Origin of the sequence: Paractinoplanes rishiriensis, from assembly GCF_016862375.1 — a bacterium.
GTDB classification, from domain to species: Bacteria; Actinomycetota; Actinomycetes; order Mycobacteriales; family Micromonosporaceae; genus Actinoplanes; species Actinoplanes rishiriensis.
Window position 1 is genome coordinate 1 of the sequence record NZ_BOMV01000077.1, and the last position, 56,746, is coordinate 56,746.

The following is a 56,746-nucleotide window of genomic DNA, read 5'->3' on the forward strand; positions in this document are numbered from 1 at the left end:
CAGATTGTTCGTCATGCCGGCCAGCAGGGAGTTGGCAACCAGCCGGTGGAAGGTTCGCATCGCTCTCGCCCTTTACTATGATGAACGTAGCTACTTGCTCTCAGAGGATGACCATGAAGCGCGCGAATGGCAAGTCGCACTGCCCGATCAACTTCGGCCTGGAGACCTTCGGAGACCCCTGGTCGCTCTTGATCGTGCGCGACATCGTGTACTTCGGCAAACACACGTTCAAGGAGTTCCTGGCCGCCGAGGAGAAGATCGCGCCCAGCGTGCTGTCCGCCCGGCTGACCCAGCTGGAGGCCGCCGGGGTGCTGGTCAGCAGCCCGGATGAGACCGACCGGCGGCGGGTGAGCTACCGGCTGACCGAGATCGGGCTCCGGCTGATCCCGATCCTGGTGGAGATCGCCGGCTGGAGCGCCCGCGTCGACCCGGAGACCGGGGCGCCGATGGACTGGATCGACCTGGTCGACTCCCGCAAGCCGGAGATGATCGCCCTGATCACCGAGACCGTCCGGGCCGGCGGCAGCGTCTTCGCCGGCGAGGACAGCGTCCTGGCGAAGCTGGGGTAGCGCCGGCGCATTCAGTGATGTTCACCGATTTCCAGGACTGCGGGTAAGCCACGCCGGCAACTGCGAGCATCCAATCCCTCGAAGCACGTCGATGGGGAGGATCGAATGCGAGCAGTTCGAACGACCACGGCCCGGGTGCTGGTCGCCGTGGTGGCCGCGGTGTCCGCGGCCACCACGGCGCTGGTGGCGCCCGCCCAGGCCGCTCCGGATGGTGACCTGGCGCCGCTGCGACCAGCCGCCGGGAAGGCGATCGCCGGCAGCTACATCGTGATCTACAAGTCCGCGGTCACCGGCGCGGCCCGCAAGACCCTGGAAACAAACCTGGACCAGGGCGGCGCGACGCTCGGCCAGCGCTACACCGGCCGCCTGAACGGCTTCGCGGCCAAGCTGTCCGAGGCCGAGCTGGAGCAGACCCGCCGCGACCCGAACGTGGCCTTCGTCGAGCCGGACAGCCTGATGAGCGTCAGCGCCGGGCAGGCGGCGAGCTGGGGCCTGGACCGGATCAACCAGCGTAACCGGCCGCTCGACGGCGCCTACTGGGCCAACTCGAACGGCGACGGTGTGCACGCGTACATCGTCGACTCCGGCATCCGGGCCAGCCACGACGAGTTCGGCGGGCGGGCCACGCTGGACGCCAACCTGATGGGCGACGGGCGCACCGACGACTGCCTGGGGCACGGTACGCACGTGGCCGGCACGGTCGGCGGCGCCACCTACGGGGTGGCGCCCCGGGTGCGCATCCACGCGGTCCGGGTGTTCGGCTACATCAACGGTGCCTGCTCGCGGAACACCGCGACCTCGACCATCGTCGCGGGCGTCAACTGGGTGACGAACAACGCCCAGCGTCCGGCCGTGATGAACATGAGCCTCGGCGGCGGCGTCAGCGCCGCGGTGGACGCGGCCGTGCAGGGCGCGCTCAACGCCGGGGTGACCACCACGGTCTCGGCCGGCAACTCCAACAGCGACGCGTGCAACGCCTCGCCGGCCCGGGTCGCGGGTGCGATCACGGTCGGTAACACGACCTCCACCGATACCCGGGCCGCCGACTCCAGCTACGGTGCGTGCCTCGACCTGTTCGCGCCCGGATCCGCCATCATCTCCGCCGGGGTCAGCAGTGACAGCGCGCAGGCGACGATGAGCGGTACGTCGATGGCCGCGCCGCACGTGGCCGGGGTGGCCGCGCTCTACCTGCAGCGCCGCCGCGCCGCGACGCCGGCCCAGGTCAGCGCGTTCATCGTCGGCCGGACCACCGCCAACCTCGTCACCTCACCCGGCGCGGGCTCACCGAACCGGCTGCTCTACTCGACCTTCGACAACCGGGGCGACTACAACGGCGACGGTGTCACCGACAACGCGGTGTGGCGCCCGTCGGACGGCACCTGGTACGTCCGGAACATCTCGACCGTGCAGTGGGGCCTGGCCGGCGACGTGCCGGTGTCCGGCGACTACAACGGTGACGGCGTGACCGACTACGCGGTGTGGCGCCCGTCGAACGGCACCTGGTACGTCAACGGCATCGCGACCGTGCAGTGGGGCGTGGCCGGCGACATCCCGGTGCCCGGCGACTACGACCGCAACGGGACGACGGACTACGCCGTGTACCGGCCGTCCGAGGGCAACTGGTACGTGCGCAACATGTGGACGGTCCAGTGGGGCGCAACGGGGGATGTGCCGGTCGTCGGCGACTACAACGGCGACGGCATGGCCGAGGTGGCGGTGTTCCGGCCGTCCGACGGCACCTGGCACGTGCGGCTCTTCTGGAGCGTCCAGTGGGGGGCCAACGGGGACGTGCCGCTGGCCGGCGACTTCAACGGCGACGGCGTGACCGAGGTGGCGGTCTGGCGACCGTCCGACGGCACCTGGCACGTGCGGCTGCTCTGGAGCGTGCAGTGGGGGGCCAACGGCGACGTGCCGGTGCTGGGCGATGTCAACGGCGACGCGCTGCTGGACATCGGTGTCTGGCGGCCGAGCGACGGCAACTGGCACTGGCGCCTGTTCAACTCGGTGCAGTGGGGCGTCCGCGGCGACATCCCGGTGACCTGATCGAATAACCCGATCCGGGGGGCCGGCGGGCGGTGAGGGGATTCCTGGGGCCCTCACCGCCCGCCCTTGGCGTTCTGCAGCTTGGCGTCCAGCGCCTCCGCGTCGGGGTGGCCGAGCGACTGGAGGATGTCCAGGGCGGAGGCCCAGGCGGCGACGGCCCGGCGCGGCTCGCCGGCGGCCTCGTGGGTGTCGCCGACCCGGGCCATGGTGGCGGCCTCCTCGTACCGGTCGCCGATCTCCCGGAACAGCGCGAGGGCCTGGTGGTAGCACTCCACGGCGCGTTCGTGGTCGGCCAGGTGGTGGTGGGTGTAGGCGAGGCTGTCCCAGGCGTGCGCCTGCCCGACCCGGTCGCCGATTTCGCCGAACAGGTCCAGCGCCCGTTCGCAGCGGTCCAGCGCCTGGTCGAACTCCTCCAGCAGCACGTGGTACCAGCCGACGTCGTTGAGCGCGAACGCCTCGCCGCGCCGGTCGCCGGTGGCCTCGTAGAGGCTCAGGGCCTGCTCGCCGTGCTCGACCGCGGCCCGGATCTGGCCCTGCCGCCAGCACTGGTTGGCGAGGCTGCGCCGGGTGTGCGCCGCGCCCAGCCGGTCGCCGGCCAGGTCGTATCCGGCGAGCGCCTGCTGGTGGTGGCGGTGGGCCACCTCGTGCCGGCCGAGCTGGGTGTTGACCACGGCCAGCATCCGGTGGCTGAGCGCCTCGGCCACCGGCTCACCCAGCCGCCCGGCCGCGTCCAGCGCCGCCCGCCACGCGTGCGCCAGGTCGTACCAGTGCCCGCCGAGGTCGAGGGTCCGGTCGATCGACCAGGTCAGCTGCCAGGCGTGCCGGTCGAAGCCGGTGCCGGCGGCGTCCTGGACCGCGGCCAGCAGCACCCGGCGCTGGGCGGACAGCCAGGCCGTCGCCTCGGGGCCGTCGGCGATCCGCTCCGGCCGGCTGCCGGGCGCCGGCGGGTCGAGCGGCACCGGGATCGGGGCGAGGTGCTGGTGCACCAGGAGCGCCGCCGCGTGCGCGGTGTGGACGTAGTGGTCGAGGAGCCGGGTCACGGCGGCCCGCCGCAGCGCCGGGTCGAGCTGGCCGGCCAGCCCGGCCGCGTACGCCCGGAGCAGGTCGTGCAGCGCGTACCGGCCGGGGACGTGCTCGCTGAGCAGGTTGGCGGCGGTCAGCTGGCCCAGCCCGCGGCGGGTCTCGGCCGGTGGCCGGCCGGCCAGGCTGACCGTGGCGGCGGCCGAGATGTCCGGGCCGGGATGCAGGCTGAGCAGCTGGAACAGGTGCGCGGCCGACTCGCCGAGAGCCTGGTACGACCAGGAGAACACGGTCTGCACGTCGCTGAGCGCGTCACCGACCGCCAGCGCGCTCAGCCGCTGTTCCGCCTCGGCCAGCTCGTCGGCCAGGGCCGACAGGGTCAGCAACGCATCGGTGCGGGCCCGGGCGGCGGCGACCGCCAGGGCCAGCGGCAGCCGGGCACTGTGCTCGATGATGGCGTCCACCGCGGCGGGTTCCGCCTCGACCCGTGCCGCGCCCAGCCGCCGGCTCAGCAGCGCCCGGGACTCGTCGGCGGACATCAGATCGAGGCTCACCGGGTGGGCGCCGTGCGAGACCACCAGCCCGGGCAGCCGGTGCCGGCTGGTGACCACCACCGCGGCGGACGCGGTGCCGGGCAGCAACGGCCGGACCTGCGAGGTGTCCCGGGCGTTGTCGACCACGATCAGGATCTGGCGGTCGGCCACCTCGGCCCGGTAGCAGGCGGCCAGCTCGTCCCGGACCGCCGGTATCCGGTGTGGCGGCACGTCCATCGCCCGGAGGAACGCGCGGATCGCCTCGTCCGGCGGTACCGGGCTGGCGTCCGGGTCGAACCCGCGCAGGTTGACGTACAGCTGGCCGTCCGGGAAGCGGGACGCGGCCCGGTGCGCCCAGTGCACGACCAGCGTCGTCTTGCCCACGCCGGGTGCGCCGGAGACCACCGCCACGCGTCCGTCCTCGGGCTGGCCGAGCAGCAGCCGGTCCAGTTCGCCGAGTTCGTGGGCTCGGCCGGCGAACCCGGACAGCACGGCCGGCAGCTGGTTGGGTGCCGCCCGGGGCGACGGGACCTTCGGCTTCCTGCGGCGGTCCTCGGAGACCCGGTCCCGGGCGGTGGCCAGCATGCCGCGTTCGGCCGGGGTCGCGCCGAGCAGGGCGACCAAGACGTCGAAGCGGTCGGTCGGCGGTATCGCCTTGCCGGTGAAGTAGGCCCCGATGATGCCGATCGACCAGCCGGTCTTGGCGGCGATCTCGCGGTAGGTCAGCTCGGACTGGCCCCGGCGTCGCGCCTCCCGCCGCCGGAGCCGCCGCAGCGCCTCGGCGAGGTTGTCGGACGTCTCGATGCCCGTACCGGCAGTCATGGTTGTCTATCTCTGCGTGACATTGGTTCGAGATGGTACGGGTAGCCGATCGGCCGACGGAAGACACCGGAAGGGCTGCGCCGGTACCGGCGATCGGTTGGAGATCAGCGCGCGGACCGATTGGCGACACCGGCCCCGGTCAACGGCTGTCCATAATGGCCCGCGACCGTCAGATGGCGGCGAACAGAGGGGGACAGATGAGGTTGAGAGGCCGGACGGCCACCGTCCTCGGTGGCGTGCTGGGGATTCTGGTCGCGGTACTGCTCGGCGCCGGGGGCGGCGCCGTCGCGACCGCCGGCCCGCCGGTGCCGGTGGTGGGTCCGAGTTCGGGGGAGGAAGACGACGGGCCCTGTGGCGTCACCTACGGCGAGCACGCTCAGCGGCCGCCCGAGGACTGTGAGGGGCCGGTGCCGGAGATTCCGGGGATCTGAGCAGCCGCCTGGTCCAGCAACTGCTGGGCCAGGCGTTCGGCGGCCGGGCGGCCGATCCGGCGATGCGCGTCGCGCGCCTGCCGGGCGTGCTCGGCCGCCGGCTGCGGACCGGCGGCGCCGGCCAGCGCGGCCGCCGCGGCCACCGTCCGGGCGTCCGCCTCGAGCAGGCCGAACCCGGTGCGGTGCGCCACGTCGAGCGCCTCCACCGCCGCGGTGTAGGCGTCCCCGGCCCGGCCCGCCGCCAGATGCGCCTCGGCCAGGCCGAGTTGCGCGGCCGCGGTGCCCTTGCCGTGTCCCTCGTCGTCGGCCAGGCGCAGCGCGGCCCGGTGCCGGTCGGCGGCGGGGCCCGGCTCGCCGCTGCGGGTGTGGATGCTGCCGAGCAGGTTGTGCGCGTCCGCCTCGACCCGCCGGTCGCCGGTGTCGACGGCCAGGTCGAGGCCGGCCCGGCCGATCCGGGTGGCCTCGGCGTACCGGCCGGCGTCGCGGTGCGCCTCGCCGATGTTGACCAGCGTGTCGGCCTCGCCCTCGCGGCTGCCGGCCTCGCGGTGCAGGGCGAGCGCCCGGTCGAACGCCGCGAGCGCCTCGTCGGTCCGGCCGGCGCCCAGGTGGGCGTACCCGAGACTGTTGTGCATCATGGCCTGCCCGCCGGCCGACCCGAGCTCGCGATAGAGCGCCATGCCCTCGGTCAGCCGCTCGATGCCCTCGTCCAGCCGCCCGGACTCGACCAGGACGTTGCCGAGATTGCCGAGGCAGACCGCCTCGCCGCCGCGCCCGCCGTTCTCCCGGTAGATCAGCAGGGCCTGCCGGTGCTGGTCGGCTGACTCGGCGAGCCGGCCGAGGTCGCGGTACACGTTGGCGCTGCTGCCGAGCGCGGCCGCCGCGCCCTGCCGCCACCCGGCCCGCGCGGCGAGCGAGCGGGCCGCGCCGAAGTGCCGGATCGCGTCGTCGTGCCGGGACAGCGAGCGGCTGGCCTGTGCCAGGGACAGATGGGCCGCGGCCTGCCCGCGCGGGTCCCCGCCGGCCTCGGCCGCGGCCAGCCCGGCGCCCGCGCAGGCCAGCCAGTCGGCGGCGTGCCGCCGGGTCCAGAAGTAGCCGCGCAGCGCGTCGGCCAGCAGCCAGGCGTGCCGGTGCAGGGCCGGGTCGGCGGCGCCGTGCCGGACCAGGGCGACCAGTGCGGCGCGTTCGGCGTCCAGCCAGGCGAGGGCCGCGGCCGGGCCGCCGAAGGTGCGCACCGGCAGCCCGTCGGGGAGCGGCAGCCGCTGCATCTGCGGGTAGAGCAGGCCGCCCGCGGCGCTCACCCCGCTGAGGTGCCAGTCGTAGAGGCGGTGGCGGGCCGCGGCCCGCTCGTGCGGCGGGTCCTCGGCCTCGGCCAGTTCGGCCGCGTACAGGTGCAGCAGGTCGTGCAGCGCGTACCGGCCGGGCGCCAGCTCCTCGACCAGGTGGGCGTCGGCCAGTTCGGCCAGCAGCCGGGCGGCCCGGGGCGGCTCGAGGTCGGCGGCCGCGGCCGCCGACGGCGCGGTGACCTCGCCGCCGGGGGTCAGCCCGGCGAGCCGGAACAGCCGGGACGTCTCGGGACGCAGCGCGGCGTAGGACAGGTCGAAGGCGGCGCGGACCGCGTGCTGGTCGTCGCCCGGCACGGCGAGCATCCCGAGCCGGTCGCCGGCACCCAGCTCGGCGACCAGGTCGGCGACCAGCAGGCGGGGACGGCACGCCAGGTGCGCCGCGGCGATCCGCAGGGCCAGCGGCAGGCGGCCGCAGAGCCGGGCGAGCTCGGCGGTGCCGGCCGGGTCGCCGGTGGCGCGGGCGCCGAGCAGGCCGGTCAGCAGCGCGGTGGCCTCGCCGGCCGGCAGCGCGGCCAGCGTCACCGGGCGGGCGCCGTCCCGGGCCACCAGGCCGGTCAGCCGTTCCCGGCTGGTGACCAGGGTGGCGCACCGGGTGCCGCCGGGCAGCAGCGGGCGCACCTGGTCGGGGCCGGCGGCGTTGTCGAGCACCACCAGCATCCGGCGGTCGGCGACCAGGGAGCGGTACAGGGCGCCGGCCTCGACCGGGTCGACCGGCACCTGCTCGGCCGGGGTGCCGAGGGCCCGCAGGAAGGTGCCGAGGGCCTGGCCGGGCGGGACCGGGCTGCCGCCGTAGCCGCCCAGGTTGAGATAGAGCTGGCCGTCCGGGAACCGGTCGCGGCGCCGCTGCGCCCACTGCACGGCGAGGGCGGTCTTGCCGACGCCGGCCGCGCCGACGACGGTCACCACCACCGCGCCGCCGTCCGCCGGCACCAGCGCGTCCACCTCGTCCAGCTGCTCGTCCCGGCCGGCGAAGCCGACCACCGGCGCCGGCAGCTGGGCCGGGACGACGCCGCCGCGGTCCCGGCCGGCCGGGCTCAGCAGCGCCGGGTCCTGCCGCATGATGGCCAGTTCGAGCCGCTGCACGTGCGGGCCCGGGTCGAGGCCGAGCTCGTCGGCGAGCCGCTGCCGGGTGGCCCGGGCCACGGCCAGCGCGTCGCCGGTCCGGCCGCAGCGGTAGAGGGCCAGCATGAGCTGGGCCGCGAGGCGTTCCCGGTGCGGTTCGGCGGCGGCCAGCGCGGTCAGCTCGTCGACCAGTTCGCGGTGCTGCCCGAGCCGCAGCCGGGCGTCGACAGCGTCCTCGATCGCGCCACGCCACGACTCGGTCAGGCCGGCGCCGAGGCGTTCGCCGATCTCCGGCGGCGCGACCCCGTGCAGCGGCGGGCCGGTCCAGAGCGCGAGCGCCTCGGCCAGCAGGGCCAGCCGGGTGGTGTCGTCGCCGGCATCGGCCGCCGCGCCGAGCAGCGCCCGGAACCGGTGCGCGTCGATGCGCATCGGATCGGCCGCCAGCCGGTAACTGGGACCGTCGGTGTGGATCTCCAGCCCGTCGTGGCCGGCGAATGCGGCGCGCAACCCGGAGATGCAGACCTGGATGGCGTGCCCCGCGGTGCGCGGCGGCGACACCGGCCAGGCCAGGTCGACCAGGCGGTCGACGGCGACCGGCCGGTTGACCTCGAGCGCCAGCACGGCGAGGACGAACCGCTGCTTGCGCGGACCGAGCGTCAGGGTCGTCGTCCCCGCCCGCGACTCGACCGCGCCGAGGACCCTCAGCTCCAGGTCCGTCACGGCCGCAAATGCTAGCCGCCGGCCACGTCCCGGGCTGCTGGGAATCGGACAGCGGCCGGCCGCACCAGCCACGCGCAGCCCGCGCCGGCCAGTCCGAAGAGAGCCGCGAGCACCAGCCAGCCCGGCGGTCCGACCCCCACCAGCAGCGCGGTGACCAGGGCCGGCCCGGCGAACTGGCCGACCGCGCGGCCGAGTCCGAACACCGACTGGTATTCGGCGAGCCGGTCCGGCGGCGGCAGCTCGAAGGACAGCCCCCACGCCCCGGCGGACTGCCAGATCTCGCCGATCGCCAGGATCGCGGTGCCGAGCAGCAGGCCGCCGGCCGCGACCGCGGCGCCGCCCAGCGAGCCGGCCGCGCAGACCGTGCAGCCGGCCGCAAGCAGCAGCCCGGACCGGCGCACCAGGACCGCCGACCCGGCAACCGTGCCGGCCGTCCGGCTCAGCCGCACCTGGAGCAGCAGCACCACGACGGTGTTCAGGATGATCAGCAGGGCGTTGAGGCCGGCCGGGGCCCCGGTGTGCGCCACGATCCACAGCGGCATCCCGACGGTCAGCACCACGGTGTGCAGTTCGAGCAGCCCGTTGCCGGCGGTCAGCAGCAGGAACCGCCGGTCCCGCAGTGCGGCCGGTCCCGGGCGCCGGCCATCGGAAACCGGAGAAGCGCCGGGCAGCGTACGGGCGACAAATGCACACCCGGCATGCGCCAGAGCAGCGGCGCCGGCCACCGCGGCGAAGGTGGCCGCCGCGGGCGCGGTCAGCGCGACACCGGCGACGGCCGCGCCGGCCAGGAAGCCGACGTTGAAGCCGCTGCGCATCTGGGCCCGGATCCGGATCGCGGCGGCCGTGCCGGCGAACGACCGGAGCACGGCCGAGCGCAGCGGGCTGCCGGCCGTCTCCGCTATCGAGACCAGACCGGCCACCGCGACGAACTGGGCCAGGTCGCGCACCAGGGGATAGGCGGCGAGCAGGACGGCCAGAGCGGCGTAGACCGCCACCAGCATCCGCCTTGCGCCGTGCCGGTCGGCCAGTTTGCCGAGCGGCACCGCGGCCGCGAACCCGGCCAGCCCGGCCGCGGACAGTCCGATGCCGACCTGCCCCGGACTGAGCCCGGCCACCCGGATCAGCAGGATCGGCGCGGACGCCAGGAACAGGCCGTTGCCGGCCGCCTGCACGGCGGTCAGGACCACCATCCGGCGCGCCGGTCCGGGCTCGGGGGTCAGGTCGCGCAGCAGGGTGGTCATCACCATCCGGTACGCCGGGCGAGCCAGGCGAGCGTGCGGCGCGCCGTGGCGGCCTGGAACGCCCGGAGATGCGGCGAGCGGGGCAGGCCGGGCCCCCGGCACTCGCGGGCGAACAGGCCGGCCAGCGCGCACACGAACGCGTCGACCGCGGCGGCCGGCACGTCCCGGGTGAGCGCGTGGGTGCGTACCACCTCATCCGGGTCGATGCCGTCCGCCGCGGCAAGCAGAATGACCAGATCCACCCAGGCCGCGCCGACGCAGGCGCAGGCCCAGTCGACGATCACCACCTCGCCGGACGGGGTGAGCAGCATGTTGTCGGCCCGCAGGTCGGCGTGCAGCAGGGTGGTGCCGGCCACGGCCCGGTCCCAGCCCTGTTCGAGGCCGGCCAGCCGGTTGAGATGGGTGGCGGTCCACGGGTCGAGGTCGGCGGGCGGGCCGGTGGCCGCATACTCGCGCCAGGCCGTCATGAGCGGCGCCAGCGCGGTACCGGCGGCCGGCGCGTCCGGCACCGGCGCCGGGGTCAGCACGCCGGTCATCCGCTGCACGCTGGACAGGACGGCCGCCCACTCGGCGGGCTCGGCGAACCGCGGATGCCGGCCGGCGACGTCGTCGAACGCCAGCACCAGCCAACCGCCGGCCGCCGCGGTGAACCGCAGCCGGGGCGCCGGCACCCCGGGACCGAGCCGGTCGGCGACGCGGGCCTCGTCCCGGTAGGCGCCGGCCAGTTCGTCGTCCGCCCGGATCGCCTTGACGAACGCCCGGGAGCCGTCGGCCAGCACCAGCCGGGCCGCCACCCCCGGGGTGAAGCCGCCGGTCTGCCCGGCCGCCGACCGGACCGGCGCGCCGAGACACGAGTCGACCATGTCGCGGACCTGATCGGGCAGGTCGGCCCAGGCGGGCCGCAGCGCGGTGGCGGTCATCGGGCCGCCGCCCCGGCGAGCCGGGTGGTCTCCGCGGCGGCGGCCAGCGAATGGGCCTGCGCGGCGTCGTCGAAGAAGCCGCCCTCGTCGGCCAGCAGGAAGGACAGGTGCGGGTCCACCTCGCCGCCGCCGAAGACGCGTTCGCCGGTGCCGGAGGCGAGGCTCAGCCGCCACATCCCGGCGCCGTCGCGGGGATCCATCACCACCAGCAGGGTGCCGTGTACGCCGGTGGCGGTCAGCTGGAACCGCGGCGCGCCCCGGTCCAGGCGGCTGGCGGCGATCCGGGCCCGGGTGTCGCCGGCGCACAGCCCGACCGTGGTGAGACCGAGCCCCCAGCCGTCCAGCGGCACGGTCGCCGACCAGCCGGCCTCGACCGTCCAGTCCGGCCGGGTCAGCCAGCGCAGCAGGTCGAGCTGGTGGATCGCGGCGACACCGGCCGACGTGGCCCGCGGGTCGTCGTGCACCGTCAGGTCGACGGTGAGCAGGTCGCCCAGCCGGCCGGAGCGGATGGTGTCCCGGGCGTCGGCCAGCGCGCCCTGGCTGCGCCACGGGAAGGAGACCACCGCCGGTGCGGTGGCGGCGCGGGCCGCCGCGGCTATTTCGCCGGCCTCCGCGGCGGTCGGGGCCAGCGGCGGGTCGCAGCAGATCGGCACGCCATGACTCAGCGCCGACCAGATGAGTTCCGGCACCTGGTCACCCGGCCCGGCCACCACGGCGTCGACCGCGCCGGCGCGGACCATCTCGGCGGCGCGGCCGGCGGTGACCGCCGCGGTCCGCCAGCCCGGGAACGACCGGTGCGGGGTGGAGACGAGCGCCACCGTCGGGCTCATGGCAGTACTCCCTTCGCGAGGAGGTGTTCGAGAACGAGGGCCACTCCGTCGTCGTCGTTGGCGGCGGTGACCAGGTCGGCGGCGCGCAGCACGTCCGGGTGCGCGTTGCCGACCGCGATCCCGGTGCCGGCCCAGGCCAGCAGCGGCAGGTCGTTGGGCATGTCGCCGAACGCGACCACGTCGGCCGCGGTGATGCCGGCCCGCTCGGCGATCCGGTGCACCGCCACCGCCTTGGTCACGCCGCGCAGGCCGATCTCGCAGAACTCCGGGCCGGACACCGTGCACTCGAGACCCGCCGGGAGGGCCGCGGCGACGGCCGGCCAGTAGTCCCGGGCGTCGCCGTCGAGCTGGGCGATGACCTTGCCGAAGCCGTGGTCCGGGTCCAGCCGGGGCACCCGGCGCGCGGTCCGGCACAGCGCCGCGGCCAGCGCGAAGTCGTCCTCGAGGAGCAGGTCGAGCCCGCGTTCGGCGCCGAGGCGCAGGGCCGGGTGCCCGGTGCGCAGGGCACGCAGGGCGTCGGACAGGCCGGCGTACGGGATCGGCCGCTGGTCCACGATCCGGTGCCGGCCGAAGTCGTACGTGATCGAGCCGTTGCCGCAGACCGCGACCATCGCGGCGTCCACGGCGACCACGACGGCCCGGGTGTCGCGGACCGGCCGGGCGGTGCAGAACAGCACCGGCCACCCGGCCCGGCGCACCGCTCGCAGCGCCTGCCGGGAGCGCGGGCTGAGCCGCCCCGCCGAGTTGAGCAGGGTGCCGTCGAGGTCGCAGACGATCATCCGGCGGGTCACCACCGCTGCGCGCCGCGGCGGAACACGACCGGCCCCGCGCTGTCCAGCTCGACCCGCTCGCCGAACGGGACGATCCAGGACGGGCAGGTGTGGCTCAGGTCGGCGTTGACCACGATCGGACAGTCCAGCCCGGCCAGGTGCTCGTCGACGAGCTCCGCGATGGTCTTGGCCCACTCGTCCGGCGCGCGCAGCGGGTGCCCGCCGATGATCATGCCGGCCAGCCCGGTGAGGTCGACCCGCGCGCACAGCTGCTCGAACAGCGGCCCGACCTCCAGGCCGTGGTAGGAGATGTCCCAGAACAGCACGGCGCCGGTCAGGTCGAGGCCGAAGTATTCGGCGAGCTCGGGCAGCAGGGTGATCTCACCGCCGAGCAGAGGTCCAGAGCATTTCCCGGTACGCAACCAGGTCCAGCCACCCGGGATGTCGCGCTCGCGGGGAACGCGCTCGAGCTCCGGCACGTACCAGTCGATCAGGTCACCGGTCCGGGTCGGCACCGGCTCGTAGACCAGCGGGGCCGAGCTGTCCAGCGCGCGGGCCAGGAAGTCGAGGGTCTCCGGGTAGGCGCCGCCGGCCTCGCCGATGTGCACCATGAAGGTGGCGCCGTACAGCGAACCGATCCCGGCCCGGGTGGCCAGGAAGTAGTTGAGGAACACGTTGTCGCAGTAGCCGATGAAGGGCTTCGGGTGGGCCGCGATGACCTCCGGGTCGAGCGCCTCGAGCAGGTCCCGGCTGCCGAGCCCGGCGTCGGCGGCGAGGATCGCGTCCACCGACGGGTCGAGGAACGCGTCCATCAGGTCGCGGGCGCGATCCGCGGCGGTGCCGGCGGTGAGCCCGTCCTCCGCGACCAGCAGGGCGTTCGCGCCGAGGCTGACGGTCCAGCCGGCGTCGGCGAGGACCCGGACGCCGCGGCGCACCCGGTCCGGGATGTACGCCATCGTCGGCATGCCGGGGCTGAGGATCCGCAGGTGCCCGCCCGGCTTGACGGGGGCGGGAATGCGCAGGGGCACGGTGACTCCTTGAGGTGGGTGGCGGCGGTGCGTCAGCGCGGGACGCGGGCGGACAGGCGGCCGCTGAGCGTTCGGACCGTCTGGCAGGCGAACAGGTCCTGGACCGTCACGTCGTGGCCAGGCAGTTCGCGGCGCAGGGCGGCGGCGACCTGGAGCAGCTTCAGCGAGTCCCCGCCGACCTCGAAGAACCGGTCGTCCGGGCCGAACCCGCCGCCGCCCAGCACGCCGGCCCAGGTGCGGGCGACGGCCGCGGTGACGTCGTCGCCCGGCTCGGCCGCGGGTGCGGCGTCCCGGGGCGGCCGGGCCAGGGCCCGCAGCCGGGCGGCGTCCACCTTGCCGTTGCGGGTCACCGGCAGGTCGCCGACGACCGTCCACAGCGCCGGGACCGCGTAGCCGGGCAGTCGCTCGGCGGCGAAGGCGCGCACGTCGGCGGCCAGACCCGGCCGGTCCTGGCCGGCCAGTCCGGCGAGCAGGTCGCCGGCCGAGGCCACCACCGCGGCGTCGCGGACCTCCGGGTGCTCGCGCAGCGTCCGGGCGACCGCCTCCAGCTCGATCCGGAAACCGCGGATCTTCACCTGCCCGTCCCGGCGGCCCAGGAACTGCAGCCGGCCGTCGCCGTCCCAGCGCACCAGGTCGCCGGTGCGGTAGACGCCGGCGGCGAAGGCGGCCGCGGTCTCGGCCGGCAGCCCGGCGTAGCCGAGGGCGACCCCGGTGCCGGCGGCGTACAGCTCGCCGATCCCGCCCGGCGGCACCGGGTGGCCGTCATGGTCCAGCACGGCCACCCCGGTGCCGGCCACCGGGCGGCCGATCGGCAGCGGATCGCCGACCTCGGCCGGATCGCCCACCGTGTGGGTGGTGGTGAACGTCGTATTCTCGGTGGGGCCGTAGCCGTTGGTCACCCGCAGCCCCGGGCACCCGGCCAGCACCCGGCCGACCTGGGCCGGCGGCACCACGTCGCCGCCGGTGAGCAGCTGCACGAGACCGGCGAACGCGTCCGGGCGGTAGTCGGCCACCAGCCGGAACAGCCCGGCTGTTAGCCAGAGGCCGGTGGCGGCCCGCTCGGCCAGGAAGGTGGCGAGTGCCTCCGGGGCCGGATAGGCGTCGCCGAAGACCTCCACGGTGCCGCCGGTGAGCAGCGGAACGAAGATCTCCAGGGTGGACGCGTCGAAGGCCAGCGGGGCCAGCCGGACGAACCGGTCGGCGGCGCCGGGCAGCAGGAAGCCGGGCTCGGCGATCAGGCGGGTGACGCCGCGGTGCGGCACCAGGGTGCCCTTGGGAACACCGGTGGAGCCCGAGGTGAACGCGACGTAGGCGACCCGCTCGGGGTCGGCCGGCTGGGCGGGCGGGACGGACCCGGCCGGTACCGCCCACGGGTCGACGATCGGCAGGTGGTCGTCGCCGAGCACCACCGTGGCGTGCACCGCGTCCAGCATGGTGGCGGCGGTGGCGGCCGGGACGTCCGGCTCGATGCTCGTGTAGGCGGCGCCCAGCCGCAGGATGCCGAGCACCGCGACAATCTCCCGGGCCGACCGGCGGACCGCGAGGCCCACGCAGTCGCCGGCCCGGACCCCGGCCATGGCCAGCGCGGCCGACTGGGCCTCGGCCGCGCGTCGCAGCTCGGCGTAGGTGAGCGGGCGGCCGTCGCCGTCGCGGACCGCCACCCCGTCCGGCGTTCGGCCGGCGGTGGCCTCGAACAGCTGCCAGAGCCCGCCCGCCGGCCCAGCGTCCGGCCCAGCGTCCGGTCCCGCGGAGAGCCGGGCCAGCCGGTCGCGCTGGGCCGGCGTCATGGTGCGAACGGCGGCCAGCGGCCGGGTCGGGTCGGCCAGCTCGGCGAGGGTGTGCTCCAGCGCGACGGCCAGCTCGGCGGCCTCGTCCGGGCCGAGCGCGCCGGTGGCGTACTCCAGGGCGAGGCGCGGTGCGTCGCCCCACCGCTGCACGTAGAGCACCGCGTCGTAGACGGTGCCGCCGCAGTGGCCCTCGTGCACGGTCGCGGTCAGGTTGGGCGCGGTCAGCCGGTCCGGGACCAACTCGTCGTGGGCCGCGAACGCGACCTGCACGAGCGGGTGCCGGGCGTCGTCGCCGCCGAGCCCGAGCCGGGCGACGATGTCCTCGATCGGCACGTCGGCGGCGGCCATCGCGGTCCGCAGCGCCGCCGCGGTCTGCGTGACGTGCCCGGCGGAGGTGCCGGCGTCGTCGATCCGGCAGTGCACCGGCAGCATCGCGAGGCACGGCCCGACCAGGTCGAGGGTGGCCGCGGTCCGGCCCGCGGCGGCGACACCGAGCACCAGCTCCGGCATCGCGGCGCGCCGGGCGACGACCAGCGCCCACGCGGACAGCAGCACCGCGTTGCGGGTCGAGCCGGTGTGCCGGGCGAGCCGCTCGCAGGCCGCGACCGCGACCGGGGACAGGCCGAAGACCAGCCGGGTGCCGGCCCGGCCCGGTCGCCGGGGCGCGTCGCTGGGCAGTTCCACGGTGGCCGGCGCGCTCTCCAGTTCGGCGGCGCGCCGGTCGGCCCGTTCGGCCGTTCCGGCCGCGCGCTCGGCGGCGACTACCACGTCCATCGACGGCGCGGACGCGGTCGGGTCGGTGCCGCCGAGGCCGGCCACCAGCTCGCGCAGCAGCAGGCCGACGCCCCAGCCGTCGACCAGCGCGTGGTGCACCAGCACCGAGACCACCGTGCGGTCCGGCCCGGCCGCGGCGGCCGCGAACACCACCGGCGGCCGGCGGAACGGGTCGAGCAGGCCGCTCGCGGCGGCCGACAGGGTCGCCTGCGCGGTGGCGACCGGGTCACCGGTGGCCGGCGGCAGCGGCTGGTCCAGCAGGATGGGCGTCCAGGCGGGCAGCACCCGTCGCCGCAGCCCGTCGCCGCCGGCCGGGACGAACACGGTCCGCAGCACCTCGTGCCGGCGGGTCAGCGCGGCGAGCACCGCGCGCAGCCGGGCCGGATCGAGCGGGCCGCGCAGGTCGAGGCTGAACAGCAGATGGAACGGCGTGCCGCCGTGCAGCTGCTCGCCAACCAGCATGGCCCGTTGCACCCGCGAGGCCGCCGGCAGCGCCGCCGGGCCGTCCCCAGCCGGCCCGGCGGCCTCCGCCGCGCTCACCGGCACCGCGTCGGCCGGCCCGGCGGCCGGCGGCGTTTCCGCATCCGCGATCACCGGCGTCCCGTCCGCCAGCACGGTGGCCAGCGGCTCCGGTCCCAGCAGCGCCGCCACCGCGACGCGGCGGCCGTGCCGCCGCTCCAGCAGGGCGGCCAGTTCCAGCGCCCGCAACGACGTGCCGCCCAGGGCGGTGAACGAGTTCCGCCGCGTCGCGGCCGCGGTGAGGTTCTGGCCGAGCACCTCGGCGCACAGGTCGATGAGTTCCACGCAGCGATCGTGGCCGCCGCGGCGGGGCGGCACCCAGACCCGGACGGGGCGGCCGATCGGGCGCACTTTCGGCCGCCCCGGTCGGGTCTGCCCGGCGCCACCCCGCCGCGCCGACGCTTCCGGTGCGGGCCGGCCGACCGGCTGCCCGATGAGGAGGCAAGGTGAGGAGGCAGACGGTGGCACCCGAATTCGAGCCGGATCAGGCTCTGCTGTCCACGATGGCCGACGTCGCGGGCCGGCGCTTCGACCACGTGATCGTCGGCGGGGGGTGCGTCGGCACGGTGCTGGCGGCGAGCCTGCTCGACCGCGACCCGCACGCCCGGGTCCTGATCCTGGAACAGGGCCCCTGGCTGCTCGGCGAGCACGTGCAGGACCTCGCGCCGCAGACCCAGGCGCTGATGGACACGGCGATCGCGACCCCGTGGCGGACGGCCGGCGACCTGTTCCTGGCCGCCCAGATCCCGCACCTCGGCGGCCGGGCCCTGTTCTGGAGCGGCTGGACCCCGCAGCCCCGCCCGGACCAGCTGCGGGCCTGGCCGGCGCCGGTGGTCCGGGAGCTCGGCAGTTACTGGGCCGAGGCGCGCGAGGTGCTCGGCGTGCACACCGCCGCCTACGGCCCCCTGCACGACATGGTGCGCGCCCGGATCAGGCGGGCGCTGCCCGGCTGCCCCGGCCTGGAGACGCCGGCCAGCCCCGAACAGCTCGACGCGCTGCTGGCGAGCGCGATGCGCCCCCGGACGGCCGGCCGCAGCCGGTTCAGCCCGGTACCGGTCCTGGTCGGGCTGCTGCGGGCGCACCCGGACCGGTTCGCGGTGGTCGCCGAGTGCCCGGTCGAGGGGTTCCGGCTGGCCGGCACCGAGGCCGGCGCTGAGGCCGTCGCGGTACGCACCGCGCACGGCGACCTGCCGCTGGACGGCGCCCGGCTGCTGCTGGCCAACGGCACCGTGGAGAGCACCCGGCTGGTGCTCGACGCGCTGCCGGCCGAGCGGCGGCCGCTGGCCGGTCGCAACCTCAACGGTCACGTCGGCAGCTGGTTCGCCTGCCGGGTTCCGCGCTCGGCGTTCCCCGGCCTGCCCGAGGGCCATGTGCTCGGCGCCTACTACCTGGACGGCGGCATCCCCGAGCGGCAGTTCCACCTGCAGCTGATCGCCAGCGCCACCACCGACGCGGCCCGCGATCACGACCGGATCTACCGGAGCGTGCCGGAGCTGTCCGGCGCGGACATCATGGCCCAGCTCGCTGCCGACGAGCACGTCGTGTTCCTCGTACGCGGCCTCGGGGAGATCTCCACGGACGGCCCGGCGGAATCGCCGGTTGCGGTGCGCCTCGGCGCGGACGGCACGACCGAGGTGGACCTCCGGCTGGACCCGGCCGACCGGCGCATGTGGGACGCGCTGGACGCCTGCCAGGACGCCCTGCTGGCCGGGCTGTTCGACGGCGAGCAGCTCGAATACTGGTCGTCCGAGGAGCAGCGGTGGACCGCCGGCCCGCCGGCCGCCCGGCGGCAGCCGTTCCTGATGCACGAGGCCGGCACGCTCTGGATGGGCGAGTCGCCGGACGATTCGGTCACCGACCTGCACGGCCGCCCGCACGGGGTGACCAACGTGCACGTCGCCACCGCGGCGGCGTTCCCGACCGAGGGTTCCTGGAACCCGACGCTGACCATGGTCGCGATGGCGGTGCGTCTGGCCGCGCACCTGGCCGCGGAGGCGACCTGCCCGCCGGCCCGGCCGCTCGTGACGGCGGCCCGGTGATGCAGGTCCGCATCCACGTCGAGCCGACCGAGGTCGGTGCCTCCTACGCCGAGCTGTCCCGGGCCGCGCGGGCCGCCGAGGAATGCGGCTTCGACGGCTTCTTCCGGTCCGACCACTACCTGCGGTTCGGCGACCGGACCGGCCCGGCCGCACCGAGCGACGCGTGGACGACGCTCGCCGGCCTGGCCCGGGACACCCGGTCGATCACGCTCGGCACGCTGGTCAGCCCGGTCACCTTCCGCTCGCCGGCGCAGCTCGCGATCCAGGTGGCGGACGTCGCCGAGATGTCCGGCGGCCGGGTCGAGCTGGGCCTCGGCACCGGCTGGCACGGCGCCGAGCACACCGCGTACGGGATCGCCTTCCCGCCGCGGCGGTACGCCCGGCTGGCCGAGCAGATCGAGGTGCTGACCGGCCTCTGGGCCGCGACCGGGCCGTTCACCTTCCACGGCGAGCACTACTGCCTGGACGCCGCGCCACCGCCACGCCGCGATCCCGGCCGGCCCGCGCCACCGCTGATCATCGGCGGGATGGGTGCCCGGCGCACGCCCGAGCTGGCCGCCCGGCACGCCGCCGAGTACAACGCGCTGGCCGCCCCGCCCGCGGTCGCCGCCGCCCGCTACGAACTGGTCGGCAAGCTCGCCGCGCAGTCCGGCCGGCAGGTCGTCTGCTCGACGCTGCAGACCGTCTGCTGCGGCCGCACCGACGCCGAGGTGGCCCGCCGGGCAGCGGCGCTCGGCGAACCGCTCGGCCCGGACGCGTTCGCCGGCACCCCGGACGCCGTCGCCGAGCGGATCCACCGCTACGCCGAGGCCGGCGCCACCCGCGTCTACCTGCGGGTGCTCGACCTCGGCGACCTCGACCACCTGGAACTGCTGGCCGCCGCCGTGCTGCCCCAACTATGAGGCTGCCCCAACTATGAGGAGGAGACCATGCCGACCACCACCGCGCCCGACATCGAGGGCCGCAGCAAGCGGCTCTGGCTGCGCGACGACGGCACCTGCGACGTCGAGCTGATCCCGAGCCTGCGCAGCTTCACCTACCACCGGGACGAGCTGATCGAGGACACCGGGCCGCTGCGGCTGGACTTCTACGAGCGGGCCGCCGCCCGGCTCGGCGAGGCCGGCATCCGCACCGCGTTCCGGGGCCGGCTCGGTCCGGTCCGCTACCGGGCCGCCTACCGGCCGGCCCCGCCGTTCGAGGTGATCGTCAAGAACCGTGCGGTCGGCTCGACCACGGTCAAGTACCCGGGCCTGTTCCCGGCCGGCGAGCCGCTGCCCCGCCCGGTGGTGAAGTTCGACTACCGGGTCGACCCGGAGGACCAGCCGATCGGCGAGGACTACCTGCGTGCCCTGGACGTGCCGGTGGACGCGTTCCGGGAGACCGCGCTGGCCGTCAACACCGCGCTGCGGTCCTGGTTGCACCCGCTGGACCTGTGGGACTTCTGCCTGATCCTGGCCACCGACACCGACGGGACGCCGATCGTCATCTCCGAGGTGTCGCCGGACTGCATGCGGCTGCGGCACCCGGACGGCGCGAAGCTCGACAAGGACCTGTTCCGCGACGGCGGCCGGCCCGAGGAGATCGTCGCGGCCTGGCGCAGGCTGCTCGATGAGCTCGGCTGACGACCGGCCGGTCGCCCTGGTGACCGGGGCGACCCGGGGCACCGGCCGGGCCGTCGCCCGGGAGTTGCACCGGCGCGGCTACGCGGTGGCCGCGCTGCACCGGGGCCGGTCCGGCGACGACTGGCTCACCGAACTCGAGTGCGATCTCACCGATCCGGGCGCCCCGCCGGCCGAGCTACTCGCCCGGTTCGGCCGGCTGGACGCCGTGGTCTGCAACGCCGCGGTCCGCCGGCTGGGCCCCGTGGCCGACCTGGACCCGGCGGCCTGGGACGAGTCGGTGGCGGTCAATCTCAGCTCGGTGTTCCGGCTGATCCGGGCCACGCTGCCGGCCGTCCGCGCGGCGGCCGGCAGCTACGTGGTGATCGGCAGCCACGCCGGCACGCACTTCTTCGAGGGCGGTGCCGCCTACAGCGCCACCAAGGCGGCGCTGCGCGCGCTGGTGGAGACCTTGCTGCTCGAGGAGCGCCGTCATGGCGTACGGGCAACGCTCGTGCACGCCGGTGCGATCGCGAATCGGCCGGGCGACCGGAGCCCGTACAAGATGGCCGTGGAATCGGTCGCCAGGTGGGTCGCCATGATCGTCGCCGACCAGCCGCCCGACCTGGCCGTGGGTGAGATCGAAATCAGACCGGCCCGGCTACGGACACCCGCGGTCGCCGGGCTGGCCCGGCTGCAGGACGTCTGAGGCCAGGATGGCGACCTCGGTGCGGTTGGTGCAGCCCAGCTTGACCAGCAGGCTGGAGACGTGCCGCTTGACCGAGTGGCTGGAGATGTCCAGGCTGCGGGCGATCTGTTGGTTGCTGCGCCCGCGGGCGACGAGGGCCATCACGGTCTGCTCCCGAGCGGTGAGCCGGCCGACCGGCATGGCCGGGATCTCCGGTGCTTTCTCGGGCGGGCGTGCCATCGCGTTTCGCAGCGCGGCCGGCAGCGAGGCGGCCACCGCCCGGCGCAGCAACTCGTGCCGGAAGTGCAGGGTGCCGTCGCCGGCTCGCAGCAGGTCCGCGTCCAGCGCCTCCTGCCAGGCCGGCAGCAGCGCCGCGACGGTGCTGCCGGTCATCCCGGCGACCTCGTCCGGGTCGACCGCCGGGCCGAGCACGGCCGCGACGCACAGCAGTTGCCGGCAGCCCGGACTCAGCCCGGCCAGCACCGTGCGGGCGAGCGCCACGGTCGCCTCGGGCAACGCGGCCGGCCCGGCTGACACCGCTAGCCCGTCGTCGATCGCGACGCGGCCCTCGTCGTGCAGGCCGGCCACCAGCGACCGGGTCCAGTCCGGATCGCCGGCCGCGGTGGCGACCAGATCGAGAACAGCTTCGGCCGGCGGGGCACCGAACACCGCGGTGCACAGCCGGAGGATCGCGTCGGGCGTCATGCCGGGATGATGCGGAGACTCGCTCAGAGTCCGCTCCTAGTCGGCTCCGAGCCGGCGTCCTACCATCCTGGCCATGGTGCTCGACGCGGAGCGGCGGTGGAGCCGGCGGGCGGTGCTGCTGGCCGCCGGCGGGCTGGTCGCCGGCTGCTCGGGGCGGCCGGAGACCGACCGGGTCCCGTTGCGCCTGGCCACCGGCCCGGCCGGCGCGGTCTACCGGCGGATCGGGGGTGCCCTGGCCGAAAGCATCAACGAGCGGGTGCCCGGCGCCACCGTGACCACCGTCCCCAGCGGCGCGTCCACCGACAACATCAGGATGCTCCGGGCCGGCGCGGTGCATCTCGGACTGACCAGCCTGGACGCGCTGATCACCACGGACGGCAGTGTGCCCGGCGGGTTGTCCGCGGTGTGCCGGCTCTACGACAGCCACCTGCACCTTGTCGTGCTGGCCGCCTCCCGGATCACCAGGTGCGCCGACCTCGCGGGGCGGCGGATCTCGCTCGGTGCGCGCGACTCGGGCACTGAGTTCACCTCGTCGCGGGTGCTCGCGCTCGGCCGGGTGCGGGCCGGCGGGCGGCATCTCAGCCAGGCCGAGTCGGCCGCGTTGCTGCTCGACGGCGGGATCGACGCGATGTTCTCGCTGACCGGGGTGCCGACGCCGGCCGTCACCGAGCTGGCCGAGCGGCATCCGATCCGGCTGATCCCGCTGGCCGGCGAGGCCGACGCACTCGTCACGGCCTATCCGGGGCCGTATGTTCCGGCCACGATCGCGCCGACCGCGTACCCGGGTGTGCCGGCGACCCCGACCGTGGCGGTGCCCAACGTGCTGCTCGTGCGCGACGACGTGCCGCACGACCTGGTCTACGCGATCACCGACACGATCTTCACGCACACTCAGACGATGGTGCCGGAGGGGTTGCGGATCAACGTGCGCACGGGGATCGCCACCGCGTCGGTCCCGCTCCATCCGGGGGCGGTCAGCTGGTTCCGAGATCGGAAGCGGTGATCGGCAGCGCCACGATCGCGGCGAAGCCGTGGCCGGAACCGTCCGGGCGCGGCAGGCCCTCCGCCAGGCGCAGCTCACCGCCGGCCGCGCCGGCCAGGTCGGCGCAGATCGCCAGGCCGAGGCCGGTGCCGGGGACGTTCTGGTGTTTCGGCGACCGCCAGAAGCGGCGCAGCGCCTGACCGCGCTCGGCCTCGTCCAGGCCCTGACCGTCGTCCCGGACGCTGATCAGCACCCGGTCGCCGTCCCCGACCCGGGCACTCACCTCGATCAACCGCGCTTCGGAGAGCCGCAGCGCGTTGCTGATCAGCTCGTCCAGGATGCTGCCCAGGCCGCCGGGCGGCTCGAGCAGCCGCAGGCCGGGCGGCACGTCGACGGCCAGGGTCTCGCCCGCGGTCGCGGTCAGTGCCCGCCACCGGTCCAGCCGGGTGGCCAGCACCGCGTCCAGGTCCACCGGGGACGCCGTGCGCATGCTCTCCATCCGGGCGCTGGCCTGCAGCGAGTTGAGCATCCGCTGCATCGCCTTGAGTTCGTCCACCGCCATGGCGTACACCTGCTTGCCGTTGTCGCCCGGAGCGAGGTGCGGCGCCAGGCTCTCCACCGCCAGCCGCAGGCTGGTCAGCGGGTTGCGCAGCTGGTGCGAGGCGTCGGAGACGAACGCCCGCTGGCGCTGCACCGCGTTCTCGACCGCGTCCATCATGGTGTTGAACGAGGCCGCCAGCCGCCGCAACTCGGCCGGGCCGGCCTCGGCCTCGGCCCGGGTGGTCAGGTCGCCCCGGGAGATCCGCGCGGTGGCCGCGTCCAGCTGGCGCACCGGGCGCAGCACCCACGCCGACACCGGCCAGGCGACCGCCACCAGCGCGATCAGCGGCAGCAGCCCGAGCCCGGCGAGACGGGCCCAGCGGGCCAGGATGCGGTCCCGGGTGCGGGACAGGTCGGAGATCGTCACGACCGCGCCGACCACCTCGCTGTCCCGGCCCACCGGCTCGGCCACCACCAGCGCGGAGTCGTGCCACGGCGCCCACTCCCGGGACGGTTCGGAGCGCGCGCCGGCCAGCGCCGCGGTCACGATGCCGGGCAGGGCCGGCTCGGCGCCGGCGGCCGTGCGGTAGGCGTCGGCCGGGCCGAGCAGCACCATCCCGGAGGTGTCGATCACCGCCACCGGGATGTCGTACAGGCGGTGGTAGCGGGTCAGTTCCTCCTGGAGTGCCTCGGTGCGGCCGGTGGACAGCGCGGTGTCGGCCAGCGAGGCGAACCGGCCGATGTCGTTGAGGCGATCGACGTACACCTCCTGCATTTCTCTTTCCGCCACGGTGACACCGAGCGGAACGCCGAGCGCCACCACCAGCAGGACGGCGAGCGGCACCAGGACGACGAGCAGGCGGCGGTGCACGGCCGGTCAGCCGATCAGCTCCGGCGCGTCGGCCAGCAGCCGGTAGCCCACCCCGTGGACCGTGCGGATGACCACTGCCGGCCCGAGCTTGTGCCGCAGCGCGGCGATGTGCGTGTCCAGGGTGCGGCTCGACGGCTCCCAGGTGGCGCCCCAGATCTGGTCGAGGATGACGTCCCGGCTGACCACGTTGGGCGCGCGCCGGGCCAGCAGCAGGAGCAGGTCGAACTCCTTGCGGGTCAGGGTCACGGCGGTGCCGCCGACGGTGACCTCGCGGGCGCCGACCCCGATCCGGATCGAGCCGACCACGAGCGGCTCGTCCGGGTGAGTCTGCGCCCGGGCGGTGCGGGTGCGTCGCAGCACGGCGTCGATGCGGGCCAGCAGTTCCGCTACGCCGAACGGCTTCACGATGTAGTCGTCGGCGCCGGCCCGCAGGCCCCGGACGCGGTCGTGCTCCTCGGACCGCGCGGTCACCGCGATGACCGCCGTCTCGGGCCGGTCGCGCAGCCGGCGGATCACGTCGAGCCCGTCGCCGTCGGGCAGGCCCAGATCGACCAGGACGACATCGGACGGTTCGGCGCTCGCGGCCTCGGCGGCGGTGGCGACCCGGTGCACCTCGAAACCGGCCTGGGCCAGGACGGTCACCAGACCACGCGCCACGCGGTCGTCATCCTCGATGACGGTGATCCGCATACCGGCGGATTCTACTTCTTGGGATTCCTCTGACACCATCGGCGTCCACACCGGTCAAACTGACCTGATGAGAATGACCAGGATGATCGCCGCGCTCAGCGCCGTTTCGCTGGTCGCCGCCTGTTCCGGCAACGGCGGTACCGAGGGCAGCGGCAGCGGCGGGGGATACCCGGACCAGAACATCACCATCGTCGTGCCGTTCAGCGCCGGCGGCCCGACCGACACCGTCACCCGGATGATCGCCGACCCGATGGCGAAGGCGCTCGGCGGCAAGATAGTCGTGCAGAACGTCGAGGGCGCCGGCGGCACGGTCGGCGCCGGCCAGGTCGCGCGCGCCAAGCCGGACGGCTACACGGTGCTCATGCACCACATCGGCATGTCCACGGCGCCGGCCCTCTACAAGGACCTCGGGTACCAGCCGCTCGAGGACTTCGAGACGGTCGGGCTGGTCACCGAGGTGCCGATGACCGTGGTGGCCCGAAAGAACTTCGAGCCCACCACCTTCGGAGAACTCGTGACCTACGTGAAGGCGAACGCCGGCAAGGTCACCCTGGCCAACGCCGGCATCGGAGCCGCGTCGCACCTCTGCGGCCTGCTGTTCCAATCGGCCGCGGGGGTCAAACTTCAAGAGGTCCCGTACGAGGGAACCGGCCCGGCCCTGACCGACCTGGTCGGCGGTCAGGTCGACTTCATGTGCGACCAGACGACCAACACCAGTGGCCAGATCGCGGCCGGCGAGGTCAAGGCGTACGCGGTCACCACGCCCGACCGGGTGAAAAGCCTGCCGGATGTGCCCACCACGGCCGAGGCCGGCATGCCGCAGCTGGCGGTGAGCGTCTGGCACGGCCTCTACGTGCCGGCCGGCACCCCGCCGGAGGTGGTGCAGAAGCTGTCCGCCGCGCTGACCGCGGCCCTGGCCGACCAGGCGGTCATCGACCAGATGGCGAAACTCGGCACCGCACCGGTACCGGCGGCCGACGCGACCCCGCAGGCGCACGAGGCCAAGCTCACCGAGCAACTCAGCATCTGGGCCAAGATCATCGCCGACGCCGGGGTCAAGGCCTCCTGAGGTGGAACGCCGCCGATCGTTCCCGGATGTACTGGCCGGGAGCCTGTTCGTCCTGATCGGAGGCGCCTTCGCGGTGGGGTCGCTCGGCTACGAGCTGGGCACCCCGCTGCGGATGGGCCCCGCCTACTTCCCGCTGCTGGTCGGCGCGATCCTGGCCGCCCTCGGCCTGGCGATCGTGGTGAAGGGCCTGATCGCCGGCGAGGTGCCCGCGTTCGGCCCGGTGCCGTGGCGCGCGGTGGCCGCCATCGTGACCGCGGTCCTGTTCTTCGGGTTCACCGTGCAGGGCCTCGGTTTCGTGCCGGCGTCGTTCGTTACCGCGCTGCTGACCACCCTGGCCAGTGCACGCGTACGCCCGCTGCCGGCGCTCGCCGTGGCGGCCGGCCTGACGGTGGCCGCCACGCTCATCTTCGTCGTCGGCCTGCAGCTGCGGGTACCGCTCTGGGGCTCCTGGCTCCCGTTCTGAGGTCACATGGATCTGCTCAACAACTTGACGCTGGGCTTCTCGACCGCCCTGCTGGTGCAGAACGTCCTCTACTGCTTCGTGGGCGTGCTGCTCGGGACGGCGGTCGGCGTGCTGCCCGGCATCGGCCCGACCGCGACGGTGGCGATGCTGCTGCCGATCACGTTCAACTTCGAGCCGGTCACCGCGCTGATCATGCTGGCCGGCATCTACTACGGCGCCCAGTACGGCGGCTCCACCACGGCCATCCTGATCAACCTGCCCGGCGAGTCGTCGGCGGCCGTGACCGCGCTCGACGGCCACGCGATGGCGCGCCAGGGCCGGGCCGGTCCGGCGCTGGCCGCCGCGGCGATCGGCTCGTTCTTCGCCGGCACGGTCGCCACCGTGGTGCTGGCCGTGGCCGCCCCGCCACTGGCCCGGGTCGCGCTGCGGTTCGGCCCCGCCGAGTATTTCTCGCTGGTGCTGCTCGGCCTGATCGTCTCGATCGCGCTGGCCCGCGGCTCGGCTCTCAAGGCGCTCGCGATGATCACGCTGGGCATCCTGTTCGGCACGGTCGGCCAGGACATCTACTCCGGCACCCCGAGGTTCGTCTTCGAGCAGCGCGAACTCTACGGCGGCATCGACTTCGTGTCGGTCGCGGTCGGCATGTTCGGCGTGGCCGAGATTCTGCGCAACCTGGAGAACGAGGACACCCGGGCGGCCATCGTCAGCAAGGTGAAAAACCTGTGGCCGACCCGCGAGGACCGGCGCCGGATGGCGGCCCCGATCCTGCGCGGCACCGGCCTGGGCGCGGCACTGGGCGTGCTGCCCGGCGGCGGCCACGTGCTGGCGTCGTTCACCTCGTACGCGGTGGAGAAGCGCATCTCCCGCCGCCCCGCCGAGTTCGGCACCGGCGCCATCGAGGGCGTGGCCGGCCCCGAGTCGGCCAACAACGCCGCCGCCCAGACGTCCTTCATCCCGCTGCTCACCCTGGGCCTGCCCGCGCACCCCGTGATGGCTCTGATGGTCGGCGCCTTCATCGTGCACGGCATAACCCCGGGCCCGAACGTCATCACCGACGAGCCGGCCCTGTTCTGGGGCCTGATAGCGTCGATGTGGATCGGCAACGTCCTGCTGGTCCTGCTCAACCTGCCGCTGATCGGCATCTGGGTGCGCATGCTGCGCATCCCCTACACGGTCCTGTTTCCCACGATCGTCCTGTTCGCCGCGATCGGCACGTATTCGCTGGGCTTCAACGCCTACGACGTCTACGCGATAGCTTTCTTCGGCATCCTCGGCTACGTCCTGATCAAATGCGGCTGCGAGCCGGCCCCGTTGCTGCTCGGCTTCGTCCTGGGCCCACTGCTCGAGGAAAACCTGCGCCGAGCCCTGATCATCTCCCGAGGCGACGCCACCGTCTTCCTGACCCGCCCGATCTCCGCAGCTTTGCTGATCCTGGCGGTGGCCGCGCTGGTGGTGGCCGCCCTCCCCATGATCCGCAAACGCCGGGACAAGGTCTTCACCGAAGACGAGTAACAACCCCCCGCGCTACACCCAACCCTCCCGCGCCCGCGCTGGCCCGCGCCCCGCCCGTGCCCGGGCCCGGCCGTGCCCGCGCCGATCTTGTGGAGTTCCTGTTCGCTCGACTTTCGCCATTGTCCGCTTTGCGCTGGGGTGAGTGTGTCCGGAAAGGATGGAATCTTGGGGTTTGCGTCGCGGGCTGTGCCGAATGGTGGAACGGCCTTTCAGCTTGCGGGACCTCGGGGCATCAGGTGAGAGGCGGTCCCGCGATACGGCACGGTGGCCATATCGTGGGAGCCGGCGCCCGGTGTCTTATGGCGTTGCCGTGCTGGCTGCGGGGGTGGGCTCGGCGGCTGCCGGAATCTCGGCTCGGCGCCAGCGGGTTGCGACGGCCGGCTCCTTTTTCTGCACCGGCTGCCGCACGGCTGCTTCGCGGCGGTTGGGCAGTGCCAGGCGGAAGACCTTGAACCAGGCGGACGCTACCTGCTTGGGCAGTGGACCGCTGGTGTAGCTGAGCCCGTACCGCTGAAACAAGTCTTTGATTTTGGGCGCGATCTCCCGGTAGCGGTTGCTCGGCATGTCCGGGAACAGGTGGTGCTCGATCTGGTGTGAGAGGTTGCCGGTCATCAGGTGCATGGCCTTGCTGCCGCTGATGTTGGCCGAGCCGAGCATCTGGCGCAGGTACCACTCGCCGCGGGTTTCGCCCTCGATGGACGTCTTTTCGAAGGTCTCGACTCCGCTGGGAAAGTGGCCGCACATGATCACCGAGTGGGCCCACAGGTTGCGGATCACGTTGGCCACGAAGTTGGCGGCGATGGTGTGCAGGAACGACGGGCCGGACAGTGCGGGGTGGATGACGTAGTCCTTCAGCATCTGCTTGCCGATTTTGCGGCGGACCTGCTTGAGCGCGGCCCGGAACTTCGGGTCGCGGCGGCGCTCCCTGGTGGCCAGGTTCTTACCCAGTTCGAGGTCGTACGCCGCGATGCCGTACTCGAAGAAGCAGGCGTTGACGAAGTTGTAGAGCGGCTGGCCCAGGTGCGCCGGGTGCCAGCGCTGGTCCTCGTCGACGCGCATGATGCCGTAGCCGAGGTCGTTGTCCCGGCCGATCACGTTCGTGTAGGTGTGGTGCAGCTCGTTGTGCGAGTGCTTCCACTGCTCGGCGGGGGAGGCGTGGTCCCACTCCCACTTCGTCGAGTGGATCTTCGGGTCGCGCATCCAGTCCCACTGGCCGTGCAGGACGTTGTGGCCGATCTCCATGTTCTCCAGGATCTTGGCGACCGTCAGGCCCGCGGTGCCGACCAGCCAGGCCGGCGGGAACAGCGAGAACAGCAGCACCCCGCGGCTGCCCAGCTCAAGACCGCGCTGCCAGGCGATGACCCGGCGGATGTACGCGGCGTCGTTCGCGCCCCGGCTGGCCATCACCTCGTCGCGGATGGCGTCGAGCTCGATGCCGATCTGCTCGATGTCGTCCGGGGTCAGGTGCGCGATCGGGTTGGCGGACTTGCGTTGCAGCGTGGTCATCGGGGTCCTCAGTGATCGAAGGTGCAGGGGCCGGCGGCGGCCGAGACGCAGGTCTGAACGGGGATGCGGTCGCCCGGCTCGGCGACGGTGAGCGTGCCGTCGCGCAGGTCGCGGACGGCGCCCTCGCGCAGCGGCAGCACACAGGAGAAACAGATGCCCATCCGGCAGCCGGACGGCATCAGCACGCCGGCCGCCTCGCCGGACTCCAGCAGCGGCCGCGAGCCGTCGGTCGGCACCACGGTGCCGGTCTGCGCGAACGTGACCGGGCCGCCCTCGCCGCTGTTCAGCAGCACCGGGCGGAAGCGTTCGGTGCGCAACAGGCCGGTGCCGGCCCAGTGTTCCTCGAGGTCGTCGAGCATCTCGTTGGGGCCGCACGCCCAGGCCTGCCGCTCGAACAGGTCGGGCACCAGGCCGGCCAGGTCGGCGGGCTTGATCCGGCCGTCGGCCCGGGTGTGCCGCTCGATCAGGCGGATCCGCCCCGCGGCGGCGAGCGACCGCAACTCGGCGCCGAAGACGACCGCCTCCGGAGTGGGTGCCGAGTGCACGACCACGACGTCCGGCAGGTCCGGCAGCGCGCTGCGGAGCATGCCCATGACCGGGGTGATGCCGCTGCCCGCGGTCAGGAACAGCGCCTTGGCCGGCCGCGGATCGCTCAGCACGAACTCGCCGGTCGGCGGTTCGAGATGCAGGATCATGCCGCGCCGGGCGTTGGTGATGAGGTGGTTGCTGACCGCGCCGCCGGGGACGGCACTCACCGTGATGGTGACCAGGTCACCGGGCCGGCTGGTGATCGAGTACGAGCGCCAGAGGCGTACGCCGTCAATGTCCGCACCGACCCGGAGGTACTGTCCTGGCTGATGTGGCAGCCAGCCCCGGCCCGGCCGCAGCACCAGGGTGGCGCTGGTCGCGGTCTCGGGACGCACCGCCTCGACCCGGGCGCGCAGCACGGCCGGGTTCCGCAGCGGGGCGATCACGTCGAGGTAGTCGGCCGGGACCAGCGGCGTGGTCAGCAGTTCGACGACGCGCCAGGCGCCGGTCCGCAGGGTGCGCATGAGTCAAGCTTTACCGCGATCCGGGTTAGAATCCTGACCAGGCGAAGTGAATCATGGCGACTAGTTTGTTCGCGGAGAACAAAATGATGGATATACGCGCCTTCCGGTTACCGCCTGCGGTGGTGGCACCGCTGCGCGACCGGCTGCCGCACGTCGCCACCCGGGCCATCGACGCGATCACCGCCGAGGTGCCGGCCTATGCCGAGGCGTTCGCCGGCGACATGGGTGCGAAGATCGAACGTGCCGTCCGGGCCGCGCTGGGCACGTTCCTCGGCCTGGTCTCGCGAGCGTACGGGCCCGAACCGCACTCGCCGCTGACCCCCGGCCTCGAGGCCGCGTACGCGCTCGGCCGGGGTGAGGCCCGCAGCGGCCGGAGCCTGGACGCCCTGCTGGCCGCCTACCGGGTGGGCGCCCGCGTCTCCTGGCACGAACTGGCCGCGATCAGCGTCGCGGCCGGTCAGCCCGCCGCCGCCATCGCGCACTTCGCCGAGCTGGTCTTCGCCTACATCGACGAGCTCTCCGCGGCCAGTGTGGCCGGGCACGCCGACGAACTGGCCTCCTCGGGCCGGGCCCGGATCCGCCACCTGGAGCAGCTCACCCAGGCGTTGCTGAACGGCGAGGCGGAACACTCGGTGGTCGCGGCCGCCCAGCGCGCCGACTGGTCACCGCCGCAGACGCTGACCGCCGTGCTGGTGCCCGAGCATGCCGCCCGCACGGTGGTGGATCTGCTCGACCGCCGCACGTTGCGGCTCAGCGAGGCTGGACAGGCCGTCCTGCTGGTGCCCGACGCCTCCCCGTCCGCGTTGCTGGGCCTGCTGCGCGGCCAGCGCGCGGTGGTCGGTCCGGTGCGTCCGTGGATGCAGGTGAAGGCGTCGTACGACCGGGCTGTGCGCACCCTGCAGCTGCCCGCCCTGTCCACCGCCGACTATGTCGTCGACACTGAGGACCACCTGGTCGCCCTGGTGCTGACCGCCGACCCGCAGGCGCTGGCCGACCTGCGTGCGCGGGTGCTGGAGCCGCTGTCGGCCGAGACCGAGGTTTCGGCCGCCAAGCTGGCCGAGACGCTGCGCAGCTGGCTGCGGCACCAGGGCCGGCGCGAGGAGGTGGCCGCCGAGCTGTTCGTCCATCCGCAGACGGTGCGCTACCGGATGACCCGATTGCGAGAGCTGTACGGGGACAGACTGCGCGACCCGGACTGGCTGGCGTCGCTGACCATCGCGCTCGCGCTACCATATCCTAGTAATCCGATAGCTAAGCATTGACATAGCCGACCCGCGTCGGCACAGTGTGGGCATGAGTCTCGGGGTGCGGTCGGCGATCGCCTATCACGGCCCGGTCGCGGTGGCCTGGCTGCTGCTCACCGGCGCGTACACGTTCCTGGCCGCCCTGCACGCGGTGGCCGCGCTGGCAGTCGTCCTGGTGCTGTTCATGGCGGTCGCGTTCTGGTGCTTCCTGCTGGTCCTGAACGCCGAGGACTGCTGGAACAACTACCGCCGCCAGAAGCGCCTCGCGGCCACATTCGGAGCCTTGCTGCTGGGGACCCTGGCGAGCGGTGTCGGCTTCGGCTGGTGGCTCACCGCCTGACCGGGCCGACACCGCTGAAGCAGGTCAGCCCCGGGTGTACCGGCCGGCCGTCACGGTCAGCGCCCGGGTCGCCCCGGTGATGCTGCCGCCGGTGTAGAGGCCGCCGGTGCTCGTCCCGGTCACGGTGCCGCCGGTGTAGATGTCGTACGACTGGCCGTTCGTGATCCGGTTGGAGGAGTAGACGACCTCGAAGAAGGTCTTCGCCGAGCGGTACGACGCCAGCACCGTGCTGCCCTGCACGACGTGCACGATCGTGCCGGCCGCGCGGTTCGTGGTGAAGACCGGGGCCACGAAGCTCTGCCCGCCGGTCGGCACCCGGCCGAACGTCGCCAGCGAGGTCATCCCGGCGCCGAGCAGCACGCCGCCGGTGATGGAGATCGCGCCGTTCGCGTCGATCGCGCCGTCACCGCCGCGGGCGCCGCTGGTCGGGCCGTTCACCACCACGGTGCCGCCGGACAGGGTCAGCGAGCCGTTGGAGTCCAGGCCGTCCTTGCCCGCGTCGGCGATCACCGTGCCGCCGGAGATGCGGACGTACGCCTTCGTGGACGTCGCGAACTCGTCCAGGCCCTCCTCGACCGCGTTGATCGAGTCGTCGGTGGACACCACGTTGGTGGTACCGCCGGTGATCGACAGTTCCATCGTCTCCAGCGCCTCGAACGACCGGGTCACGTTGATCGTGCCGCCGGCGACGGTCAGCCGGTTCTGGCCCTTGATGGCGTCGTCCGCGGAGGCCACCGTGATCGCGCCGTTGTTGATCGTCACGATGCCCTTACCGACCTCGGTGTCGTTGGACTTGATGCCGTCGCCAGCGGTCGACGTCACGTTGATGGTGCCGCCGTTGACGGTCAGCGAGTCCTTGCCGCGGATGCTGTCGTCCACCGAGTTCACGGTGATCGTGCCGGACTGTATGACCAGGTTGTCCTTGCTGACGATGCCGTCCTGGTAGTTGGCCCGCACGTTCAGCGCGCCGGTGCCGGCGATGGTCAGCCCGGCGGTGCTGAAGATGGCCGCGTCCGGCTCGTCGGTGTTGGTGTAGGTGGACGCGTCGGTGATGGTGTTGGTCTTGCCGGCGGCCAGCGTGATCGTGACCGCGTCCGCATTCGCGACCTGCAGCGCCGACGAACTCTGATTGGTGATCGAGGCGCCGTTGAGAATCAGTTCGACGGCGCCGGCCGCGGTGGTGTCGACCTTGACATAACCGTTGTTCAGCGTGCCGCTGATGTCGTACTGGCCGGGCGCGGTGATCGTCACGGCGCCGCCGGCGACGGTGACGTTGCTGCCCGAGACGGTTGCGCTGGCGCCGTTCAGGGTGATCGTGGCGGTGGGCGCGGCGACCGCGGCGACGGCCAACGGGCCGGTCACCAGCGCGGTCGTCAATACCGCGAGCACGGCGGTCCGGCGTACGGAGGCATTCATTCGTCAATGTCCTTCCGAGCGGGGGGATGACATTGACGAGTGTAAATGTGTATTGGCTGTGAAGGGACGATTGCGTTAATTCAAAGGAAATCCTGAGGTACGCCGGGTGGCGGTGCGGTGCTCGCGCGTACGGTCAACGTCGTCGCCAGCTCGATGCCGAGCTGGGCGGTGGCCTCGCCGCGGCCCAGCGCGAGCGCCAGCTCGGTGGCGGCCGCGGCCATCTCGGTGAGCGGCTGGCGGACCGTGGTCAGCGGGGGATCGACCATGGCGGCGATCGGCAGGTCGTCGAAGCCCACCACGCTGAGGTCCTCGGGGATGCGCAGGCCGAGGGACCGGGCCGCCTGATAGACACCCAGCGCCTGGAGGTCGTTGCCGGTGACCACCGCGGTGGGCCGGTCCGGCCGGTTGAGCAGGGTCATCGCCGCGCGGTGGCCGTCCTCCTGGGTCAGTCCGGCCGGCACCACCCGGTCGGCGGGGAGGCCGGCCGCCTGCATGGCGGACCGGTAGCCGTCGAGCCTGGCCTGGCAGAACAGGTGGCCGGGCCCGCTGATCACGGCGATGTCGCGGTGGCCCAGCTCGGTCAGGTGGCGGGCGGCCGAGCGGCCGCCGGTCCAGTTGGTGGCGCCGACGAACGGGACGTCGTCGGGCAGTTCGCTGGCCGGGTCGAGCACCACGAACGGGATGCCGCGGGCCCGGAGCTGGTTTCGCTCACTTTCGGAGAGCCGGGCGACGCTGACGACGCACGCCGGGCGGCGGGCCAGGGTGTCGTCGATCCAGTAGCGGATCGTGCTGTGCTCCGGCCCGAACTCGGTGAGGACCAGCCCGACGCGGTGGTCGCGCACCACCCGCTGCACGCCGCGGAGGATCTCGACCCCCCACATGTGGGCCAGCTCGTCGACGACCAGCTCCATCATGTTGCTGCGCGGCACCGCGCTCGATTTCCGGTAGCCGTACTGCGCGATCAGGGCCTGCACCCGCGAGCGGGTTTCCGCCGAGACACCGGACCGGCCATTGATGACCTTGGAGACGGTCGGCACCGAGACGCCGGCCTCCTCGGCGATGTACGAGATGGTCACCGGCCGGCTGCTGTCGCCGTCCGTCTGCTGATCCTGCTCGATCAGTTCCCCTGGCTCCGCGTGCGACAAACCGGGCTCCCTTCCTCGCCGCAGCAAGGATAGGCCAGACCGGCTGGATCAGAAACTTTCATCGATACCCATGCTACGTTTCCCCGGCTCACCACGAAACTTTCTTAGCAGGGGAGAACCATGACATCCTCGCGACGAGCCTTCCTCAACCTGATCGGCCTGGGCGCCGCCGCGGTCGCCACCGGCCCGCTGCTCGCCGGATGCAGCGAGAAGCCGACCGCCTCGGGCGCCGCGCAGAACCTCGACGACGTCGCCGGGCTACTGCCCGCGCACCAGGATCTGGCGCTGTCCATCAAGCCGGACCTCGTCGGCACCCGGCCGGTGCCGGACGGCTACACCACGTACCCGGCCTCGCTGGTCGACGCGATCACCGACAAGCCGGGCACCAGCGGTCAGGAGATCCGGGCGATGACCCCGGTGTGGGGACCGGCGCCGCCCGGGTTCCGGCAGAGCGCCTACCTCCAGGCGGTCAACGCCGAGTTGGGCACGCCGGTGAACTTCACCATCCAGGACGGAGGCACGTACGCCGACAAGCTGAACGCCATGTTCGGCGCGCGCGACGTGCCCGACCTGCTGTGTGTGCCGGGCTGGGAGATCGACAAGATCCCGCGGTTCAGCGACGCCACCAAGGTGCTGTTCACCGACCTCACCGACTACCTCAAGGGCAGCGCCGCCGCGGCGTACCCGATGCTCGCCTCGTTTCCGACCGGGGCGTGGCGCAACGCGGTCTGGAACCAGCGCCTGTACGCCGTGCCGAACCCGACCGACGGGCCGTTCCCGTGGGCGTTGTTCACCCGCAAGGACCTGCTCGACAAGCGCGGCCTCCCGGTGCCGAAGAGCCTGGACGAGCTGCTCACGATGGCCGGGCAGGTCACCGAGCCCAAGAAGAGCGTGTGGGCGTTCGGCGACATCTTCCCGATGGTGCAGATGTACCACCGGGTGCCGGGGGCCAAGGGCGGCTGGCGGCTGGGTGCGAACAAGACTCCCGAGTTCAAGTACGAGACTGCCGAGTACCGGGCCGCACTCGAGGTGATGGCGAAGATCTACCAGGACGGCCTGGTGCACCCGGACATCGTGGCCAGCAAGGGCGCCGACCAGAACCAGTTGTTCGCGCGGAACGGCGCGATCATCTTCGCGCAGGCCGGCGTCGGCTTCTGGCAGGGTGCCCAGGCCGAGCACCAGAAGGTCAACCGGGAGCTGAACATCCAACCCGTGCCGATCTTCGCGGCGGGCGGCGGCGATCCGCTGGTCTGGGGTGCCGCCGACCCGATCTCGTACACCTTCATCAAGGCCGGCCTCGCCAAGGAGCGGGTCGAGGAACTGCTGCGCGTGATCAACTGGTGTTCCGCGCCGCTCGGGACCCAGGAGGCCCAGTTGCGCGACTACGGCCTGGCCGGCAAGCACCACACCGCGACGTCGAACGGGCCGGTCAAGACCGATCTCGCGTTCAAGGAGATCGCCAACCAGTTCTTCTTCATCAGTGGCCGCAACCCCACCGTCGGGCCTTACCCGGACACCCCGAACTACGTGCGGGATGTGCTCGCGTACTCCAACGAGATGGTGAAGTACCTGGAGAAGGACCCGTGGGACGGGCTGAAGCTCGAAATGCCGGCCAAGTACGCGGCCAGCCGGGTGCCCGCGGAGGAGAAGTTCAACGATCTGCTGCGCGGGCGGCGGCCGATGTCCGACTACGACGGGCTGGTACAGGAGTGGAAGGCCAACGGCGGCGAGGAGGCTCGTGCGCTGATGGCCAAGGCCCTGTCCGACGCCGGGCGCTGACAAACCGGCCGGCTGCCGAAACATCGGCAGCCGGCCGTCGCCGGTGGATCAGGCGGTCGTGCCGGTCACCGTGGTGCCGGATTTGGTGATGCGGTACGTGAGCTGGGCGCCGCTCCAGAAGTGGAACGTCAGGTTCACCACCCCGTCGTTGACCTCGGCGAAGAACTCGGGGTGCAGGGTGATGGTGTTGGCCGCGTAGTCGGGCCGGAAGTGCTCCCAGAAGTGCTTGTAGGAGGTCCAGTTCGCCGGGCCGGCGTTGGTGCCGTCGGCGTACTTCGATTCCATGGTGGCCAGCTGGTCGCCCTTGAACTGGGTCGGGATCGTCAGCAGCGTGGTGCTGCCGCTGGCGGCCGACTGGGTCGGCGGGTCCGACGAGATGACCTGGATCTGCCACGGTACGCCGGCCGAGAACCGGGCCTGGAGAGTGGCGTTCACGCCGTAGGCGCGGTTGCCGGCCAGCCGGGTCAGCGCCGCCGCGGTCAGCGTCAGCGTGGTACCCGAGACGGTGTAGTCCGCGCCGTTCGCGAGCGCCGTGTTGCCCTGGTAGAGGCCCTGGAACGACAGGCCGTTGAGGTTGAGCGTCAGGGTCTTCGCGGTGATCGAGCCGCTCTTGGACAGGTAGACCTGGTCGGACGACGCGGTGCCGGACCTGGTCGTCCAGCTGGCCGCCATCATGTCGTGCACGCCCTGGTCGCGCTGCTGCAGGGTGTTGCGGTTGAGGAACTGGCCGGCGTCCCAGAGCATCGTGGTCAGGTTGCGGATCCGGGCGTGGTAGCCGACCGCCTCGATGAATTTGAGGAACTCGCCGCGCTCGATGATGCCGAGCCGGTTGTGGTCCCAGTCGAGCAGCGCCCACTCGCCGACGATCACCGGGATGCCCCGGTCCACGAACGACGCCTTGACCCGGTCGAACGTGCCGACCAAATCGGCCTCCACGGTGGCGTCGTAGCGCAGGCCGCCGGCGATGTTCACGCTGAACGGCCAATAGCCGTAGAAGTGCACGGTGGCCGCGATGTTGCGGTCGCCGAGCTGGGTGAGCTCGGCGTTCAGGGCGTCGAGGCGGCCCTGTTCGGCGTTGGTGTAGAGGGTCGGCAGCACCAGCAGCCGAGTGGCGTTGCCGCCGCCGGACCCGCGCACGATCCGGTGGAACTCGGCGTTCAGCTCGGCCAGCACCTGGTAGTTCTGCTCGTCGCCGGACGTACCGCTGAATTGAGGCTCGTTGATGCTCTCCAGGGTGAGCCGCGGTGAGTAGTCGCGGAACGTGGTGGCGATCTGCGTCCAGAGCTTGGTGTAGCGGGCCATCACCGTGGTGCGGTCGGTCGGGTAGGTGTTGATCCACTGCCATGAGTCGTGGTGCAGGTTGAGCAGCACGTACAGGTCCTCGGCCAGCGACCAGTCGACGATCTGCTTGACCCGGGCCATCCAGGCCGCGTCGATCGCGTAGTCGGGGGCGGCGCCGTGGTGGTTGCTCCAGGTGACCGGGATCCGGATGCTCTTATAACCCATTGACCGTACGTGGCGCAGCATGGCCTGCGTGGTCATCGGGTTGCCCCAGGCGGTCTCGTCCGGGATGGCGTCGAGCGTGTTGCCGAGGTTCCAACCGGGCTGCATGGCGGCGACGGTGGCCGCGGCGTCGACCGGCCGCGGAGTGGACGAGGTGCTCGGCGACGGGCTGGCCGTCGTCGGCTGCGTGGTCGGCTGGCTGGTGGGCTGTGTGGTCGGGTCCACGCTGCCGGTGCAGACCGTGCCGTTGAGCGTGAACGACGCCGGTTCCGGGTTGTTGCCCGACCACGACCCGTTGAAGCCGAACGACACGCTCGCGCCGGTCGCGATCCGGGCGTTCCAACTCGCGTTGGTCGCGGTCACGGCGGTGCCGGACGCGGTCACCGACGCGTTCCACGCCTGGGTGACCTGCTGGCCGGGCACGAACGTCCAGCCGAGCCGCCAGCCGTCGATCGCGTCGCCGAGGTTGGTGACCTGCACGTTCGCGGTGAAGCCACCGGGCCACTGCGCGCCGACCGCGTAGGTCACCCGGCAGCCGGCGGCCGCCTGGGCGTTGGCCGCCACCATGGTTCCGCCGGCCAGCAGCGCGGCCACCGCGCCGGCGACCAGCCCGATCCGCGAGCGGGTCTTTCGTAGGCCTTGCCTGATCATTCTTCGTCCTCGCCATCAGAGTGGGACACGCCCCGATGGCCGGAGTGCGGCGGCACGCCGGCACCCCGGACGTCGGGTCGGTCCGGTGGGTCGCGGATGGTGCCCTCTGCCTCCGCAGCAACGGAAACTTGCGCAGGATCGAAAGTTTCCGCGCGGGACGCTACGCCTTTCTAAGATGACCGTCAATGCGCGAGGTCGGGGTCGCGCGCACGGCAGGCATTGATTCTGGTCAGTGCGGTGGGTAGCCTGCGCGCTAAGAAAGTTGCCATCTCGTATGAAGAAACTTTCCGCCGGCCCGTCCTGCCGGCTCCGCTCCCTTCCTCAGCGCTGGAGGCTCCATGTCTTCGTTCGCACTAGGCCGGCCATCGGTCCGGCGTCCCCTCATCGTGGCGGTAACGGCCCTGCTGCTGATCACGTCGTTCCTGGCGGTCGCGCGTCCCGCGTCCGCGCACGGCTCGGCCATCGACCCGCCGTCCCGGCACTACGCCTGCGCCCGCAACTGGGACACCGACTGGCAGAACCCGATCATGGAGAGCCGCGATCCGATGTGCTGGCAGGCGTGGCAGTCCAACCCGGCCGCGATGTGGACCTGGAACGGCCTGATTCAGGACAACGTCAACAACGACCACCAGGCCCGCGTCCCGGACGGCGAACTGTGCGGCGGCGGAGACGACACGTACGCGGCCCTGAACAACCCCGGCCTCTGGAAGGCCCGGGACATCGGCAACAACTTCCGCTGGACCATGCATGACCAGGCGCGCCACGGTTCCGCGTACATCCGCATCTATGTCACCCGGCAAGGCTTCGACCCGGTGACGCAGCGGCTCAAGTGGACCGACCTCGAGCTGGTCAAGGACACCGGCCCATTCCCGGAGGCGGGCTGGCCGACCACCACCGACCCGATCCTCAACGGCGTCTCGTACTCGTTCGACGTCAGCGCACCCGGCCGCACCGGACGGCACATCGTGTACGCCGTCTGGCGCGCCGGTCACGCCGACCAGAACTACTACATGTGCTCCGACGTCCGCTTCCCGGGCGGCCCGGCCGACCCGACCACCCCGCCGCCCCCGCCGCCGGCCGAGAACGACGGCTGCTCCGCGACCTACGCCGCGGGCAGCCAGTGGCCCGGCGGCTTCCAGTCCGAGGTGACGGTGACCTCGGGCTCCGCCGCGATCAAGGGCTGGGCGGTGACCTTCCAGTTCCCCGACGGCCAGAGCATCTACCAGGCCTGGAACGCCGACGTCACCTCGTCGAACGGCAGTTTCGTCGCCAGGAACGTCAACTACAACGGCGCGCTCGCGGCCGGTGCCAGCACGAAGTTCGGCATTCAGGGTCAATGGCTGGGAACCCACGGTGCGCCGGTACTCAGCTGCGTGGCGACCAGATAAACAGGGTTCAATCGGCGGGCCGGAACCGGTTTCCGGCCCGCCTCTACGTGGGGAGAACAAGCGATGACGTACGGCGATCCGGTGGTGCCCGGCTTCCATCCCGATCCGAGCATCTGCCGGGTGGGTGCCGACTACTATCTGGCCTGCTCCAGCTTCGAATACTTCCCGGGCGTGCCGATTCTGCACAGCCGGGACCTGGTGCACTGGACCCAGATCGGCAACGCCCTGGACCGTCCCGGACAGCTTCCGCTGCCGCCCGGGACGAGATCGTCCGGTGGCGTCTACGCTCCCACGCTGCGGCACCACGACGGCCGGTTCTGGCTCATCACCACGGTGATCGGCGGTGGCGGCAACGCGCTCTACACCGCGACCGACCCGGCCGGGCCGTGGTCCGACCCGATCTGGCTGCCCGGCGTCGGCGGCATCGACCCCGACCTGGCCTGGGACGCCGACGGCACCTGCTGGTGCACGACCGCCGGCGTCCAGCAGGTACGCCTCGACCCGCACACCGGCGAGCCGCTCGGCGCGGCGTACCAGATCTGGTCTGGTTCTCCCGGAGCCCAGGCACCGGAGGCGCCGCACCTGTACCGGATCGGCGAGTACTGGTACCTGCTGATCGCGGAGGGCGGCACCGAACGCGGCCACAGCGTGGCGATCGCGCGCGGCAGCACCCCGGCCGGGCCGTTCGAGCCGTGCCCCGCCAACCCGATCCTCACCCACCGCGGCACCCACCACGCGGTCCAGAACACCGGCCACGCCGACCTGGTCCAGGCGCCCGACGGTTCGTGGTGGATGGTGCTGCTCGGCGCCCGGCCCCGCGGCGGCACCCCCGGCTGGCACGTGCTCGGCCGGGAGACGTTCCTGGCCCCGGTGACCTGGGTCGACGACTGGCCGGTGGTCGGCGACCTCACCGCCGTCACGCCTGCGCCCGCCCCGCCGTGGCGCGACGACTTCGAGCTCACCGAGTTCGACCCGGCCTGGATCTCGCTGCGGCACCGCCCGCTGGGCCGCTACACCACCAAGGACCGCGTCGGCTGGCTGACTCTGCACGCCGGCGAGGGCACGCTGGACGACCTCGACGTGACGTTCCTGGGCCGGCGCCAGCAGCACCTGTCGTGCCGGGTGCGTGCGCTGGTCGACCCGGCCGGCGGGCGCGGCGGCCTGGTGGTCCGCCTGGACGAGCGGCACCACTACGAGGTCGAGGTGTCGGCGGGCCGGGTCGAGGTGCGCGCCCGGATCGGCCCGACGAACACCGTCCTGGCCACCCTCGACGTGCCGTCGGAGCCGCTGGTGCTGCGGATCGAGGCGGTGGTCACCGAGCCGAGCGACCCGCGCGACGGCCCCGACACGGTGCACCTGGGCGTCGAGCGGGAGGGCGACTTCACCGTGCTGGCCTCGCTCGACGGCCGCTACCTGTCCACCGAGGTGGCCGGCGGCTTCACCGGCCGCGTCATCGGGCCGTACGCGGTGGCGGGCACCCTCCACGTCGACTGGCTGGAGTACGCGCCGCTCGATGCAGCCGCGATGCGTGCACCGATGCAGGATCGGTGAACCTCCCTCGGCAGCCTGACCTCCGACGACCCCGGACGGGGGTCCGGTTGAGGGAGTGCGATGCACAGAGGACTACAAAGATCGCTCGCGATCCTGGCGGCGGCGGTGGTCAGCATCTTCCTGGTGACCCCGCCCGCCGGCGCGGCGGCCCAGGAGGATCTCGGATACGACTACAACTACTCGACCGGGATGAGCTGGCCGCAGACCCAGTTGCAGCGTTCGTCTCCCTGCCCGGCCACTTCGAGGGCGCCAACCGGCTGATCACCTTCACCTTCTACAAGACCGGCATCGACCCCTTCGGCGACATCCGCTTCCGGGCGACGGCCTCCGGGCCGTGGACGCTGAACGCCTACCTGACCATCCAGAGCGGCCAGGCGTTCAACTTCTGGAACACGTTCGCTACCAACGTCGGCCGCGCCTACGGCTGATCACGGCGCCGTCCTCGGTGGTTGCTGGACAGCGCGGTCAGGACGGATAACGACCTGCCGCGCTGATGCCGCACCCGGGCATCCCGCAGGGTATATCCGATAAATACTGCTTTAACCGGATGCCATTGGTGGCCCGGGCTACCGCCGGAAAGGTGGCTGCGCGGCCCAGGGAATGCCAGCCGGATGGTGCTGGTCAGAGTTCGGCGAGTCGGGTGCGGATCTGGGCGGCCTCCGGCATGCCCAGGTCTACGTAGAGGGCCAGCGCCTCCTCGAAATGCTCGCGGGCCCGGGTGCCGTCGCCCAGGGCGCGGTGGGCGTGGGCCAGGCCGGCCTCGGCGCGGGCCTGCTGGTCGCGGACGCCGGTGTCGGCGGCGTCGGCCAGGGCGGTGGCATGGTAGGTCAGGGCGTCCGCCGGGCGGCCGGCTGCCAGGGCTACCTCGCCCAGGCCGTTCAGTGCCCAGGTCTGGTAGTTGACCGCGCCGATCTCGCGGAAGATGGCTACGGCCTGCTCGTAGGAGTCGGTGGCCTCGTCGAATTTACCCAGGCGGGTGTGCAGGTTGCCCAGGCTGTCGAGGACGCCGGCCTCGTTGGCCCGGTTGCCCAGCTGGCGGAAGCGGGTCAGGGCCTGGCGCAGGTGGTCGCCGGCCGCCTCGTACTGTTCGGCCTTGACCTCGACCTCGCCCAGCACGTGCAGCGTGTGGCCCTCGCCCCGGCGGTTGCCGGTCTGCCGGGCCAGGGTCAGGGCCTGCCGGCAGCAGTCGATCGCCTCGGGCAGGCGGCCCATCTTCTCGAACAGCGAGCCCAGGGTGTGCAGCACGGTGGCCTCGCCGGTCGGGTCGGCGGCCGCGCCGTACAGCGTCAGTGATTTTTGCAGGTGGTTGAGGGCCTCCTCGAGGCGACCGGCGGGCCAGGTCAGGATGCCCAGGTGGTAGTGACCGCGGGCCTCGCCGGCCGGGTCGCCGGTGGTCCGGAAGAGGCCGAGCGCCTGCCGGAACTGTGCCTCGGCGGGCTCGGGGTGGCCCAGGCGCAGGTTGGCGAAGCCGATGTCGATCAGGGCGTGGGCCCGCTCGGCCTCGTCGCCGCTGCGGCGGGCGGCCTGCTCGGCGTGGCCGTGCAGGACCAGCGCGTCGGCGTAGTAGCCGTTGCGCAGGTGGCGGGACAGGGTGCGGGACAGCCTCGTGGTGTGGCTGGGCCAGCCGTGCGCCGCGGTGTGCGCGGCGACCGCGACCAGGGCCGGCCGTTCGGCGTCCAGCCAGGCGAGCGCCGTCTCGGAATCGGTCAGGTCGGGTGCGGCCGTCGCGCACCCGGCGGGGACCTGCGGGCGCAGGTGGGCGTCGGCGGGGTGCAGCGTGGTCATGGCGGCCGCGCTGGTGGCCAGGTAGTGGTCGAACAGGCGGGTCAGGGCGGTGCGGCGTTCGGCCGGCGGGTCCTCGTCGTGCGCGCGGGTGGTGGCGTAGGCGCGCACCAGGTCGTGGAAGGTGTAGCGGCCGGTGGCGGTCTGCTGCAGCAGGTGGTCGGTGGTCAGGTGGCTCAGCCGGGACCGGGTGGTCGCCAGGTCGGCGCCGGTGAGGGCGGCGACCGCGTACGCATCCAGGTCCTGGCCCGGATGCAGCGCCGCCAGGCGCAGGGCGCGCTGCTCGTCGCTGGGCAGATGCTGGTACGACAGGGTCAGCGCCAGCTCGACGCCGGTGTCCAGGCGGCGCTGCTCGTGCCGCTCGTCGAGCCGGTCGGCGTGGTCGGTGAGCGTCCAGCCGGGCGTGTTGCGGATGTGCCCGGCGATCAGGCTCAGCGCGAGCGGGAGACAGCCGCAGCGCTCGGCGATCCGGGTGACGGCGTCCGGATCGGTGCCGGCCGCGATGCCGGGCACCGCGTGTTCGAGGAACGCCACCGCCTCGGCGGGGCTGAACACGTCCACCGCGAGACGGGTGCGGGTCCGGAGGCCGGTGAGCCGGCGCCGGCTGGTGATCAGCGTGAGGCAGCCGGGCGCGTCCGGCAGCAGCGGCCGGCACTGCTCGGTGGTCGCGGCGTTGTCCAGCACGATCAGCGCGCGGGTGCCGGCCAGGCGGTCCCGGTACGCGGTGACCCGCCCGTCGAGGCTGTGCGGTATCTGCTGGCCGGGCATGCCGAGCAGGCGCAGGAACCCGTCCAGCACCGCCGCCGGGTCGGCCGGTGGCTGGGTCGGGTCGGGGTGGAAGCCGCGCAGGTTGACGAACAGGACCCGGTCGAACGGCTGCTCGGCGTGCAGCAGGTGCCCGGCGTGCACGGCCAGCTGGGTCTTGCCCACCCCGGCCATGCCCTCGATGGCCGAGATCACCACCGCCTCGCCGGACTCCCGGGCGCGGCGCAACTCGTCGAGCTCGCCGGCCCGCCCGGTGAACCCGGCCAGGTCCCGCGGCAGGCTGTCCTGCACCCGCACCTGGGACACCGCCTCGATCTCGCCGCCCACCGCGCGTAGCGCCTGGCGCCACTGGGCCACGTAGCCGGTCTCCGGGTGCAGTGCCTCGACCACCGCGAGCACCAGATCGGTGTTGAGCCGCCGCCGGCCGGGCGTGAAGCAGTTCGCCACGGTCGACCGGATGGTCAGCTCGCCGGCCGGGCGGCCGGCCGCGCGCCAGGCGGCGTTGACCCGGTCCTTGATGGTCTCGTACGAGGGGTCGCCGGCCCACACCTTGAGCCGCCGGAGCCGCTCGACGATGTCGTCGACCGAGCCGGCCCGCGCCGGATCCGGCAGCGCGGCAAACCTCTCCACCGGCACTTCCGGCAGTGGCATCCCGGCTCCATCGATCGCGTCCCGACTTCCGACGGTTACGAGGCTAGTGACGGCGTCAACCGGCGGAGCTGTCCCGGAACGCCTCCGGCAGGCCCAGTTCGGCCCGCGCCGCTTGGACGAACTCACGCTCGGCGGTCCACAACGCGTCGAAGTGCTCGTCCGGCACGGCCCCGACCTCGTGCGTCGCCCGCTCGGCTGCCAGCAGCCGGGCCTGCCGCACCATCGCGCTCGATGCCTCCACCACCCGGGGTGCCGCGCTGACCAGCCGCAGCTCCGTCTTCGTCGCCTCCAGGCGCTCCCGGTAGGCGCTGCCCTTCTCGTCGAAGTACGGCATGAGGTCGTGCGGCGGCCGGGGCCGGGGAACCGCCGTGATCCGGGCGTCCGGTCGCAGCGCATACGAGATGTACTCCCGGAACGCCGCCAGGAAGCCGGTGTACGCGGCGAGCCGGATGTCCCGCCACTGTCGCTGCTGATCACGTCGCCACAGCCGGTCCTGAGCCCGGGTCGTCAGCCATCCGCCGAGTCCGACCGCGATCAAGGTCGTCACCGCGGTGACGCTCACTTGAGCGATGTTCACAGGCACTCCTCACTGTCTTCTCCGGAGACTTCAGTATCTCGGCCGCGTGCCAACTTCGATCGCCGTCATGATCACTGATTGCTATCGATGCGTGGCTGGTCGTAGGCTGGCTCGGTTTGTGACTGAGAGTGACAGCGGGGGCCCGGGAGGGGCGATGACGGTACGGCGCGTCAGTCCGGGGCCACGGCGTGATCCGTGGTCGGTCGCCCTGCACGCCGGGCCGGCCGATCCGAAAGGCCGGCCGGCGGTGGACCGCCCGCTGGGCGCGGGAGTGCTGGTCGACCGGTGGCGGGTGCTGACGTCGGTGTCCGTGCTGGGCGACCGGGGCGACGACGACGCGGTGTGGGTCGCCTTCCCGAAGGCCGGGGTGGCGTGGACCGTGCGCCGGCGGGTGGAGTCGGTGCGGCTGGACCCCTCCTGCGACATCGCCGTGCTGGTGCTGGCCGAGCCGGCCCCGCACGGCGTGCAGCCGGCGCCGCTGTCCTGCCCGGACGGCGCCGACCTGGTGGGCGAGGGCTGGTGGTCGTTCGGCTTCCCGGACGACGCGGCGTTCGGCGCGGACGCCTGGGGTTATGTGGGCGCGTCGCTCGCGTACGGCTGGATGCGGCTCGACGCCGAACCGCCGCACGGCCTGACCCCGGGTTTCCTCGGCGCCGCGGTGTGGTCGCCGCGGTTCGAGGGGATCGTCGGCGTGATCGGCCGGGTGCAGAGCGGCGGGCAGCGCGGTGGTGAGGCGGCGGCGCTGACCCTGCTCCAGATCGGCTCCATGCTGCCCGGCGAGGCGTTGCACGAGCTGGCCGGCTGGAAGGCGGTGGACGCGGGTGAGTCGGCGCTCGCGGCCTGGGGCTGGTCGCTGGCCGGCGACTCCGAGGCGGTCCGGCACTGGCGGCCGCGGGCGCGCGGGGTGGCGGTGGATTCCGAGGCCGGGTATAGGTTCCGGGGCCGGCGGGCCGCGCTGACCGTGGTGGTCGACTGGCTCAACCGGACCAAGGTGGACGACCGGGTACTGGTGGTCACCGGGTCGCCGGGCGTGGGCAAGTCGGCGGTGCTGGGCCGGGTGGTCACCACCGCCGACGAGGACATCCGGGCGGCGCTGCCGGACGACGACCGCAACGTGATGGCCGAGGTGGGCTCGGTGGCGTGCGCGGTGCACGTCAAGGGCAAGACGGCGCTGGACGTGGCGGTGGAGATCGCCAAGGCCGCGGCGGTGCGTATCCCGCAGGAGCCGGCCGAACTGGCGCCGGTGCTGCGCCGGCGTCTCGCCGACCGGCAGACGACCCGGTTCAACCTGATCATCGACGCGCTGGACGAGGCGGTCACGCCCGAGCAGGCCCAGCAGATCGTCGACGACGTGGTGCTGCCGGTGGTGCGCACCTGCGGCCAGGTGGGTGCCCAGGTGGTGGTGGGTACGCGCCGCAGCGACGACGACGGCGACCTGCTCCAGCTGTTCGGCGCCGACTGCCTGGTGGTCGACCTGGACGACGAGCGTTACTTCGAGGTCGAGGATCTGGCCGCGTACGTGGTGGCGACCCTGCAGTTGGTCGGTGCGGAACGCTCGGGCAACCCGTATGCCTCCTCCCGGGTGGCCCATGCCTTGGCGGCCCGGATCGCCGATCTGGCCGACCGCAACTTCCTGGTGGCCGGACTGACCGCACGTCAGCACGGCCTGTACGACACCGCCGCGGTCCGGCCGGAGGCCCTCGCGTTCTCGTCCGATGTGGACACGGCGCTCGAGGCGTACGTCAACCAGTTGCCCACGGTCGGCAGCGCGGCAGCCAAGCTCGCCCTCACCGCGCTGGCGTACGCCCAGGCACCGGGACTGTCGCTGGAGCTGTGGCGGGTCTTCCTGGCCGCGCTGGGCGCCACGGTGGACGAGGACGACCTGGCCGACTTCGCCCGCTCGTCGGCCGCGAACTTCCTGGTCGAATCGAGCGGCGAGCTGCCCGGCCGCCGGTTCCGGCTGTTCCATCAGGCGCTCAACGACGCGCTGGTGCGGCAGCGCCGCCAGCGCAGCATCACCGCCGACGACCAGCGCGCGATCGCCGACGGCCTGATCCGGCTGGGCCGCGAGGGCGGCTGGGAGAACGCCGACCGCTACCTGCTGCGCTCGCTCGCCGCACACGCCGCCGGCGCCGGGATGATCGACGACCTGCTGGTCGACGACCAGTACCTGCTGTACGCGGACCTGCTGCGGCTGACCCCACCGGCCGACTACGCCCGCACGATCCTCGGCCAGCAGCGGGCCCGGCTGCTGCGGCTCACCCCGCAGGCCGCCGTGGCGCCGCCGGCCGAGCGCGCCGCGCAGTTCAGCGTGACCGCCGCCCTGGAGAGCCTGGACGCGCGGGTCGTGGTCGACCACCGGGCCCGCTACCGCGCGGCCTGGGCGGCGGTGCAGGAACGGCTCGAGTGGGCGGTGCTGGAGGGGCACACCAACGCGGTGCAGGCGGTGTGCGCGCTGCGGACCCGCAACCGCGGGCTGGTGCTGGCCACCGGCGGGGGCGACGGCACGGTGCGGGTGTGGAACCCGAACACCGCCCAGCCGGAACGGGTCATGCTGGCCGGCGGCCCGGTGACCGCGCTGCGCCCGGTCGCGGCCGACGGGCGCACCCTGGTCGCCTCGGCCAGCGCGGACGGCATGGTGACCCTCTGGGACCCGGACAGCGGGCAGGCCCGGCACAGCCTGCGGTGCGAGGCCGGTCAGGTGCGCACGCTGACCGCCAACCCGGCGGCGGGCGCCGACGGGGTCGGCATCGTCTGCGCCGACGGCACGCTGACGGTGTGGACGCCGGGCCGCGAGCCGACCCGCCGGCACGTGGTGCGCGACGGCAAGATCACCACGGCGACCGGGTACGGCGTCGACGACATCGTGACCGGCGGCGAGGACGGCGCGATCGAACGCCGGCACATCACCGCGGCCCGGCCCCGCTGGAGCATGCCCGGGCACGCCGGCCCGGTGGTGGCGCTGTGCCTCATCAACACCGCCGACGGCGCCACGCTGGCCAGCGCCGGTGCCGACCGCAGCCTGCGGATCTGGGACATGGAGGGCGGCACGCTGCGGCGCAGCTTCGACACCGGCGAGGTGGTCCGGGCGCTGGCCACGGTGACCATGCGCGGAACGACGCTGCTGGCCGGGGCCGGCGACGACGGGGTGATCCGGCTCTGGGACCCGCAGTCCGGCCGGCTGCTGCGGTTGCTGCCCACCCGCGGCGGCCCGGTGCTGGCGCTGAGCGCGGTCGAGATCCAGGGCCGGCTGCTGCTCGCCTCGGCCGGCGGCTCCACGGTCCGGCTCTGGGATCCCGACCTCGGCCGCCAGTCCGGCGCCGCGGCGGCGTCCACCCAGGTCAGCTCGCTCGCGGTGGTGCGGCAGGGCGGCAAGGAACTGGTCGCCTGCGGGCACGCGGACGGCACCGTGCAACTGCGCAGCGTCGCCACCGGCGAACAGGTGCGCGTCCTGGCCGGCCACCGCGGCCCGATCACCGACCTGTCCACGCTGGACGCGTTCGGCGCGACGCTAGCCTCGTCGGGCGCTGACGACACGATCCGGATCTGGCGACTGAACGCGGCCGGCCAGCGCTCCAGCCAGCATCCGTGGCACGGCTCGTCCACCGCGATCTGCGCGGTCCAACTGCACCGGCAGACGCTGCTGGCCAGCGGCGGCGAACAGGGCACGGTGCACCTGTGGGACCCGTTCACCGGCCGGCGGCACCGCTCCTGGCGCCGTCTGCTGCCGGGCCGGCGCCAGCGGCACGACGGCCCGATCACGGCCCTGTGCTCGCTGCCGTCCCGCCGGGGCACCCGCATCGCCTCCGGCGGCCACGACTGCACGGTACGGGTCTGGAACCTGGACGCCGACCGGCAGGAGATGATCTTCGCGGGCCACAACGGCCGGATCCGTACGGTCTGCCCCCTCCAGATGCGCGGCGAGGACCTGATCGTGTCGGCCGGCGACGACCAGGTCATCCGCATCTGGGAATCCCGTACCGGATCGGAATTGCACGCCCTGCACGGTCACACCGGCCCGATCACCGCGGTCTGCCCGGTCCGCGCCGACGGCCGCACCCTGCTCGCCTCCAGCAGCCACGACGGCACCGCCCGGCTCTGGGACCCGGTGACCGGCGCGCCCGAACTCACCATCGCGGTGCACCACGAGGCCGACGCCTGCATCGCGGTCGAGAACCGGCTGATCGTCGCGACCACGGCCGGTACGCTTGCGGTCACGCTCACCGCCGAGCGGGAGGGGCGATCATGATCGATCAACTGCGGTGGGAAGTGAGCCCGCGCTGGGTCCGCGGCCGGGCCGGCGACACCACCGTCGTGGACAGCCGCCGGGCCATCCTGCTCTGGGTGCCGGGCGAGGTGGTTCCGATGTACGCGTTCCCCGACGCCGACGTGCGCACCGACCTGCTGCGCCCGCGCCCCGGCGGCACCGGGTACGACCTGGTGCTCGACGGCGAGGTGCGGCCCGAGGCGGCCTGGCGGCTCGAGGACGAGGGGTTGTCCGGCTATCTGGCGTTCGCCTGGTTCGGCCGCTCCGGGCGCGGTCTCGACCACTGGTACGAGGAGTCCGAGGAGATCTTCGTGCACCCCCGTGACCCGTACAAGCGGGTCGACGCGATCCGCAGCACCCGGCACGTGACGGTGGCGATCGACGGGACGGTGGTGGCCGACTCGCGCCGGCCGGTGCTGGTGTTCGAGACCCACCTGCCGGTCCGGTACTACCTGCCGCGCGAGGACGTCCGGCTCGACCTCTTCGCGCACACCGACCTGCAGACCGGCTGCCCTTACAAGGGCACCGCCGAATACTGGACCTACCCGGGACGGGACAACATCGCCTGGAGCTATCCCGAGCCGCTGCCGGCGGTGCCGGCCATCACCGGGCTGATCAGCTTCTACAACGAGGTCGTCGACATCACGGTCGACGGCGAGTTGCTGGACCGGCCGGTGACCCCGTTCAGCGCGCAGCTTGCTTCGTGAGCCCGTGTTCAGCCGCAGGTGAGGCTATACGACGCCGTGGCGCTGACCGGCGGGCCGCCGGGCGCCCAGGCGGTCAGCGTCATGGCCCCGTCCACCGGCTCGCCCGGCTTGCCGCGCACGATCCGCACCCTGCTGACGAACTTGCGTCCGGCGGCAGTGAACGTCTTGGTCCGCCCGACGGTGCTGCTGTCGATCGGGCCGAACTCGTAGCCGACCGTGGCCGGCCCGTCCGTCTCGATCGTCCCGGAGAACATGATCCGGATCCCGTAACACGAAGGCTGGTGACCGGAGCCGGGCTTCGCTTCCAGGGTCAGGCCCAGCGTGACCGGAGGCTCCGTGGACAACGACGGCGACGGGGACGGGGACGGAGGCCGCGACCGGGACCGCGATGGGCTTGGCGAGGGCGAGGGCGACGGGGACGGGGATGCGCTGGTCCGGGTCGTGGTCGGCGCGGGCGGAGCCAGCGGGCCGGTGGTCGGGTCCACTGTGGGCAGTGGGGTGCTCCGGCGGGTGGCCGACGGCGACAGGGCCGGCCGGACGCTGGGCTGGACTGTCGGCTGGACTGTCGGCTGGACCGTGGGCATGGCGGTCGGCGTCGGCACCGGGCGGACGTCCTGGCGCCAGGCCGCCGAGATCTTCGCCAGGTACGGCGCCAGCATCAGCATCACGATGAAGACCAGCAGCGGCGCCGCGTGCCGCGGCGGCCGCAGATGGGCCAGCCCGATCCGCAGCCAGAGCCAGCCGGTGCGGAGGTGGCTGCTGTGCATCAGCGGCGCTCCCACAACCGGGGCGCTGGCGCCGTCTCCTTGCTGCCCCGGATCATTTGTTCCGCGCGTTCCAGGGTCTGGTTGAGCAGCCACCGGCGCCGCCGTGCGGGCGACAGCCGGCGCAGTTCCGGCGCGTTGCAGCGGGCTAGGCTGTAGACCTCGTTGACGATGGTGCCGGCGGCCGCGCCGTAGCCGGCTGCGCGGCCAAGCGGCGGGGCGAGCGCGCGGGCCGCCCGCGCCTCCAGCGTGGGGCGGTAATCGGCGAGGTCCTCCCACCAGCCGTGGTCGATGTTCGCGGTGACCCGGTGCAGCCGGTCCGCAACGTCGATGGTCGCCTCGAGGTCGCTCCGCTGGCGCTCCCAGAGGGGTTCGAAAAGCGCGTCCATGGTCAGTTCTCCTCAACGAAACGGGCGAGGCGGGCACGGGCCTGCCGGAGGGTCTTGCGGACGTCGGTTCCGGTCATTCCCTCGATTTCCGCGATTTCGGCCGGCGAATAGCCGTCGACCGACCAGGCCAGCACCACCATCTGGCGATAGGAGAGGCGCCGGAGCAGATGCAGAACGCGGCCGGGCTCGTCCGGCTCGGACGCCGTCGCGAGACCGCAGAATTCGAATCCGTCCAGGGCCTGGAACCGCCACCTGCTGCGGAAGGTGCGGCCGGCCTTGCGGCGCACCACCAGGCGCATCCAGGCGGCCGGCTTCTTCACGTCGTGCCACGCGATGGTGAGATCCCCGAACGCCTCCTGTACGGCGTCCTCGGCCTCGGCCAGGTTGAGACCGATCCGCTGGGCGAAGGCGACCAGTGGCAGGTATTCGTTTCGGAAGAACTCGGCGAGTTCCACCGGCATGTTGTCGGACATCTCAGGACCGCTTTTCCTCCGCCCCGGCCGGCATGTGCCGGGCGCACCGATGAATAAACGATTCGTCCTGGTCATCGGTGATCTTCAGAAGAATGACGGCCGCGGCCACCGTGCCCGCCACGGCGGCGGACTGGGTCGCGAGGTAGGCCGAGGTGACCGCGCTGACGAGCAGCGTGGCGGCTTCGTTGGTGGTCATACCTGTACGTGCCACCGGAATCGCCCCTGGACGATAATGTCGCCGCCCGGGGTGAAAGATTGCTAAAAGCCCGTTACGGCTCCTTGCGAGGAGCTAGGGCGGACAGGATCTCGTAGACCACGTGCGCGGCGGCGATCCCGGTGATCTCGGCGTGGTCGTACGCCGGGGAGACTTCGACCACGTCCGCGCCGACCAGGTTGAGGTCGCTGAAACTGCGGAGCACCGCGAGCAACTCGCGGCTGGTCATGCCGCCCGCCTCGGGGGTGCCGGTGCCCGGTGCGAAGGCCGGGTCGAGCACGTCGATGTCGACCGACAGATAGACCGGGCGGTCGCCGACCCGCTCCCGGATGCGTTCGGCGACACCCCGCGCGCCCAAGTCGTCGATCTCCACGCTGGGCACCACGTGGAAGCCGAGTTCGCGGTCGTCGACCAGGTCCTGGGCGGCGTACAGCGGGCCGCGGGTGCCCACGTGCAGGCAGCCGGACCGGTCGATGAGGCCCTCCTCGGAGGCCCGGCGGAACGGGGTGCCGTGGGTGTACGCCGCGCCGAAATAGGTGTCCCAGGTGTCCAGGTGCGCGTCGAAGTGGACCACCGCCACCGGGCCGTGCCGGGCGGCCACCGCGCGCAGCAGCGGCAGCGCGATGGTGTGGTCGCCGCCGATGGTCACCAGCCGGGCGGCGCGTTCCAGCAGGGCCCGGGCGCCGGCCTCGACCTGCTCGATCGCGGCCTCGATGCCGAACGGGTTGACCGCCAGGTCGCCGGCGTCCGCCACCTGCTGGCTGGCGAACGGCTCGACGCCGGCCGCCGGGTTGAACGGCCGCAGCAGCCGGGACGACTCGCGGACGTGCGCCGGGCCGAACCGGGCGCCGGGCCGGTAGGAGACGCCGGCGTCGAACGGCACGCCTAGCACGGCCACGTCGACGTCGGACACCTCGTCGATGCGGGGCAGCAGGGCGAAGGTGGCGGGCCCGGCGAAACGCGGCACCCGGGTCGCGTCGACCTGGCCGACGCGACCCTCCCGGACGATCCGTGGTTCGGCCACCTACTCAGTATTCCCAAGGGCGGCGGCGCGTGCCCGGATCCGGTGTGCCGAGGCGCCGTCGTCGTCGCTGATCTCCGTCATCGGGCTTTCCGCACTCGGCACCCCGCGCGGTCCGGCCGGGCCGAAGACGTAGCGCGGCTCCGGGAAGATCCAGATCAGGGCCAGGTACGCGGCCGCCGCCGTGCCGATCGAGACGAGCAGGCTGATGTCGACCCCGCCGGCCGCGTTGCGGAACGGGCCCTCGATCAGCGGCGGGTAGTTGGCGAACAGCAGGCCCGCGGCCGCCGCCGGGATCCACGCCGCCATGCCCCGCCAGTTCACGCCGTGGCTGAACCAGTAGGCGCCGCCGACCCGGCCCTGGTTGAACACCTGGAGGTCGGCCTCCCGGTAGTGGCCGCGCCGTACCACGTAGCCGATGGTCATCACGATCATCCACGGCGTGGTGCAGATGACGATCGCGCCGATGAACGCGTTCACGCTGGCCAGCAGGTCGAAGGCGAGGCGTCCGACCAGGATGAACACGAACGCGAGCGAGCCGATGAACAGCGACGCCTGCACCCGGGACAGCCGCGGGAAGACCGAGGAGAAGTCCAGGCCGGTGCCGTACAGCGAGGTGATGCCGGTCGACAGGCCACCGAGAAAGGCAACAACGATCAGGAGTACGGCGTACCAGGCCGGCGACATGTTGATGAGCGCGACGATGTAGTCCGCCTCGCCGGCCACCAGCGTCGCGGTGAAGACGCCGAAGAGGAACGGCACCAGCGTCATCAGCTGGGCCGCGAAGGTGGCACCCAGCAGCCGGCGCGGGGGAGTGCCGGCCGGGATGTAGCGCGACCAGTCGCCGAGGAACGCGCCGAAGGAGATCGGGTTGCCCATCACGATCAGCGCGGACAGCACGAACGTCGGCCAGAACGAGCCGAGCGCGTACGCGTCCGGGCCCGGGGTGTAACCGAGGTCGAGCGAGCCGGCGTAGGCGAGGCCGCCGAGCAGGATCAGCACCGTGTTGCCGACCACCACGACCTTGTTGACCAGCAGCATGAACGCGTACCCGTAGATCACGATCACGATGACGATCGCGCCGAGCACCGCGTAGACGATCCCGCGCAGCACGTCGGAGTCCTGCACTCCGGCGAGCCGGACCAGCGCGCCGACCACCGCGTCGCCGCTCACCCAGATCGAGATGGAGTAGAACGCGACGGCGGTCAGCAGGGACAGGAACGACCCGACCACCCGGCCCCGGACGCCGAAGTGGGCGCCCGAACTGACCGCGTTGTTGGTGCCGGTGAGCGGCCCGAACAGGCCCATCGGCATGAGGATCGCGGCGCCGACCACGACACCGGCGACGGTGGCCGCGACCGCCTCCCACAGCGACAGGCCCAGGAGGATCGGGAACGTGCCGAGGATGACGGTGGCGAAGGTGTTGGCGCCGCCGAACTGGATGCGGAACAGATCCAGCGGCCGGGAGTGCCGGTGCGAGGCGGGGATGGTGTCGATGCCGTGCTGTTCAATTTCGGTGACCTTGGGACGCTCGACGGCGTCCGGCTGCTGACGGCTCATCCGATCTCCTCAGGAGGTTGCCGGTGAGACTAGGGTCAAGTTTCATGTGATGCAACAGTTGTTGCATCGTGGGGACTATTGCATTCGGAGGAAGTCGCATGCGCGTCCGCCGCATCGTCGATCTGTCCGTGCCGGTCGGCCCCGGCACCCAGGTCTATCCGGGCGACCCGGTGCCCGGGTTCACCGTGCACGCCACGGTCCGGCGGGACGGGTACAACCTGCTGAGCCTCGCCCTCGGCTCGCAGACCGGCACGCACGTGGACGCGCCGTACCACTTCCGGGACGACGCGGCGCGCCTCGACGACCTGGACCTGATGCTGTTCGCCGGCCCGGCCGTGCTCCTCGACGTGCGCGGCCTCGGCCCGCGCGAGCGCATCACCTGGGCGCACCTCGCCCCGGCCGCCGCCCGGATCGGCCCGGGCTTCATCGCGCTGATCTGCACCGGCTGGTCCGGGCACTACGGCACGCCGGCCTACTTCGACCACCCGTTCCTCGACCCGGACGCCTGCGAGCGGCTGCTCGACCACGGCGTGCGCACGTTCTGCCTGGACACCGTCAACATCGACGAGACGCCGGACGACGACCATCCGGGCGACGGCTACCCGGTGCACCACCTGATCGCCGCGGCCGGCGGGGTGATCGGCGAGAACTTCCGCAACCTGGAACTCGTGGACTTCCCGGACCCGCTGGTGTCCTGCCTGCCGCTGGCCCTGGAGCGGGCCGACGGCGCCCCCGTGCGCGCGGTCGCGATGCAGGTGGAGGCGTGACGGCCGGCCGGCGCCGGCCGGTCGCCCAGCCCACCGCCACCAGTGCCGCGATCGGCGGCCGGCTGCGCTCCGCCCGGCAGGCCCGCGGCCTCACCCTGCAACAGGTCGCCGACGCCACCGGACTCAACAAGGGCTTCATCAGCCGGCTCGAACGCGACGAGGTGTCGCTGTCGGTCGCGTCCCTGGTCTCGATCTGCGACGTGCTCGGCATCCGGGTCGGCAAGCTGTTCGAGGCGCCGCCCACCTCGCTGGTCCGGGCCGACCAGGGCCGCCCGATCAACTTCGGCGGCAGCAAGGTGCGCGAATTCCTGCTCACGCCCGGGACACAGACCCACCTCCAGGTGATCCACTCGACGCTCGAACCGGGCGGCAGCGGCGGCGAGCAGCTGTACACGCTCGACTGCGAGGTCGAGTTCGTCTACGTCGTACGCGGGCAGTTGAAGATTTTGATCTCGGACGAGGCGGTGCTGCTGTCGGCCGGGGACGCGTTCACCTTCCCCGGCCGCGAGCCGCACACCTGGTCGAACGCCCGCGACGACGCGGAATGCGAGGTCCTCTGGGTGCTGGCGCCCGCGCCCTAGGTATACCTAGACCGGCTCTGACCAGCGAAGATAGGTAGGTGCTCCCGATGTGACGGCCCCCTTGCCGACCGAGGATGGACTCATCACCGGTTGACGAGGAGAAAAGTCATGTTGATGCACGCGGACCTGATGCTGACCCTGGCGAACGACCACCACCGCGAGCTGATCGCCGAGGCCGACCGGCAGCGGCTGCTCACCATCGCGCAGAAGGCGCGGGTGGCCCGGAAACGACCGGCCGCGCGGGGCCGGCCCGCCGGTAACCTGACGTCGTGCGAACCCTCCGCGGCGGTGCCAGCCCGGTGATGATCGGGCGGGAGAGCGAGCTGCGCCGGTTGACGCAGCTCGCTTCGGCGCGTGAGCCGGCGGTCGCGCTCATCGCCGGCGAACCGGGCATCGGCAAGACCCGGCTGGTGCACGAGTTGCTGGCCACCGTGCCGGCCGAGACGGTGGTGCTGGTCGGCCAGGCCGAGCCCGGCTCCCTCGCTCGCCCGTACGAGGTGCTCCTGGACGCCATCGACGGCCGCCCCGAGGTCGACGACGAGCACCTGGCCGCCCTCGCCGACGCGGGGCGCAGCCCGGTCGAGCGCCTGCACGCCGGCCTGGCCCTGCTGGCCGACCTGATCGGCGACGCGCCCGCGGTGATCGTCTTCGAGGACCTGCACTGGGCCGACTCGGAGAGCGCCGCGCTGTTCGAGCGGATCGCCGACCAGCGCGGGCCGCGGCTGCTGATCGGCACGTACCGGCCGGACGAGGTGAGCCGCCGCCGCCCGGTGGCCGGCCTGCTGGCCCGGATGGAACGCCGGCACGCCGTCAGCCACGTGCTGCTGGACCGCCTCACCCCCGCGCAGACCGCGGCGCTGCTGGCCGCGGCGACCGGCTCGCCGGCGCCGCTGCGGGCCGCGACGGCGCTGCACCACCGCACCGGCGGCAACCCGTTCTTCCTGGAGGAACTGCTCCGCGCCCTGCCCGGTTACGACGTGGAGGCGCTGGTCGAGCAGCCGCTGCCGTGGAGCCTCGCGGACGTGCTGCGCCGGCAGGTCGACGACCTCGACCCGGAGAGCCACCGGATCGTCGAGGCGGCCAC

47 protein-coding genes (1 of these 47 cut by a window edge) are annotated in these 56,746 nt (G+C 73.0%); 23 read left to right on the plus strand and 24 right to left on the minus strand.

The window, feature by feature from the left end:
- Positions 1 to 113 precede the first annotated feature (113 nt).
- Together Ari01nite_RS36015 and Ari01nite_RS36020 are read left to right on the plus strand one after the other, a co-directional pair.
- Entirely contained in the window at positions 114 to 569 is a 456-nt protein-coding gene (locus tag Ari01nite_RS36015) for a winged helix-turn-helix transcriptional regulator (protein ID WP_203786748.1), read from the plus strand.
- Between the two features lie 105 nt (positions 570 to 674).
- Positions 675 to 2,612: a S8 family serine peptidase gene (locus Ari01nite_RS36020; protein WP_203786749.1), complete on the plus strand. Its 1,938-nt coding sequence runs from the start codon at positions 675 to 677 to the stop codon at positions 2,610 to 2,612.
- Between the two features lie 53 nt (positions 2,613 to 2,665).
- Here Ari01nite_RS36020 and Ari01nite_RS51090 read toward each other — a convergent pair whose 3' ends face one another.
- Complete coding sequence (locus Ari01nite_RS51090; RefSeq protein WP_203786750.1) at positions 2,666 to 4,987, minus strand: tetratricopeptide repeat protein; 2,322 nt, start codon at positions 4,985 to 4,987, stop codon at positions 2,666 to 2,668.
- A gap of 197 nt (positions 4,988 to 5,184) precedes the next feature.
- On the opposite strand from Ari01nite_RS51090, the gene Ari01nite_RS36030 reads away from it, so the two are divergent.
- Positions 5,185 to 5,418 (plus strand): hypothetical protein, encoded by a 234-nt coding sequence (locus Ari01nite_RS36030; RefSeq protein WP_203786751.1) that lies wholly within the window; start codon positions 5,185 to 5,187, stop codon positions 5,416 to 5,418.
- On the opposite strand, the gene Ari01nite_RS36035 is transcribed toward Ari01nite_RS36030, so the two are convergent.
- Genes Ari01nite_RS36035 through Ari01nite_RS36065 form a run of 7 tightly spaced genes read right to left on the minus strand, consistent with a single transcriptional unit; the run spans position 5,364 to position 16,697 of the window.
- Complete coding sequence (locus tag Ari01nite_RS36035; RefSeq protein ID WP_203786752.1) at positions 5,364 to 8,543, minus strand: AfsR/SARP family transcriptional regulator; 3,180 nt, start codon at positions 8,541 to 8,543, stop codon at positions 5,364 to 5,366. The genes Ari01nite_RS36030 and Ari01nite_RS36035 overlap by 55 nt on opposite strands.
- A gap of 11 nt (positions 8,544 to 8,554) precedes the next feature.
- Positions 8,555 to 9,784: an MFS transporter gene (locus Ari01nite_RS36040; RefSeq protein WP_203786753.1), complete on the minus strand. Its 1,230-nt coding sequence runs from the start codon at positions 9,782 to 9,784 to the stop codon at positions 8,555 to 8,557.
- On the minus strand, positions 9,784 to 10,704 hold the full coding sequence (locus Ari01nite_RS36045) for a phosphotransferase (RefSeq protein WP_203786754.1): 921 nt from the start codon (positions 10,702 to 10,704) through the stop codon (positions 9,784 to 9,786). The genes Ari01nite_RS36040 and Ari01nite_RS36045 overlap by 1 nt, the downstream gene beginning before the upstream one ends.
- Positions 10,701 to 11,534, minus strand: a complete 834-nt coding sequence (locus Ari01nite_RS36050; RefSeq protein ID WP_203786755.1) for a Gfo/Idh/MocA family oxidoreductase — start codon at positions 11,532 to 11,534, stop codon at positions 10,701 to 10,703. The genes Ari01nite_RS36045 and Ari01nite_RS36050 overlap by 4 nt, the downstream gene beginning before the upstream one ends.
- On the minus strand, positions 11,531 to 12,325 hold the full coding sequence (locus tag Ari01nite_RS36055) for an HAD family hydrolase (RefSeq protein WP_203786756.1): 795 nt from the start codon (positions 12,323 to 12,325) through the stop codon (positions 11,531 to 11,533). Before Ari01nite_RS36055 ends, Ari01nite_RS36050 begins: the two co-directional genes overlap by 4 nt.
- A complete protein-coding gene (locus Ari01nite_RS36060; protein ID WP_203786757.1) occupies positions 12,322 to 13,332 on the minus strand; it encodes a S66 peptidase family protein in 1,011 nt (336 codons plus the stop codon). Before Ari01nite_RS36060 ends, Ari01nite_RS36055 begins: the two co-directional genes overlap by 4 nt.
- A gap of 32 nt (positions 13,333 to 13,364) precedes the next feature.
- On the minus strand, positions 13,365 to 16,697 hold the full coding sequence (locus Ari01nite_RS36065; protein WP_203786758.1) for a non-ribosomal peptide synthetase: 3,333 nt from the start codon (positions 16,695 to 16,697) through the stop codon (positions 13,365 to 13,367).
- A 176-nt stretch (positions 16,698 to 16,873) separates the two neighbouring features.
- Between Ari01nite_RS36065 and Ari01nite_RS36070 the strand changes: the two genes are divergently transcribed.
- The 4 genes from Ari01nite_RS36070 to Ari01nite_RS36085 are packed head-to-tail and all read left to right on the plus strand — an operon-like array spanning position 16,874 to position 20,758.
- On the plus strand, positions 16,874 to 18,451 hold the full coding sequence (locus tag Ari01nite_RS36070) for a GMC oxidoreductase (RefSeq protein WP_203786759.1): 1,578 nt from the start codon (positions 16,874 to 16,876) through the stop codon (positions 18,449 to 18,451).
- Positions 18,451 to 19,353 carry an LLM class flavin-dependent oxidoreductase gene (locus tag Ari01nite_RS36075; protein WP_203786760.1) on the plus strand — a complete coding sequence of 301 codons (903 nt, stop codon included), beginning with the start codon at positions 18,451 to 18,453 and terminating at the stop codon, positions 19,351 to 19,353. Before Ari01nite_RS36070 ends, Ari01nite_RS36075 begins: the two co-directional genes overlap by 1 nt.
- Before the next feature lie 27 nt (positions 19,354 to 19,380).
- On the plus strand, positions 19,381 to 20,073 hold the full coding sequence (locus tag Ari01nite_RS36080) for a phosphoribosylaminoimidazolesuccinocarboxamide synthase (protein ID WP_203786761.1): 693 nt from the start codon (positions 19,381 to 19,383) through the stop codon (positions 20,071 to 20,073).
- Positions 20,060 to 20,758: an SDR family oxidoreductase gene (locus Ari01nite_RS36085; RefSeq protein WP_203786767.1), complete on the plus strand. Its 699-nt coding sequence runs from the start codon at positions 20,060 to 20,062 to the stop codon at positions 20,756 to 20,758. The genes Ari01nite_RS36080 and Ari01nite_RS36085 overlap by 14 nt, the downstream gene beginning before the upstream one ends.
- On the opposite strand, the gene Ari01nite_RS36090 is transcribed toward Ari01nite_RS36085, so the two are convergent.
- Positions 20,711 to 21,442: a helix-turn-helix transcriptional regulator gene (locus Ari01nite_RS36090; protein ID WP_203786769.1), complete on the minus strand. Its 732-nt coding sequence runs from the start codon at positions 21,440 to 21,442 to the stop codon at positions 20,711 to 20,713. The two genes, Ari01nite_RS36085 and Ari01nite_RS36090, sit on opposite strands and share 48 nt — an antisense overlap.
- Positions 21,443 to 21,515: 73 nt before the next feature.
- Here Ari01nite_RS36090 and Ari01nite_RS36095 point away from each other — a divergent pair, with 73 nt between their 5' ends.
- The gene (locus Ari01nite_RS36095) at positions 21,516 to 22,445 is read left to right on the plus strand and encodes a TAXI family TRAP transporter solute-binding subunit (RefSeq protein ID WP_203786771.1); all 930 of its coding nucleotides are present in this window, start codon (positions 21,516 to 21,518) and stop codon (positions 22,443 to 22,445) included.
- On the opposite strand, the gene Ari01nite_RS36100 is transcribed toward Ari01nite_RS36095, so the two are convergent.
- On the minus strand, positions 22,417 to 23,835 hold the full coding sequence (locus tag Ari01nite_RS36100) for a sensor histidine kinase (protein ID WP_203786773.1): 1,419 nt from the start codon (positions 23,833 to 23,835) through the stop codon (positions 22,417 to 22,419). The genes Ari01nite_RS36095 and Ari01nite_RS36100 overlap by 29 nt on opposite strands.
- Before the next feature lie 6 nt (positions 23,836 to 23,841).
- Positions 23,842 to 24,525 (minus strand): response regulator transcription factor, encoded by a 684-nt coding sequence (locus Ari01nite_RS36105; RefSeq protein ID WP_239163305.1) that lies wholly within the window; start codon positions 24,523 to 24,525, stop codon positions 23,842 to 23,844.
- 67 nt (positions 24,526 to 24,592) lie between these two features.
- Between Ari01nite_RS36105 and Ari01nite_RS36110 the strand changes: the two genes are divergently transcribed.
- From Ari01nite_RS36110 to Ari01nite_RS36120, 3 genes are read left to right on the plus strand one after another with little or no spacing between them, the layout of a single operon-like run.
- On the plus strand, positions 24,593 to 25,594 hold the full coding sequence (locus tag Ari01nite_RS36110; protein ID WP_203786777.1) for a tripartite tricarboxylate transporter substrate-binding protein: 1,002 nt from the start codon (positions 24,593 to 24,595) through the stop codon (positions 25,592 to 25,594).
- A 1-nt stretch (position 25,595) separates the two neighbouring features.
- Positions 25,596 to 26,057, plus strand: coding sequence for a tripartite tricarboxylate transporter TctB family protein (locus Ari01nite_RS36115; RefSeq protein ID WP_203786779.1), 462 nt, complete (start codon positions 25,596 to 25,598; stop codon positions 26,055 to 26,057).
- A 6-nt stretch (positions 26,058 to 26,063) separates the two neighbouring features.
- Positions 26,064 to 27,569, plus strand: coding sequence for a tripartite tricarboxylate transporter permease (locus Ari01nite_RS36120; protein ID WP_203786781.1), 1,506 nt, complete (start codon positions 26,064 to 26,066; stop codon positions 27,567 to 27,569).
- A 297-nt stretch (positions 27,570 to 27,866) separates the two neighbouring features.
- Here the strand turns inward: Ari01nite_RS36120 and Ari01nite_RS36125 are convergent, their stop codons facing one another.
- Both Ari01nite_RS36125 and Ari01nite_RS36130 read right to left on the minus strand, forming a co-directional pair.
- The gene (locus Ari01nite_RS36125) at positions 27,867 to 29,075 is read right to left on the minus strand and encodes a fatty acid desaturase family protein (RefSeq protein ID WP_203786784.1); all 1,209 of its coding nucleotides are present in this window, start codon (positions 29,073 to 29,075) and stop codon (positions 27,867 to 27,869) included.
- Positions 29,076 to 29,083: 8 nt separating this feature from the next.
- Complete coding sequence (locus Ari01nite_RS36130) at positions 29,084 to 30,127, minus strand: ferredoxin reductase (protein WP_203786786.1); 1,044 nt, start codon at positions 30,125 to 30,127, stop codon at positions 29,084 to 29,086.
- Between the two features lie 83 nt (positions 30,128 to 30,210).
- On the opposite strand from Ari01nite_RS36130, the gene Ari01nite_RS36135 reads away from it, so the two are divergent.
- Both Ari01nite_RS36135 and Ari01nite_RS36140 read left to right on the plus strand, forming a co-directional pair.
- Positions 30,211 to 31,389: a PucR family transcriptional regulator gene (locus Ari01nite_RS36135; protein WP_203786788.1), complete on the plus strand. Its 1,179-nt coding sequence runs from the start codon at positions 30,211 to 30,213 to the stop codon at positions 31,387 to 31,389.
- 31 nt (positions 31,390 to 31,420) lie between these two features.
- Complete coding sequence (locus Ari01nite_RS36140; RefSeq protein WP_203786790.1) at positions 31,421 to 31,711, plus strand: hypothetical protein; 291 nt, start codon at positions 31,421 to 31,423, stop codon at positions 31,709 to 31,711.
- A 24-nt stretch (positions 31,712 to 31,735) separates the two neighbouring features.
- Here Ari01nite_RS36140 and Ari01nite_RS36145 read toward each other — a convergent pair whose 3' ends face one another.
- Positions 31,736 to 33,127 carry a carbohydrate-binding domain-containing protein gene (locus Ari01nite_RS36145; RefSeq protein WP_203786792.1) on the minus strand — a complete coding sequence of 464 codons (1,392 nt, stop codon included), beginning with the start codon at positions 33,125 to 33,127 and terminating at the stop codon, positions 31,736 to 31,738.
- Positions 33,128 to 33,207: 80 nt separating this feature from the next.
- A complete protein-coding gene (locus tag Ari01nite_RS36150; RefSeq protein WP_239163306.1) occupies positions 33,208 to 34,272 on the minus strand; it encodes a LacI family DNA-binding transcriptional regulator in 1,065 nt (354 codons plus the stop codon).
- A gap of 120 nt (positions 34,273 to 34,392) precedes the next feature.
- Here Ari01nite_RS36150 and Ari01nite_RS36155 point away from each other — a divergent pair, with 120 nt between their 5' ends.
- The gene (locus tag Ari01nite_RS36155; RefSeq protein ID WP_203786793.1) at positions 34,393 to 36,051 is read left to right on the plus strand and encodes an extracellular solute-binding protein; all 1,659 of its coding nucleotides are present in this window, start codon (positions 34,393 to 34,395) and stop codon (positions 36,049 to 36,051) included.
- Positions 36,052 to 36,099: 48 nt separating this feature from the next.
- On the opposite strand, the gene Ari01nite_RS36160 is transcribed toward Ari01nite_RS36155, so the two are convergent.
- On the minus strand, positions 36,100 to 38,205 hold the full coding sequence (locus Ari01nite_RS36160) for a cellulase family glycosylhydrolase (protein WP_203786794.1): 2,106 nt from the start codon (positions 38,203 to 38,205) through the stop codon (positions 36,100 to 36,102).
- A 338-nt stretch (positions 38,206 to 38,543) separates the two neighbouring features.
- Here Ari01nite_RS36160 and Ari01nite_RS36165 point away from each other — a divergent pair, with 338 nt between their 5' ends.
- The 3 genes from Ari01nite_RS36165 to Ari01nite_RS36175 all read left to right on the plus strand — a co-directional run bounded on the left by Ari01nite_RS36165 (position 38,544) and on the right by Ari01nite_RS36175 (position 41,572).
- Positions 38,544 to 39,593, plus strand: coding sequence for a lytic polysaccharide monooxygenase (locus Ari01nite_RS36165; protein WP_203786799.1), 1,050 nt, complete (start codon positions 38,544 to 38,546; stop codon positions 39,591 to 39,593).
- 63 nt (positions 39,594 to 39,656) lie between these two features.
- Positions 39,657 to 41,144, plus strand: coding sequence for a glycoside hydrolase family 43 protein (locus Ari01nite_RS36170; protein ID WP_203786801.1), 1,488 nt, complete (start codon positions 39,657 to 39,659; stop codon positions 41,142 to 41,144).
- A 47-nt stretch (positions 41,145 to 41,191) separates the two neighbouring features.
- A complete protein-coding gene (locus Ari01nite_RS36175; protein WP_203786803.1) occupies positions 41,192 to 41,572 on the plus strand; it encodes a hypothetical protein in 381 nt (126 codons plus the stop codon).
- Between the two features lie 193 nt (positions 41,573 to 41,765).
- On the opposite strand, the gene Ari01nite_RS36180 is transcribed toward Ari01nite_RS36175, so the two are convergent.
- A complete protein-coding gene (locus Ari01nite_RS36180; RefSeq protein WP_203786805.1) occupies positions 41,766 to 44,342 on the minus strand; it encodes a tetratricopeptide repeat protein in 2,577 nt (858 codons plus the stop codon).
- A gap of 55 nt (positions 44,343 to 44,397) precedes the next feature.
- Entirely contained in the window at positions 44,398 to 44,919 is a 522-nt protein-coding gene (locus tag Ari01nite_RS36185) for a hypothetical protein (protein WP_203786807.1), read from the minus strand.
- A gap of 154 nt (positions 44,920 to 45,073) precedes the next feature.
- Between Ari01nite_RS36185 and Ari01nite_RS36190 the strand changes: the two genes are divergently transcribed.
- Entirely contained in the window at positions 45,074 to 49,168 is a 4,095-nt protein-coding gene (locus Ari01nite_RS36190; RefSeq protein ID WP_203786809.1) for a WD40 repeat domain-containing protein, read from the plus strand.
- Positions 49,165 to 49,893: a DUF427 domain-containing protein gene (locus tag Ari01nite_RS36195; protein ID WP_203786811.1), complete on the plus strand. Its 729-nt coding sequence runs from the start codon at positions 49,165 to 49,167 to the stop codon at positions 49,891 to 49,893. The genes Ari01nite_RS36190 and Ari01nite_RS36195 overlap by 4 nt, the downstream gene beginning before the upstream one ends.
- An 8-nt stretch (positions 49,894 to 49,901) precedes the next feature.
- Here the strand turns inward: Ari01nite_RS36195 and Ari01nite_RS36200 are convergent, their stop codons facing one another.
- The 6 genes from Ari01nite_RS36200 to Ari01nite_RS36225 all read right to left on the minus strand — a co-directional run bounded on the left by Ari01nite_RS36200 (position 49,902) and on the right by Ari01nite_RS36225 (position 54,314).
- Entirely contained in the window at positions 49,902 to 50,660 is a 759-nt protein-coding gene (locus Ari01nite_RS36200) for a hypothetical protein (protein WP_203786813.1), read from the minus strand.
- Positions 50,660 to 51,046: a hypothetical protein gene (locus Ari01nite_RS36205; protein ID WP_203786815.1), complete on the minus strand. Its 387-nt coding sequence runs from the start codon at positions 51,044 to 51,046 to the stop codon at positions 50,660 to 50,662. The genes Ari01nite_RS36200 and Ari01nite_RS36205 overlap by 1 nt, the downstream gene beginning before the upstream one ends.
- Positions 51,047 to 51,048: 2 nt before the next feature.
- Positions 51,049 to 51,519, minus strand: coding sequence for an RNA polymerase sigma factor (locus Ari01nite_RS36210; RefSeq protein ID WP_203786817.1), 471 nt, complete (start codon positions 51,517 to 51,519; stop codon positions 51,049 to 51,051).
- Between the two features lies 1 nt (position 51,520).
- Positions 51,521 to 51,715, minus strand: coding sequence for a hypothetical protein (locus tag Ari01nite_RS36215; RefSeq protein ID WP_203786818.1), 195 nt, complete (start codon positions 51,713 to 51,715; stop codon positions 51,521 to 51,523).
- A gap of 73 nt (positions 51,716 to 51,788) precedes the next feature.
- Positions 51,789 to 52,757, minus strand: coding sequence for an agmatinase (gene speB, locus Ari01nite_RS36220; RefSeq protein WP_239163307.1), 969 nt, complete (start codon positions 52,755 to 52,757; stop codon positions 51,789 to 51,791).
- A complete protein-coding gene (locus Ari01nite_RS36225; protein ID WP_203786827.1) occupies positions 52,758 to 54,314 on the minus strand; it encodes a purine-cytosine permease family protein in 1,557 nt (518 codons plus the stop codon).
- A gap of 98 nt (positions 54,315 to 54,412) precedes the next feature.
- On the opposite strand from Ari01nite_RS36225, the gene Ari01nite_RS36230 reads away from it, so the two are divergent.
- The 4 genes from Ari01nite_RS36230 to Ari01nite_RS36245 all read left to right on the plus strand — a co-directional run.
- Positions 54,413 to 55,081 (plus strand): cyclase family protein, encoded by a 669-nt coding sequence (locus Ari01nite_RS36230; RefSeq protein ID WP_203786829.1) that lies wholly within the window; start codon positions 54,413 to 54,415, stop codon positions 55,079 to 55,081.
- Entirely contained in the window at positions 55,078 to 55,662 is a 585-nt protein-coding gene (locus tag Ari01nite_RS36235; protein WP_203786831.1) for a helix-turn-helix domain-containing protein, read from the plus strand. The genes Ari01nite_RS36230 and Ari01nite_RS36235 overlap by 4 nt, the downstream gene beginning before the upstream one ends.
- Positions 55,663 to 55,770: 108 nt before the next feature.
- Positions 55,771 to 55,965 (plus strand): hypothetical protein, encoded by a 195-nt coding sequence (locus tag Ari01nite_RS36240; RefSeq protein ID WP_203786833.1) that lies wholly within the window; start codon positions 55,771 to 55,773, stop codon positions 55,963 to 55,965.
- Positions 55,932 to 56,746, plus strand: partial view of a LuxR family transcriptional regulator gene (locus tag Ari01nite_RS36245; protein WP_239163308.1) — the 5' end (the start) only. It continues 1,924 nt past the right edge of the window; only the first 815 of its 2,739 coding nucleotides appear in the window; the start codon lies at positions 55,932 to 55,934; its stop codon lies beyond the right edge, outside the window. The genes Ari01nite_RS36240 and Ari01nite_RS36245 overlap by 34 nt, the downstream gene beginning before the upstream one ends.

Bases quoted from the DNA above. Each gene is read 5' to 3' on its own strand.
- Ari01nite_RS36020 (WP_203786749.1), top strand. From the start codon at position 675: ATGCGAGCAGTTCGAACGACCACGGCCCGGGTGCTGGTCGCCGTGGTG.
- Ari01nite_RS36170 (WP_203786801.1), top strand. From the start codon at position 39,657: ATGACGTACGGCGATCCGGTGGTGCCCGGCTTCCATCCCGATCCGAGC.
- Ari01nite_RS36190 (WP_203786809.1), top strand. From the start codon at position 45,074: ATGACGGTACGGCGCGTCAGTCCGGGGCCACGGCGTGATCCGTGGTCG.
- Ari01nite_RS36195 (WP_203786811.1), top strand. From the start codon at position 49,165: ATGATCGATCAACTGCGGTGGGAAGTGAGCCCGCGCTGGGTCCGCGGC.
- Ari01nite_RS36030 (WP_203786751.1), top strand. From the start codon at position 5,185: ATGAGGTTGAGAGGCCGGACGGCCACCGTCCTCGGTGGCGTGCTGGGG.
- Ari01nite_RS36015 (WP_203786748.1), top strand. From the start codon at position 114: ATGAAGCGCGCGAATGGCAAGTCGCACTGCCCGATCAACTTCGGCCTG.
- Ari01nite_RS36090 (WP_203786769.1), bottom strand. From the start codon at position 21,442: ATGACGCCCGACGCGATCCTCCGGCTGTGCACCGCGGTGTTCGGTGCC.
- Ari01nite_RS36140 (WP_203786790.1), top strand. From the start codon at position 31,421: ATGAGTCTCGGGGTGCGGTCGGCGATCGCCTATCACGGCCCGGTCGCG.
- Ari01nite_RS36135 (WP_203786788.1), top strand. From the start codon at position 30,211: ATGATGGATATACGCGCCTTCCGGTTACCGCCTGCGGTGGTGGCACCG.
- Ari01nite_RS36205 (WP_203786815.1), bottom strand. From the start codon at position 51,046: ATGGACGCGCTTTTCGAACCCCTCTGGGAGCGCCAGCGGAGCGACCTC.
- Ari01nite_RS36155 (WP_203786793.1), top strand. From the start codon at position 34,393: ATGACATCCTCGCGACGAGCCTTCCTCAACCTGATCGGCCTGGGCGCC.
- Ari01nite_RS36215 (WP_203786818.1), bottom strand. From the start codon at position 51,715: ATGACCACCAACGAAGCCGCCACGCTGCTCGTCAGCGCGGTCACCTCG.
- Ari01nite_RS36040 (WP_203786753.1), bottom strand. From the start codon at position 9,784: ATGACCACCCTGCTGCGCGACCTGACCCCCGAGCCCGGACCGGCGCGC.
- Ari01nite_RS36240 (WP_203786833.1), top strand. From the start codon at position 55,771: ATGTTGATGCACGCGGACCTGATGCTGACCCTGGCGAACGACCACCAC.
- Ari01nite_RS36145 (WP_203786792.1), bottom strand. From the start codon at position 33,127: ATGAATGCCTCCGTACGCCGGACCGCCGTGCTCGCGGTATTGACGACC.
- Ari01nite_RS36085 (WP_203786767.1), top strand. From the start codon at position 20,060: ATGAGCTCGGCTGACGACCGGCCGGTCGCCCTGGTGACCGGGGCGACC.
- Ari01nite_RS36045 (WP_203786754.1), bottom strand. From the start codon at position 10,704: ATGACCGCCACCGCGCTGCGGCCCGCCTGGGCCGACCTGCCCGATCAG.
- Ari01nite_RS36180 (WP_203786805.1), bottom strand. From the start codon at position 44,342: ATGCCACTGCCGGAAGTGCCGGTGGAGAGGTTTGCCGCGCTGCCGGAT.
- Ari01nite_RS36110 (WP_203786777.1), top strand. From the start codon at position 24,593: ATGAGAATGACCAGGATGATCGCCGCGCTCAGCGCCGTTTCGCTGGTC.
- Ari01nite_RS36130 (WP_203786786.1), bottom strand. From the start codon at position 30,127: ATGCGCACCCTGCGGACCGGCGCCTGGCGCGTCGTCGAACTGCTGACC.
- Ari01nite_RS36160 (WP_203786794.1), bottom strand. From the start codon at position 38,205: ATGATCAGGCAAGGCCTACGAAAGACCCGCTCGCGGATCGGGCTGGTC.
- Ari01nite_RS36200 (WP_203786813.1), bottom strand. From the start codon at position 50,660: ATGCACAGCAGCCACCTCCGCACCGGCTGGCTCTGGCTGCGGATCGGG.
- Ari01nite_RS36050 (WP_203786755.1), bottom strand. From the start codon at position 11,534: ATGAGCCCGACGGTGGCGCTCGTCTCCACCCCGCACCGGTCGTTCCCG.
- Ari01nite_RS36095 (WP_203786771.1), top strand. From the start codon at position 21,516: ATGGTGCTCGACGCGGAGCGGCGGTGGAGCCGGCGGGCGGTGCTGCTG.
- Ari01nite_RS36120 (WP_203786781.1), top strand. From the start codon at position 26,064: ATGGATCTGCTCAACAACTTGACGCTGGGCTTCTCGACCGCCCTGCTG.
- Ari01nite_RS51090 (WP_203786750.1), bottom strand. From the start codon at position 4,987: ATGACTGCCGGTACGGGCATCGAGACGTCCGACAACCTCGCCGAGGCG.
- Ari01nite_RS36075 (WP_203786760.1), top strand. From the start codon at position 18,451: ATGCAGGTCCGCATCCACGTCGAGCCGACCGAGGTCGGTGCCTCCTAC.
- Ari01nite_RS36230 (WP_203786829.1), top strand. From the start codon at position 54,413: ATGCGCGTCCGCCGCATCGTCGATCTGTCCGTGCCGGTCGGCCCCGGC.
- Ari01nite_RS36125 (WP_203786784.1), bottom strand. From the start codon at position 29,075: ATGACCACGCTGCAACGCAAGTCCGCCAACCCGATCGCGCACCTGACC.
- Ari01nite_RS36105 (WP_239163305.1), bottom strand. From the start codon at position 24,525: ATGCGGATCACCGTCATCGAGGATGACGACCGCGTGGCGCGTGGTCTG.
- Ari01nite_RS36210 (WP_203786817.1), bottom strand. From the start codon at position 51,519: ATGTCCGACAACATGCCGGTGGAACTCGCCGAGTTCTTCCGAAACGAA.
- Ari01nite_RS36165 (WP_203786799.1), top strand. From the start codon at position 38,544: ATGTCTTCGTTCGCACTAGGCCGGCCATCGGTCCGGCGTCCCCTCATC.
- Ari01nite_RS36225 (WP_203786827.1), bottom strand. From the start codon at position 54,314: ATGAGCCGTCAGCAGCCGGACGCCGTCGAGCGTCCCAAGGTCACCGAA.
- Ari01nite_RS36080 (WP_203786761.1), top strand. From the start codon at position 19,381: ATGCCGACCACCACCGCGCCCGACATCGAGGGCCGCAGCAAGCGGCTC.